Origin of the sequence: Pseudoflavonifractor sp. SW1122 (assembly GCF_012027765.1) — a bacterium.
GTDB classification, from domain to species: domain Bacteria; phylum Bacillota; class Clostridia; order Oscillospirales; family Oscillospiraceae; genus Enterenecus; species Enterenecus faecium.
The window spans coordinates 1-43,545 of the sequence record NZ_SJOS01000019.1 but is presented as its reverse complement, the minus strand read 5'-3'; the positions used below and the strand labels follow the sequence as shown (position 1 = coordinate 43,545).

Here is a 43,545-nt window from a genome sequence, read left to right as displayed (position 1 = left end):
CAAAATCCCACGGAACCCCTGAATGGGTCTCCGTGGGATTTTTCATGCCATCAGAATTAGAAGAACACCTGCTTGTCCACAGGGGCGGTGCTGGCAATGAGCTTGCCCTTGCGGTAGTTGCGCAGGACGTTGGCGTCATAGTTCAGAGCGTCGTACCAGTCCTTGGCGTCCAGGATGATGAAGTTGGCGTCGTTACCCTCCTTGATGCCATAGGCATCCCCCAGGTGGAGAGTGCGGGCAGCGTTGGTGGTGACAAAGCGATAGGAGTTGACGATCTCCTCATAGCCCAGCATGTGGCCCGCATACAGGCCCATGAACACCTGGTCCCGCATTTTGGCGTTGCCCAGAGGATTCCAGGGGTCAAAGATATCGTCGGAGCCGAAGGAGACGTTGATGCCCTCATCGGTGAGCTCCTTCACCCGGGTCATGCTGCGGCGCTTGGGATAGGTGTCGGTGCGGCCACCCAGGTGGACGTTGACGCAGGGGTTGGCCACAAAGTTGATGCCGGACAGCTTGAGAAGCCGCATCAGGCGGATGACATAGGCGTTGTTGTAGCTGTGCATGGCGGTGGTGTGGGAGGCGGTGACCTTCTCCCCCATGCCCATCTCATAGGCCCGGGTGGCCAGGGTCTCCAGACCACGGGAGGCCTCGTCGTCGATCTCGTCACAGTGGACGTCCACCAGCTTGTTGTACTTGGCGGCCAGGTCCATGCAGATATTCAGAGACTCCACGGAGTACTCCCGGGTGAACTCGAAGTGGGGGATGGCTCCGGCGGCGTCCGCCCCCATCTCCAGGGCCTGCTCCAGCAGCTTGGCCCCGTTGGGGTAGCTGAGAATGCCATACTGGGGGAAGGCCACGATCTGGATGTCCATGTAGTCACGGACCTCTTCCCGAATCTCCAGCATGGCCTCCAGGGCGGTGAGCTTGGGGTCGTTGATGTCCACGTGGGTGCGGACATACTGGATGCCGTTGGCCGCCTGCATGCGGATGGCCTGGTTGACCCGGGCCTTCACATCCTCATGGGTCAGGGAGGGCTTGTACTCCTCCCAGCACTGGATGCCCTCAAAGAGGGTACCGCTGAGGTTCCAGCGGGGACGGCCAGCGGTGAGGCAGGTGTCCAGGTGCACGTGGGACTCCACAAAGGGCGGCAGCACCATCTTCCCGGTGCAGTCGGCCACCACTTCTTCACCCCGCAGGGGCTCCAGGTGGGGAGCGATGGAGGCAAACTTGCCGTCGGTGACTCGAATGTCCACCGTGTCCTGGGCATTGCCCAGGTGAAGCTTTTGAAAGAGCATGGTAAAATCCTCCCTGTTTGTTTAGTTGTGTTTTTTACCCAGCAGTTCTCCCAGGAAGAAACACACCGCCGCCACAATCATGGCGTTGATGGCGGCAATGCCCCAGGGGAGGACGTTGGCTGCCACAGCGCCCACCACGATGCCGGCAATGTTGAACCAGTTGACGGTCACACGTCGATCGGCGTCCCGGAACTTGCTGCGGTTTTTGAAGAAGTCCAGAATGACAATGGCACCGATGGGGGGCAGCGCGCAGTTCAAGATGTTCAGCCAACCAGTGAAGTTCCAATACAGCCAGATGGCCAGGGCGGTACCCACGATACCGGCAATCCAGGTGGTGAACTTCATGCGCACCCCGGAGACGTTGGAGATGGCCAGGCCGCCGGTGTACAGAGCGTTGTTGTTGGTGGTCCAGATATTGGCGCCCAGCACGATGAGGGCGGGGATAGCCAGACCCTGGGCGATCATCACATAGAAGATATCATCCTTCCCGGTGAAGGCGCCGCCCACAGCGCCGAAGCAGAACATCAGAGTATTTCCCAGGAAAAAGGCGATGACAGTGGTCCACACCGCGATCTTGCTGTTTTTTGCAAAACGGATGAAGTTGGGGGTGGCGGTGCCGCCGGAGATAAAGGAGCCGATGACGTAACCAATGCCGGTGACCAGGCTGATGCCGCCGGCAGACTGGGCGAAGATGGCGGTGAGTCCGCCGCCCTCTCCGGTGGCGGTGATCATGGAGTACATACCCAGCACCACAATGAGGGGCACGGAGATATAGCTGACGATCTCCAGGGCCTTCATGCCGGTGGCCGCGGTGGCGGTCATCAGCAGGCCAGCCACGATGGTCAGCGCCCACGCATTGACCCCCAGGAGCTCAGCAGCAGGGATGGAGAACATGGCCACACCCACGCCGAACCAGCCGATCTGGGTAAAGCCCAGAATGGCGGAGGACAGGTAGGAGCCCTTCTCACCGAAGGTCTTGCGGCACAGCAGGTCCATGTTCAGCCCGGTGCTGGAGCCAATGTAGGCCAGAATGCCGCAGTAGGCGGAGAGAATCAGGCCGCCGATGAGACAGGCCCAGGCAAAGCCGGACAGGTCCAGCCCGTTACCCAGCTTGGCGCCCACGCTCATGCTGGCGGAAAAGAAGGTAAAGCCCAGCATGACAAAGAACATGTTCCAAAAGCCTTTCCGGGCCGAGGTGGGAACCGCCTCCAGGGAATAGTCGGCGTCTACCTGGTGTTGTTTTTCTCGTTCGTGTTTACTCATACGCAATGAATCTCCCTCTCAGTTTCTTTTTTCATGGAGTCTACACTCAGTTGAATAATATACCATGATTTTGACAGAAATGTCCACCTACCCTTTCCCTAAAAAATGTCGAAAATCCCCCCACCTCTCCCAGCAAAATTATCCTTTACCAGAAGAGGAATAAAATGCACCCATGTAGCCAGTTTGTCTCCACTTCTCCATATAATTCCTCACAATTTTCATATACCACCTTCTATTTCGCATAGTTTCAATTCCATCCTACTTCGATTCTTTTGTTGACTTTTCACAGTCTCCGGTCTACAATAGGTAGGTAAAGGCCTGGAATGGGTATCGTTTCCCCCGTCCCCTTTTCCAGCGCATAATCCTCACAAATTGTCAACCCCGTACCGAACTGCAAGGCACAGTTGGAGGCTTCCCCCCAAGGTGTTGGAGTGTTGTTTTCCCTTTCCAGCGTTTTGGTGGGGTTTTCCTTTGTATGATAGAGATGGCAACAGGGCGGCCTCAGGCCCCCCTTTACCATAATTGAACAGTAGGAGGCGAAAACAGCAAGTACACGGAAGAAAGAAAAGGAGCATTTTTGACAAAGGAGGAATAATCTTGAACAAACTCGTGAAGTGCATCACAGGCGCGGTCCTGGCGGTATGCATGGTCACCACCGGTATGCCGGGCCTGGGACTGCTCTCCCAGACCGCTCAGGCTGCCGCCGACACCAACTTGGCCCTGAACAAGACCGCCACGGCCAACGATGTGGAGTCCGGTACCAGCTTCACCGCAGACAAGGCTGTGGATGGCAACTCCAGCACCCGCTGGGCCACCAATGCCGACAACGCAGGCACCGCCCCCAAGTGGCTGCAAGTTGATTTTGGCACCACCACCACCTTTGATACGGTGGATATCTCCTGGGAGCAGCAGAACATCGTGGAGTACAAGCTGGAGGTGTCTGACAACGCCGAGAGCTGGACCACCGTGTTTGAGCGCAACTCCAACCCTACCACCAAGGACGAGAGCATCTCCCTGGAGGCTCCCGCCGTGGGCCGCTATCTCCGGGTGTACGTCAGCCGCTACGACCAGGCCGACTGGAAGTCTGTGTCCATCTTTGAGCTGGCTGTGTACAACTCCAAGGATGACACCCCCGATGTGTCCGGCGGCAACTACACCATCTACCCCACCCCCCAGAAGGTGACCGATGAAGAGGGCACCATCACCCTCACCGACACCATCAACGTCATCCAGGGTGAGGGCATCGACACCGTCACCGCCAACCGCATCCAGGAGGTCCTCACCGACAACGGGTACACCACCCAGGTTGCCGACCAGGCCTCTGAGACCAACACCAACCTGTATGTGGGTATCAACGGCTCCGGCGACGCCGCCGACACCTATGAGGGTGTGCCCAAGGACGTGTTCACCGAGGGCGAGAACAAGTACGACATGCACGTGGTGAAGGTGTTTGAAAACGGCGACATCGTCATTCTGGGCAAGGACAGCGACGCTGCCTACTACGGTCTGGCCACTCTGAACCTGATGCTGGAGCAGACCCCCGACCGCCAGATGAAGATCTCCACCTTTGAGGACTACTCCTTCCAGAAGTACCGTGGCTGCGTGGAAGGCTACTACGGCTACCCCTGGAGCGTGGAGGGTACTCTGAGCTGGTTCGACTTTGCAAAGCGCTACAAGATGAACATCTTCCTCTACGGCCCCAAGACCGACCCCTATCACCTGGGTCAGTGGGACGAGCCCTATCCTGAGACCGTCACCGAGGAAGAGTCCGCCATCGGCATCCGCACCCGCAGCGAGATGCAGCAGTTTGCCGAGAAGGCCACCGAGTGCAACGTGGACTTCGTCTGGGTGGCTCACCCCGCCATGAAGAAGCCCATTGACTTCACCAACGAGGAGACCGTCAATGAGGGCGTGGACCGCCTGATGGCCAAGTTTGCGGATATGTACGACCTGGGCGTGCGTCAGTTCGGCATCTTCGTGGACGACATCTCCAACTCTGAGGCCGCCCGCACCTGCGACATGCAGATCTACATGCTCAACACCACCCAGGAGCGTCTGTATGAAACCTACAACGGCGAGGGCACTGCAGCGGAAGACCATGTAAAGGGCCTGTTCTTTACTCCCGCCTGGTACACAACCCGCTCCAGCGGCGCTTCCACCTATATGCCCAAGTTCCGCAATGTGCACGAGGACATCGAGATCTGCTTCACCGGCAGCGACGTGTTCTCCAGCATCAGCAACACCTCTGCCACCACCTTTAAGAATTGGATTGGCCGGGACCCCGTGCTATGGTGGAACTACCCTGTCAACGACAACTTGGACAACGTCTACTACACCAACCCCATCAACCACTACTACAGCCTGGACTCCAACCCCACCAGCCTCAAGGGCGTGCTGTCCAACCCCATGAACTACTCCGAGTCCTCCAAGGTGGCGTTCTTCGGCATTGCCGACTACACCTGGAACCCCAACGCCTTTGACGCCATGGAGAACTGGGAGGATTGCTTCGACGGCATCTTCCCCGACGACCCCGACATGGCCCAGGCCCTGAAGGTGGTCTACGGCAGCCTGAACACCAGCTATGAGCCCGCCGAGCTGACCCGTCTGTACGCTCAGTACGGCAGTGGCAGCGCCACCGCCGCCGCCAGCCTCATGGAGAAGATGTATGAGATCGTGGACTCCATCGAGAAGCTGGAGGCTCTGAAAAACAGCGACGATCCCGTGGAGCGTCTGCTGGTGGAGGAGGCTCAGCCCGCCTTCAACAAGCTCTACGACATGGCCGCTGCCATCGGCGGCGCTATGGCGGTGGAGTCCTCCGACGATCCTCTGGTGCAGACCCACGGCTACTACCTGGCCAAGGCCGCCTATGAGCGTCTGAGCATCTACCGCAACCCCCGCTATCAGATCATCGCTCTGGAAGGCTCCGGCGCTGACATCTACTACAGCACCTGGGAAGCTGAGCCCTCCAACGGCAAGATGAAGGCCTTCGTGGAGACCGCCATGAATGCCATTGCCGACTTCGACGTCACCTCTCTGGACACCAGCGCCGCGGACATCCAGTCCGTGCAGATTCTGCCCAATGAGAACGTGGAGGTCCGTCAGGGCACCACCTGCCAATTCACCGCTCAGGTCACCGCCAACGGCGAGAACCTCAGCGACGTGATCTGGACCGTGGAGGGCAACACCGGCGAGAATACCACCATGAACTTCAATGGCATCCTGACCATGGATACCAACGAGCTCTCCCCCACCGTCACCGTCAAGGCCGTCTCCGCCTATGACGACACCGTGTTCGCCACCGTAGAAGTGAAGGTCACCGACCGCATCTATGTGGATCCCACTATCCCCACCAACCAGGCCTATGGCGCCGCCATTCTGGGTGGCTCCGGCAATCCCGGCGTGGGCGGCGGCCCGGAGAACCTCTTCGACGAGAGCGAGGACGGCTCCAAGTGGTGCCCCGGCGACAACACCCGCTACAACCAGTGGGCCGCCTTCGATCTGGGCGCAGACAAGACCATCTCCTCCTGGCAGACCGTCCACGCAGGTGTGGAGCACGAGCTGGACATCTCCTCCAACTTCTCCCTGCAGGTCCTCAAGGACCCCAACGCCACCCAGGAGCAGCTCCACGACAAGTCCTACCTGGGCAACAGCGCCAACTGGGTCACCGTGGCCGAGTACGTGGGCAACACCGAGAACATCACCACCTATGAGTTCGAGGAGCCCGTGACCGCCCGCTACTTCCGTCTGTACATCGCCGACGGCTGCCAGCCCGGCGTGCCCTATGCCGCCACTCGTATCTATGAGTGCCGCCTGTTCGGTGTGGACACCGCCACCGTGGAGCGCACCCACAGCCTGACCATCGCCGACGGCATTGCCAACGGCACCATCACCACCGACGCCGCCAACTACGAGGAGGGCGCCAAGGTCAACGTGTACGTCACCCCCGACGAGGGCTATCGCCTGAAGGAGGGCACCCTGAAGTACAACGACACCGTGATGGAGGGCACCAGCTTCCTGATGCCCGCGGAAGACGTGGTCATCACCGCCGAGTTTGAGGTGGATTCCGGCACCGAGCCCACCGTGGACAAGACGAAGCTCCAGGCCGCCGTGGACGAGGCCTCCGCTCTGAAGGAAGCCGACTACACCGCTGAGACTTGGACCGTGTTTGCCGCCGCTCTGGCCGACGCCCAGGCTGTCCTGGCCAATGACCAGGCCACTCAGGCCCAGGTGGACAACGCTCTGACCGCCCTCAACGCCGCTGTGGAGCAGCTGGAGAAGGTTCAGGAGCCCGGCCAGGAGGTCAACAAGCTTCTGCTGCAAAAGACCTATGACTACGCTCTGACCCTGGACACCACCGGCGTGGTGGACTCCGCTGTGGCCATCTTCCAGAAGGCTATGGACGAGGCCAAGGCCGTGCTGGACGACCCCAACGCCACTCAGGACGAAGTGAACACCGCTTGGGACAACCTGCTCACTGGCATCTGGTCCCTGGGCCTGAAGCAGGGCGACAAGACCATGCTGGAGGTACTCATCGTCAAGGCTGAGTCCATGGTAGCCAACCAGAGCAAGTACATGCCCGACCACTGGCAGGAGCTGCTGGACGCTTTGAATGCCGGCCAGAAGGTCATGGACGACGGCGATGCCCTCCAGGGCGATGTGGAGACCGCTGTGGAGGCTCTGATGAACGCCATCCTGGCCCAGCGCTACAAGGCCGACAAGTCCATCCTGGAAGACCTCATCGGCAAGGCTGAGAGCATCGACCTGACCGGCTACACCGCCGAGTCCGTGGCCATGTTCCGCTCCGCTCTGGCCTCTGCTCAGTCCATTCTAGCTGACGAGACCCTCTCTGAGGACGATCAGGCCACCGTGGACAACGCCGTGGCCGCTCTGTCCGCTGCTATGGACGGCCTCACCGCCGGTGGCGCTCCCGAGACCACCGACAAGCCCGAGACTTCTGAGAAGCCTGAGACCACCGACAAGCCCCAGGCCACTGAGAAGCCCGAGAACGTGCCTCAGACGGGCGACGAGGCCATGATTCAGATTTGGGTAGCTCTGGCCCTGGTCAGCACCGTCGCTCTGGCTCTGGCTGTGACCAAGAAGAAGCACAACGTGTAAGCCCTTCCCCTTCTGTACCGCTCCGCCCCGGTGGGCGGAGCGGTGCAGAAACCTGACATCGGAAAGGATTTGAAACAATGAAAGCAAAGAACAAACGGGTGGCCGCCCTGGCACTGGCCACCGCCCTGACCTTCAGCCTGTCCGCCCCCTTCACCCTGCCCCAGGCCCGGGCCACCAACAACACCTCCGTGTCCATGAACGTGCGCAGCGGTGAGGAGCTGGCCACTCTGGTCACTCCCATTGTGCAGAAGTACACCGTGGACGATTCCCAGCAGACCTGGGTGATGTCTCCCTCCACCCGCCTGGCCGTGCTGGCCACCCAGGAGAACGTGGAGAACGAGCGCCTGGCAGAAGTGGTGAAGCTGGTCAACTCCGAGTTTGTGGAGAAGGAAGTAGTCTCCTCCACCCCCTTCACCATGGTGTACGCCAACGAGGAGGACGTGGCTTCCGCTGATGTGCTCATCAAGCTGGACACCGACAGCTCCCTCTATGACGGCTCCGAGAGCCCCGAGGCCTACCGCATTGACATCGGCGCCGACGGCGTGGTCATCACCGCCGCCAGCGAGAACGCCGTCATGTACGCCCTGCGCACCATCCAGAACTACATGGTGGCCAACGATGGTCTGCCCTACGGCACCATCGTGGACTATCCCGACGTGGCCGAGCGCCGTCTCCATGTGGACTGTGCCCGTAAGTACATCAGCAAGGACTGGTTCATCCGCCAAATCCGTGAGATGTCCTTCCTGAAGATGAACGCCATCCAGATCCACTTCTCTGAGAACCTGGGCTTCCGCATTGAGTGTGAGACCGACCCCGCCATCGTCTCCGACGAGTACCTGACCAAGGACGAGGTGCGGGAGATTCTGGCTGAGGCTGAGAAGTACGGCGTGAAGGTCATCCCCTCCTTTGACAGCCCCGGCCATGTGGACCAGATCCTCAAGGCCCACCCCGAGTATGGCCAGATCAGCAACAAGGGCTCTCACTACAAGTCCGGTCTGGACGTGACCAACCCTGAGGCTGTGGAGTACATCTACTCTCTGTACGATGAGTACATGGAGCTGTTTGAGGGCTGCACCGACTTCCACATCGGCGGCGACGAGTACATGGAGTTTGACCGCGCCCCCTTCACCACCGAGTACAAGAGCGTGCTCAACGACTACGCCAAGAAGACCCTGGGCTCTGAGTACCAGTGGAAGGACGTGCTGGCCAACTACATCAACGAGCTGGCCGAGCATGTCTACTCCAAGGGCTTCACCCCCCGTGTGTGGAACGACGGCCTGTACTACGGCGAGAACTCCTGGGAGGGCGCTCAGCGCATTGTCATGCACGACTACATCGGTGTAGACTTCTGGTCCCAGATGGGTTGGAACCGGGACATCGCCAACCTCCAGACCTTCATCAACAAGGGCCACGACACCATCTACAACGTCAACGCCAGCTTCTTCTACTATGTGCTGCGCAACGATAAGCCCACCGACGGCCGGGAGCAGCACTCCTTCGACGTCCTGAACCAGGACAAGAACATCTTCGAGAACTGGACCCCCGGCAAGTTCCAGTCCAACACCATTGCCGACGACCACCCCTCCATCAAGGGTACTTCCATGGCCATCTGGTGCGATAACCCCACCCTGGTGGATGAGGACGTGATCACCGAGGACATCGCCGACGAGCTGCGTGCTCTGGCCTCCAAGGCCTGGAACGTGGAGAGCAACGCCACCATCAACTTCGAGCAGTTCAAGGAGAACTATCAGGTGCTGGGCAACGTGGCCGGCTTTGAGAAGGGCTCCACCCTCCCCGACTCCGGTGAGTTCCAGAGCGCTGAGAGCCTGGGCACCGTCACCCTGCGCTACGTCAGCGACACCGGCAAGGTGCTCAAGGAGGACGTGGTGAAGTATGGCACCATCGGCAACGACTACTCCTTCACCGCCGACGACATCTACGGCTACAAGCTGGTGAGCGAGGGCACCGTCTCCGGCACCTACACCAAGGAAGGCGACGTGTACACCTTCACCTACACCCTGTTCACCGACAAGACCGACCTGGGCGCTGAGCTGGAGGCCAAGCTCAACGCCGCCGACTACATCCCCGCCACCTTCGCCGAGTACCAGACCGCTCTGGACGCTGCCCAGGCCGTGTATGACCAGGAGGACAGCGAGCAGCTGGCAGTGGACGAGGCTCTGGCCGCCCTCACCGAGGCCAAGGCCAAGGCCGTTCTGCTCAAGAACTTCGCTCTGTATGTGGAGACACAGTTCCCTCTCACCGACATCGGCTACCAGTCCGGCTACACCGAGTACAAGGCCGCTGTCAACGCCGCGGAAGAGGTTCTGTACTCCCAGGGCAATGACGCCCAGGCTGTGGCCGCCGCCCTGGAGTCTGTGAACACCGCCAAGGCCGCTCTCATGCTGCCCGACGGCAACACTCCCACCGTCACCGCCACCGACAGCTACTATCAGAGCTACAGCTATGACAAGATGCTGGACGGCAACCTGAACACCTGGTGCTGGTTCGAGAAGAACCAGGAGGCTGGCAAGGAGTTCGTGTTCACCTTCCCCCAGGCTGTGAACATGTCTCAGATTCGCGTGGTGCAGCCCAGCAACGTGGGCGCTGACATCCTGGAGGGTGCCGACGTTCAGGTGTCCACCGACAAGGAGACCTGGACCACCGTGGGCCACCTGGACAGCTCTTCTTCTGACACCACCATCGAGTTTGACTCCACCGTGGTCAAGTACGTCCGCGTCCTGCTCACTGCCACCAAGAAGAACTGGTATCAGATCTCCGAGGTTCAGTTCACCTACGAGCAGATTCCCGAGGACACCACCGTCCGGGACATCATCGCCGAGGCTGAGGCCATCGACATCACCGGCAAGGATGTGGCCGCCGTCAACACCATGATCGACGCCCTCATCGAGGTGCAGAAGCTGTACGCTGAGGACAGCAAGGACACTGCTGAGGCCGTGGCTGCCCTGCGTACTGCCATCGACCAGCTGACCGACACCGACGAGCCCGCCACCGAGGCCAGCAAGGCCCTGCTGCAAAAGGTGTATGACTATGCCGCTGCCCAGGATACCAGCAACCTCATTCCCACCGTGGCTGCCAAGTACCAGGCTGCTCTGGACCAGGCCAAGGCCGTTCTGGCTGATCCCAACGCCACCCAGCCCGAGGTGGACAAGGCCACTGAGGACCTGTTCGAGGCTGTGCACCTGCTGGACTTCACCCAGGGTGACAAGGAAGCTCTGAACCTGCTCATTGAGCGCGCCAAGGAAATGGTGGCCAACGAGGACCAGTACATGGACACCAACTGGCAGATGCTGCTGGATGCCCTGGACAAGGCCGAAGCCGTGTCCGCTGACCCCGACGCTCTGCAGTATGAGGTAGACGCCGCTTATGCCGCCCTGCTGGAGGCCATTGAGGCTCAGCAGCTGCGCTGCGACAAGTCCATGCTGGAGCTGCTCATCGACCGTGCCAACGGCATGGTAGAGAATGCCGACAAGTACGTGGAGACCAACTGGCAGATGCTGCTGGATGCTCTGGAGAAGGCCCAGACCGTCTATGACAATCCCAACGCCACCCAGGCTGAGGTAGAGACCGCCTGTGATGAGCTGCTGGAGGCCATCATGGCCCAGCGCTTCAAGGCCGACAAGTCCATCCTGGATGACCTCATCAACCAGGCCGAGAACATGAACCTGGACGGCTATCCCGCTGAGGCTGTGGCCACCTTCCGCACCGCTCTGGCCAATGCCCAGGCTGTGATGGCGGACAACAGCCTGTCTGTGGACGATCAGAAGACTGTGAACGACGCCGTGGCTGCCCTCACCGCCGCCATGGACGGCCTCACCGCCGATGGCACTCCCGAGACCACCGACAAGCCCGAGGCCTCTGCCAAGCCCGAAGCTTCCAGCAAGCCTGAGGCCACCACCAAGCCCGAGAAGGTGCCTCAGACTGGCGATAACAGCCATCTGGCCGCTTGGGCCACTGCTGGCGTGATCTCCCTGGCTGGCGCCGCCTATGTGGTGACCCGCCGCAAGGACGAGGCCGACCAGTAATCCCCTTGCAACGATCTCAAGCCCCCCTTGAGTCGTCAAAAGCCCCCGCCCTCCGGCGCAAACCGAAGGGCGGGGGCTTTTCATCTCTCTACAATTGGTATTACCATACTTGGCGACGCACCTGGAGGCTCTCCAATTGGTGGACCGCCTGGGTGCACCGGGCCATGTGGTAGCGGAGATAGGCCTTCTTGGCCTCCCGCTGTTCCTTCTGCCTGCGCTGGAACAACAGCCAGTTGGCACAGGTCTTGTGGCACCCCTCTCGGTAGCTGGGACAGGTCTTCTGACAAGGCAGCATAACAATCACCACTCCTAGAGATTCTTCCTAGTCTATGGTCTCCAGTATAGTCTCCCGTCCTGCGACTCGCCATCCAACTCGTGTAAAGTTCCTGTGAAGGTTGTGTGCACCGGCAATTGTCTTTCTCATGATTGATCAGGATTCATGTTTGCCACCCTTGCGTCGGTTCAGCAAAATGGTAACTGCTACCAGACAGGCTCCCGAGATACACACCAGAATCATCCAGATCACCAGATCGCTGGTGTCTCCGGTCGCCGGAGGCTGCTGCACCTGGAAAACGTCCTCCGTCTGGACTGGGGGTGCCGGCGTCTGGGCGGGGTCTGGCTCTTCCACCGTCGGGTTGTAGGTTGCGGCAGGATCGCCCGGATCTTCTTGGGGCTGATCTTCCACCACCGCATCTTCCGGAGGCACGATGACCTGCTGGGCCAGAAGCTCGGTGACCTGCTGAGCAATGAGACCATGTCCGTACGCATTGGGATGGAAATCCAGGTTCAGCTTCACAGGCATGGACACAGAGGCGTTACAGGGGTTTTCCTGGGCGGTTTCAAAGGCATCATACACCTCGGCCACCACACACTCCTGCTGCTGTGCCACCGCAGCGATCACGTCATTGATGTCTGTCACCCCCGCCCCAAAGGCTGCGCACAGGCTCTGGGCCGAGCTGGCGAAGATGGGATTTTTGGACAGCTCCTTGACCAAATAGCTGTACGGGTTGTACTGCTCCACCACCACCAACTGAACCTGGGGATTCTCCGCGCGGATATCCAAGACCATCTGGGTCAAGTGGGTATGAAAGTCGGCCAGCGCCTGGGTGGCCCGCTCCGAATTGGAAAACCCAGGTCCTACTTCCAGGGCAAAGGTGAGAACGCCCATATCTCCCCCCATGACAGCATTCTTCATGTCCTCCTGGGTGGTGGGAGTCTCGGGATTCCGCTGGTTATATGCATCGGTCAGGTAAGCATACAGGGCGTTCATCAGATCATTGCCGCCCACCGTTATGGTAATGATATCCGCCTGGGAAACCGCTGCGGAAACCTGGTCTGTCTGTAGCTTGTCCAGCAGAGAGGTAGCCGTCTCTCCATCCTGGGCCAGATTGGTCAACTCCAGGCCATTGTCCTGGGCCACCCGCTGGGCAAAACTCAAGGTACCCTCTTCCAGCCCGTACCCGGAGGAAATGCTGTCGCCCAGAGCCACATAGCTTGTCCCATTCTCAGACTGCGCTCCGGCCATGGGTATCAGGCACAAAAACAGAGCCGCCGATACCGCCACCCCCAGCAGTTTTTTCACCAGACCACCTTTTCCATTGGTCGATTTCATCAAACAATTGCTCCTTTCTGTTCCAATGCGGGTATTTTAATACACGAAAAGGCGACTCGTAAATCGGCCGAAAGTATGATGCTCCCCTCTTTGTGCCACGGGCGCCCCTCCCTATCTTGCCCTTTTCTGGGGAAAGGCGTATAATAAAATAATACAAATTTTTAAAGGAGGGGAGTTTTACCCTTGAACCCCAACGACAAAACCCAGCTCTTTGAATCCACTCCCATTCCCAAGGCCATTGCCACCCTGGCCATCCCCACGGTGATGAGTTCCCTGGTGATGGTGCTGTACAACCTGGCAGATACCTTTTTTGTGGGTATGCTCAATGATCCCATAGAAAACGCCGCCGTCACCCTGGCGGCTCCGGTTCTGTTGGCCTTCAACGCCGTCAACAACCTCTTCGGCGTGGGCAGCTCCAGCATGATGAGCCGCGCTCTGGGTCGAAAAGATTACGACACCGTGTATAAGAGCTCTGCCTTTGGCTTCTACTGCTCCATTCTCTGCGGTATGCTCTTCTCGGTGTTCTATTTTCTCCTGCGTGTGCCCCTGTTGACGGTGCTGGGCGCCGACGCCCAGACCGCCGCCAGCACCACCGGGTATCTGACCTGGACCACCGGCCTGGGGGCTGTTCCCGCCATTTTGAACGTAGTCATGGCCTACTTGGTGCGCTCAGAAGGCGCCTCCCTCCACGCCAGCATCGGCACCATGAGTGGATGTCTGCTCAACATCATTCTGGACCCCATCTTCATCCTCCCCTGGGGCTTCCACATGGGAGCTACCGGAGCCGGTCTGGCCACCTGCATCTCCAACTGTGTGGCCTGTCTGTACTTCTTTGTCCTGCTGTGGGTGCGCCGGGGAAACACCTTTGTGCGCATCCACCCCAAGCACTTCACCTTCCAAGGTGACATCGTCAAAGGGGTGTGCGGCGTGGGCATCCCCGCCTCCATCCAAAACCTGCTCAACGTCACGGGTATGACAGTGCTCAACAACTTCACCGCTCCCTTTGGCGCCAACGCCGTGGCCGCCATGGGCATCTCCTACAAAATCTACATGGTGCCCATGTATGTGGCCATGGGCCTGTCTCAAGGCCTCATGCCACTGGTGAGTTACAACTACGCCAGCCGAAACTACCGGCGCATGAAGCACGGCATCACCTTTACCGCCAAAATCTCCGTGTCCTTCCTGGTGGTGGTCACCGCCTGCTACTTCCTTTTCAGTCCCCAGCTCATCACTCTGTTTATGAGCAACCCGGAGGTAGTCTCCTACGGCAGCTCCTTCCTGCGGGCCATGTGTCTGGCTCTCCCCTTCTTTGCCACCGACTTCTTGGCGGTGGGTGTCTTCCAGGCCTGCGGCCTGGGACGGAACTCCCTGATCTTCGCCATTCTCCGTAAGGTAGTATTGGAAATTCCCGCCCTGTACATTCTCAATCGCCTCTTCCCCCTGTATGGCCTGGCCTGGGCCCAGTTCTGTGCCGAAGTCATTCTGGCCATTGCGGCCGTGGTCACTCTCAGCCGCCTGTTCCGGCGCTTGGAAGATGGGCTGCACCACACTGCCTGAGCCGCCCTCTCTTGACGGCAGATTTTATCTGTGCTACACTATTTTTAATCTCATACGCAAAGGGTGAAAGTATGAACAAGTAAACTGTTTCCTGTCATGATTGTATACCAGTGTTTGGTCCATGAAGCCATGGGCCTTGGTTTTCGTGACGCGAGGAACAGTTTACTGACCACTCTGTCTGGGGAGATGTTCTCCCTTTGTACAGGGTTTGCCTTTCGTTGCGTCAGTCTGTCCTCGTGTCATGCGAGGACAGACTTTTTTCTTTGCTGCGAAAGGAGCGATTGACCATGATGCAAGTAAAACACCTCACTATCACCCACAAAAAGGACCTCACGGTCCTGGTGGACGACCTGAGCTTCGTGCTGGGCCCCGGAGATCGGGCCGCCATCATCGGCGAGGAGGGAAACGGAAAATCCACGGTGCTCAAGCTTCTGTATGACCCCGCTCTGGTGGAGGGTTATGCCGACTGGACGGGAGAGGTCATCGACCACGGATGCCGCAAGGGGTATCTGGCCCAGGAGCTGCCCCCGGAAGCGCTGGAACTATCGGTGCTGGACTACTGCCGCTCCACTCCCGCCTTTGAAAGCGCCGACCCCCGAGAGATTTCCCGTACCGCCCGACAGCTGGGGCTGGACGAGGGGCTGTTCTACGATTGGCGGCCCATGTCCACCCTGTCCGGGGGTGAACGGGTGAAGCTGCGCCTGGCCCTGTTGTTGATAGCCCAGCCCGACCTGCTCCTGCTGGACGAGCCATCCAACGATCTGGACGTGGAGACCGTGGAGTGGCTGGAGGAATTTCTCCTCTCCTGCCCCGTCCCCGTCCTCTACGTCTCCCACGACCAACTTCTGCTCACCCGCACCGCCAACGTGGTCATCCATCTGGAGCGGCTGCGCCGCCGTACCACCGCCCGGTGCACGGTATCCAACCTGGACTATGCCTCCTATACCACCCAGCGCCAGGCGGCCTTTGCCCAACAGGAGCAGATTTCCCGGAAGGAGCACGCCCAATACCAGGCCAAGCTGGAGACCTACCGAAAGATTCGGGACAAGGTGGACCACCAACAGGCCACCATCTCCCGGCAGGACCCCCACGGCGGCCGTCTGCTGAAAAAGAAGATGCACACGGTGCAGGCCATCGGCCGCCGCTTCCAGCGGGAGGCGGAACAGATGACCCCCATGCCTGAGTGGGAGGAGGCCATCCTGGCCGCCTTTGACCCGGTCAAGGCTGCACTGCCCGCCGGAAAAACGGTGTTACGCCTGGACCTGCCCCAGCTCACCGCTGGAGATCGGGTATTGGCCCAAAATATTCATCTTTGGGTGACTGGCCCCGAGAAGATTGGCATTATAGGCCCCAACGGAGTGGGCAAGTCCACCCTGCTCAAGTTGTTGGCGGACCAGCTTTTGCCCCGGGCCGACATTCGGGCCGCCTATATGGCCCAGAACTACTTTGACCAGCTGCCCCGGGGCCTGACTCCCGTGGAAATTCTGGCCCCCTCCGGGCGGAAGGAGGACATCACCCGAGCCCGCACCCTGCTGGGGTCCATGAAGTACCAGGCAGAGGAGATGGACCATCCCGCCGCCTCCCTCAGCGGCGGCCAGTGCGCCAAGCTGCTGTTTCTGGCTATGGTACTCCGTGGCAGCAATGTCCTCTTGCTGGACGAGCCCACCCGCAACTTCTCCCCCCTCTCCGCCCCGGTGATTCGCCAGGTTCTGGCGGAGTTTCCGGGAGCCATCCTCAGCGTGTCCCACGATCGGCAATACCTCTCCCAGGTGTGCCAGCGGGTGCTGAAACTGACCCCCAACGGGCTGGAAGACGTGAATCTCTAGACAAAATGCCCCCGGCTGTCGATACATACAGCCGGGGGTATCTTGTCGCTATTTTTTGAACAGCACAAATTTCAGGTTGCGGTCACACACCGCCAAAAACACCTCTTTGGCCGAGGAAATGTGGCGCTGCTTGAGCTGCTTGTCCAGCCAGGTCCGGTCCAGCCCCATGCGGTGGAGGTTGTCCTCCAAAATGCGCCCGTCCATGATGAGCTCAGTGAAGATGAGCTCCTGGTCCGGGTTCAAGTCCAGGTCCTGGGGCGTCACAGGGCGCTGGGTGGTGACTGGCAGAATGGTGAGCTTACCGTTGTACTCAAAAATAGCCGTCTGGATGGTGGTGAGGTCAAAGTACCCCTGCTGGCGGCATAGGACCCCACCGTGGTGAGACAGAGTATGAGAACAGCCATGGCGTACGCCTCCTTTTCTGGTATTCTGTCTCAAAATCCCAGAGCCATGCATTTCATTCTCCATCCCGCCCAGGCTGATAGACCTGCCGCACTTGTGCCCGGTTTTTCCAGATGGTGAGCCAGCACACCACTAGAGTAAAGGCAGCTCCCAGGGTGACGCACACCCTCACATCCAGCACCTCCCCCAGCGCTCCCATCCCCAGGCTGCACAGGCTGGAAGCAGCCATAATGCACATGCTCTCAAAGGCGTTGATTCTGGCCCGAAGCCCCTCAGGGAGGTACCGCTGCACTGCTGCCTGGCGCATGGTGGCGCTGTTCACCCCCAGAAAACCTGCACTGGCCCGGTTGAGGAGCATCAGGGGATAGGGCAGCCACAATAGGCACATATCCATAACCTCGTAAAACTGGTAGACAAAGAAGGCGAAGCCGTACTTTTTCTTGTCGGGAATACGCACCCGGTACTGCACCACACCGCCCAGGCTGCGCCCCACGAACTCCGCTACCGAGAACAGACCGTACAGGAAGGCGCTCATCCCCGGCATGGTGCGGAAAAAGGCCACCAGCAGCGGAGAGTATCCACTGGCCACTCCGTTGGTCACTGCCATGTAGCCGTAAATGCTGCGCAGGCCCTTCTCCTGCTTCAGGTACCGAGCGGCCTCCCGGATGTCCCCCCACCACAGCACTAAGGAAAACCGGGATCCCCCCTTCTCCACATGCTCCACCAGCTGGATGCGGCTCTCCACCCCCGCCGCCAGCAGGGACAGCCCGGCCTGGATGAGGAGAATCCACGCCACCCCCACTGTGTCCAGCAGCACCGCCGCTACCGGGGTCATGATGACCTTGAGCACCGGGTAGAGAGTTGCCGACACCGCATACCCCTTCTCCTCCAGGCCGCTGGGGATGAGCTTGGGATAGATACAGTTATAAGCTAGCTCATCAAAGGCACTCAGGGAGGCCAGCAGCAGGGAAAAGCCCAGATACCCCAGGTAGTGAAAGTCCCAGAACATCAGGTATAACCCCGCCGCCCCGTAGAGGATGCCATTGAGCACGTCCCCACCCACCAGAAACGGCTTACGGGGCATCCGGTCCATCCAGGGGGCGGCAAACAGAGGGATGACAAAATAAGGCACCAGCTGAATGGCCAGAATGAGGGCGGAGGCCAAGGTGCTCCCCGTCTCATCAAAGACCAGAAAGGACAGGGCGAAGCTGCCCGCAATGCCTCCCACGGCCCCCAAGGTGGTGGCCAGGGTGACCAGGGTAAAGTTTTTCGTCCAAAGGGTCTGTCTCATGTCTTTCACCTCACATTCATGGTAGCACAGGGTATAAGGGTAGAAAAAGGCCCTTCCTTTGGGAAAATGTTCTCCCAAGGAAGGGCCTTAATGGATTATAAATCCAGTTTGATGGGAAAATTCCGGAGAAGCTCGTAGGCGTTGCGGTACTGTCGGTTTGCAGTGTACCACTCCAGCACCCAGGGCAGGTGGAACGCCGCATAGCCGATGGGAAGCTGGGTCTGGCAGTCCTGGAACACCTGTAAGAGCTGCGCCCCGTATTCCGTGTGGCGCAGATAGTCGGGATACTCCAGGCGGTAGCGCACCAGATGGCACATCTGTCTGCCCAGTTCCCAGTCCCAGTCCATCCCGTCTGCCTGGTCCAGGGCCTCCAAAGCCTGTTGGGTCAGCCCCAGCTTCTCACAGCACAGGGCCAGCTTGTGCAGGTCCATCACCGTGGGGTCGTCCACCGTGGAGAAATAGGCATAGGCATTCTGGTATTCCCCGCACTCCAGGTATCCCGAAGCCTGATTATAGGCGATGCTGCGCAGAATGCTCTCATCCCCCAGGGCCTGGGCCAGTCGCCGTGCCACCCGGTACTGCTCCTCCATCTGCTCCAAATGGAGCTGGTTGCAGTAGCAGTTGCCCATATACAGCTTGGCAAGCAGCATCAAACGCACATACCCCTGCTCACTGGCCCGCTGGTAGGCCTGGCTCAGGCACTCCACCGCGGCGGTGTAGCTGTCCCCCCGGACATAGCGGTCCATCCCTGCCCGCAACCAGGTATAGGCGCAGGGGTACAGGTCCAGCGCCTCCTGGTAGCGCTCCTGCTGCACCCGCCACAGGGCCAGCTGACGGCGGTCCAGATACTCCTCCAGCCCGGTGTCCTCCATGGGCTGTTCCGGGTGGACAAAGCCCCGCAATACTGCCACATCCAACCCATAGGGGCTGCTTGCGAGCCGGGGCGCCTGGGCATCAAACTCCGGGGCCAGATCACCAGGGTCCTCTGGGTCGCAGGACAGCACCGCCTCATAGCAGCGCTCCACCCACTTCTCCCCCACTTCCATGGTCTCCTGGTCCTCGTACCAGGGCACCTCCAGCCGCTCCAGCAGCAGGCGTATCACATCCGGGCTGCCCTCCGCCTTGCCCTGCTCGATTTTGGAGAGGTAGGACACAGTGCAAATCCCACGGCACAGCCCCTCCTGGCTCCAGTCCCGGCGCAGGCGCTCGCCCCGGATGACTGCCCCCGCAAACAGGCGATTACCGGGGGTCTCCATCGTACACCGCCCGGCTGCCTCCGATGAACTTAGGCCGGGTGCGGGCGCACAGCAGCAGCCCCTCCCCGATGTGGTCCAGGCTCAGGCGCACGGGCACCGCCACGTCTTTCAGGTGCATCCCGATGAGGGTGCCGCCAATGTCCAGGCCGCCGTGGGCCCGGATGTGCTCCACCGCCACGGGGTGCTCAAAGTTCTGCCAGGCCGTGGTGGCAAAGGAGCCCCCCGCCTTGGGCTGGGGCACCACACACACGGGCTCATAGCCATACTGTTCGGCGCAGTCCCGCTCGATAATGAGGGCCCGGTTTAAGTGCTCGCAGCACTGAGCGGCCAAAAAGATGCCCTTGTCCTGCACCACAGGCCAAATCCCTCGAAAGATGGCCTGGGCAGTCTCCAGGCTGGAGGCCTTGCCAATGTGGCCCCCCACCACCTCCGAGGAGGAACAGCCCACCACCAGAATCTGGCCGGGGGTCATGCCGGACACCTCCAGCAGCTCGCAGACGGCCTGACGGCTCTGCTCTTCCATCTGTTCCAATGTCCACGCCATATTGGTCACCTCACAAGTTGTAGAGTTTGGAGTATTTCTCCGTGAGATAGTCTGTGTACACCGTGGGGTCGAAGTCTCCACAGGCCTGCTGCACCAGCTCCTTGGGGTCCAGCATACAGCCATAGCGGTGGATTTTCTCGGTGAGCCACCCGGTGACCGGGCTCAGGTCGCCTCGGGCCACGCTGCCCCACACGTCCACGTCCTGCTCCATGTTGCGCAGCATTTGGGCGCCGTAGGCGCTGCCCAGGGCATAGGAGGGGAAGTAGCCGATCATGCCGCCAGACCAGTGGGAATCCTGCAAACAGCCGTGGGTGTCGTCGGGCACATCCACCCCCAGATACTCCTTATACAGTCGATTCCACTCAGCAGGCACGTCCTTCACTGCCAGGGTGCCGCCGATGAGCTGCTTTTCAATCTCGTAGCGCACCATCACGTGGAGGCAGTAGGTGAGCTCGTCGGCCTCAGTGCGAATGAGGGAGGGCTGGGCCATATTCACCGCCCGGTACATCTGCTGGGCAGTCACATCGGAGAGCTGCTGGGGGAAGAACTCCTGCATCTTGGGGAAGATGGCCTCAATAAAGGGCAGGGAGCGGCCGATGATGTTCTCATAGAACCGGGACTGGCTCTCGTGGATGCCCATGGAGGCCCCGCCGGTGAGGCAGGTGTAGTCATAGTCCGGGTTCACGTCCAGCTCATACCGGGCATGTCCCCCCTCGTGGATGACGGAATACATGGAGCTGGCTACGTCATTCTCCAGGTAGTGGGTGGTGATGCGTAGGTCCTGGGTGTTGAAGCCCAGGGTGAAGGGGTGCTCGGTCTCCCCGATGGCGCAGTGGCCCCGGTCCAGCCCCATCACCTCCATGAGGTAGTCGGAAAACTTCCGCTGGTCTTCCACCGGGTAGGTGCGGTGGAGGAAGCTGACATCGGGCTGCTCCTTCTCCCCCACGGCATGGATGAGGGGCACCAGCTTGTCCCGCACGGTGGCAAAGAACTGGTCCAGTTCTGCCATGGTGATTCCCCGCTCATACTCGTTGAGCAGGGCGTCATAGGGGGCCTTGTTGGGGTCATAGTACCCGGCAAAGCGGCGGTTGTAGTCCACCACTTTCTCCAGCAGAGGAGCAAAGAGGGGGAAGTCGTTGGTCTCCTTGGCCCGGTGCCATACATCCTCGGCTTCGTTGATGAGCATGGCATACTCCATGTACTCCTGGGCGGGGATGCGGGAGAGCTGGCGGTACTCCCGGGTGAGCAGCTCCACCTGGCGGCGCTGCTCGGCGGTGAGCTGCTCCCCGGCCTGGGCCAGGGTCTCCAGCATCTCCCCCACCTTGGGGTCAGAGAAAATCTTGTGCTGCTCCCCGGCCAGAATGCCCAGGGCCACCCCACGGCCCGCCGCAGTGTCCCGGGGGGCCACGGTGACCCCGTCTAAGTACAGAGAGGACTGGGCTACCGTGTAAGCGTACAGCTTTTTTTGCAGCTGCTCCAGCTCGTCCATGGCCTGTTGAATTTCCATCCATATCATTCCTTTCATATAAGCCCTCCAGAAGGATTCTGGAGGGCTTGGGTTTCTAAATGTGTAGTTGTGCGTGGCAGTCCTCCACCAGCCGCCGGGCCACAGCCAGACCACGGGGCGACAGCCCTCCATCCACAATGCGGATATCGCCCCGCCACAGTCCGGTGCGGCGCAGCCAGTGCAGCGCCCGCACCCCCTGTTCCAGCCCCTCCCCGTCCCCGTGTCCGGTCAGGGAGACGGTGAGGTTCAGAGGAACCGGGAGCAGCAGCCGCCCCAGGAGAAGCCAGCACAGGGTCAGCAGCCCAAAGGCCGCCAACAGTCCCAGCACCGTAAAGGCCAAATACATTCCCATGACCATCCACCACCTTTGTGGCATTCTATGCCCAAAGGTTGGGGGTGGTCACAGAAAGCGTTCCTTAAAAGAGGCTCTTGACGCCGTAGGAGAGAATGCTGATGATGAGTCCGGCGGACAGCACGCCGCCCGCAATGGAGGGCATGGCCTTCTTCAGGCGCATGTCCAGGAAGGCGGCCACCAAGGCCCCGGTCCAGGCTCCGGTGCCGGGCAGGGGGATGGCCACGAAGATGGCCAGGCCCAGATACTGATACTTCAGCACCGCGGCGCTTTTCAGGTGGGCCTTCTGCTCCATCTTATCCACCACGCTGTTGAGCCGGGGCATATGCTGGCGCATGAACATAAAAATACGCCGGATATACACCACGATGAAGGGGACGGGGATCAGGTTCCCGATTACCGCCGCCAGGTAGGCTGCCCAAACCGGCAGACCCGCCGCCACGCCAAAGGGAATGCCTCCTCGCAGCTCTACCACAGGGATCATAGACACCAACAGCGTGAGGATGAACTCCCCGTTCAGGTCGGTGGTGAGCCATTGCATCAAATCCATTCTTTTATTCTCCTTTATTTGCTTCTAAAATCTTTTTCAGGTAGCGACCCGTGTAGCTCTCCGGGCACTGGGCCACCTGTTCGGGGGTGCCGCAGCACACCACCGTGCCGCCCCCGGCGCCCCCTTCGGGGCCCAGGTCGATGAGGTAGTCGGCGGTCTTGATGACATCCAGGTTGTGCTCGATGACCACCACGGTGTTGCCCGCCTCCACCAGCCGCTGGAGCACCTCCACCAACTGGTGCACGTCGGCAGTGTGCAGGCCGGTGGTGGGCTCGTCCAGAATATAGATGGTGGACCCGGTGGAACGCTTGGCCAGCTCCGTGGCCAGCTTCACCCGCTGGGCCTCACCGCCGGACAGGGTGGTGGAAGGCTGGCCCAGCTTGACATAGCCCAGCCCCACGTCCATGAGGGTCTGGAGCTTGTTTTTCAGCCGGGGCAGGTTCTCAAAGAAGCCCAGGGCCTCCTCCACCGTCATCTCCAGCACCTCGTGGATGTTCTTTCCCTTGTAGCGCACCTCCAGGGTCTCCCGGTTGTACCGCTTGCCCTTACACACCTCACAGGGCACATAGATGTCCGGCAAGAAGTGCATCTCAATCTTCAACAGGCCGTCGCCAGCGCAGGCCTCACACCGGCCGCCCCGGACGTTAAAGGAGAAGCGGCCGGGCCCATAGCCCCGGCTCTTGGCGTCGGGAGTGGAGGCGAACAGGTCCCGGATATCTCCAAACAGCCCGGTATAGGTGGCGGGGTTAGAGCGAGGGGTGCGGCCAATGGGGGATTGGTCAATGTCAATGACCTTGTCCAAAAACTCGATGCCCTCGATGCCGTCGTGCTTGCCCGGCCGGGCCTTGGTGCGGTTGAGCTCCGCTCCCAGCCGCTTGTACAAAATCTCGTTGACCAGAGAGGACTTTCCGGAGCCGGACACGCCGGTCACCGCAATGAAGGTGCCCAGAGGGAAGTCCACATTGATGTGGCGCAGGTTATGCTCGGCAGCACCCAGCACCCGCAGCACCTTGCCGTTGCCCTCCCGGCGATGCTCCGGAATGGGCACTTTCTTACGCCCAGACAGGTAGTCGCCCGTGATGGAGCCGGGGGTGTTCATCACCTCTTCGGCGGTGCCGCAGGCCACCACCTGGCCGCCGTGGACGCCCGCTCCAGGGCCGATGTCGATGATATAGTCGGCAGCCCGCATGGTGTCCTCGTCGTGCTCCACCACAATGAGGGTGTTGCCCAGGTCCCGCAGGTGCTTCAAAGTGCCCAGCAGCAGGTCGTTGTCCCGCTGGTGCAGGCCGATGGAGGGCTCGTCCAGAATATACAGCACCCCCATGAGGGAGGAGCCGATCTGGGTGGCCAGACGGATGCGCTGGCTCTCGCCGCCGGATAGGGTGCCCGCCTGACGGCTCAGGGTCAAATATTGCAGACCCACACTCTTCAAAAAGCCCAGCCGCTCCCGAATCTCCCGCAAAATGCGGTCGGCAATCATCATCTGGGTCTCGGTGAGGGTGATGGTGTCCAGGAAGGCCAGGGCCTCGTCCACCGGCATCTCACAGAACTGGTGGATGGAGATGCCGCCCACCGTCACCGCCAGAGACTCGGGGCGCAGCCGCTTTCCGTGGCAGTCGGGACAGGGGGACTCGCTCATGCACTCCTCGATCTCCCGCTTCATGGCGTCCGACTGGGTCTCCTTGTAGCGGCGTTCCAAGTTGTTGACAATTCCCTCAAAGGGCTGGTACAGAACTCCCTTGCCCCGGGGCTGGTCGTAGTGAATGGTGAGCTTTTCTCCCTTGGTGCCGTACAGAATGATGTCGAGCACCTCGGGGGTGAGCTTTTCAATGGGGTCGGTGAGGTTGAAGTGGTATTTGGCGGCCAGGGCCTCAAAGTACATCCGGGAAATGCCGTCCGACTTGATGTTGTTCCATCCGGAGGCGGAGATGGCCCCCTCCAGAATGGACAGACTGCGGTTGGGGATGATAAGGTCCGGGTCCACCTTCAGCTGAGCCCCCAGGCCGGTACAGGTGGGGCAGGCGCCAAAGGGGTTGTTGAAGGAGAACATACGGGGGGTGAGCTCCTCAATGGAGATGCCGCAGTCCTCGCAGGCGTAGTTCTGGGAGAACACCAGGTCCTCGTCCTCCTGCACCAGGTTGATCAGCACCACGCCGCCGGACAGACCCGCTGCCGTCTCCACCGAGTCGGTGAGACGGCGGGTGATGTCCTCCCGGATGACCAGGCGGTCCACCACGATTTCAATGTTGTGCTTTTTGTTCTTCTCCAGCTTGATCTCTTCGGACAGGTCGTAGAGGGCACCATCCACCCGCACCCGGACGTAGCCGGAGCGGCGGGCGTCCTCCAGCACCTTGGCGTGCTCGCCCTTCTTGCCCCGGATGACGGGGGCCAGCACCTGGAGGCGGGTGCCCATGGGCAGGGCCATGACCTGGTCGATGATCTGGTCAATGGTCTGCTGGTGAATCTCCTTGCCGCACTTGGGGCAGTGGGGGGTGCCCACCCGGGCCCACAGCAGACGCAGATAGTCATAAATCTCCGTCACCGTGCCCACGGTGGACCGGGGATTTTTAGAGGTGGTCTTCTGGTCGATGGAGATGGCGGGAGACAGGCCCTCGATGTAGTCCACATCCGGCTTCTCCATCTGGCCCAGGAACATGCGGGCGTAGGAGGACAGGGACTCCACATAGCGGCGCTGGCCCTCAGCGTACAGGGTCTCAAAGGCCAGGGAGGATTTGCCCGACCCGGACAGGCCAGTGAGCACCACCAGCTTGTCCCGGGGAATCTCCACGTCAATGTTTTTCAGGTTGTTTTCTCGAGCGCCCTTAATGAGAATACGGTCGATCATATTGGATCTCCTTCAAGTGTTGGGCTGGGTTCAGCAGCCAAATTCCTTTGCCACGTCACGGAGCATTTCCCGGATGGGCAGCTCGTAGGGGCAACGGGTCTCGCAGGCTCCACACCCCACGCACTCCCCAGCGTGATGGTCCAGAACCATGTACCGCTCCACGGCCCAGTCCACCAGGCCGTAACGCCGGGCGTAGTTGGCCATGAGAAACTGAGAGGGAATGTTGATGCCCACCGTGCAGGGGGCGCAGTAGCCGCAGCGGCGGCAGAAGTGAGTGCCCAGCTCGGCCCGGATGCGCTGGCATTCCTCCAGCTCCTCCTGGGTCAAGGGGGCGGACAAATCCACCTGGGCATTGCGCTGCACCTCCTCCACGCTGCCCATACCGGGGATGGACACGTCCATGACCCCAGAAGCGGCAATGAAGCGCAGGGCCAGGTTCCAGTCGTCCAGGTTGCCCCCCGCCATGGGCTTCATGGCGATGGTGCCAATGCCCTTTTCCCGGGCCAGGGCCAGCACCTCGTGGCCCTGCATCTCCACGATGTTGTAGGGGAACATCACCGTCTCGATCTGGTGGGCGTGCTCCTCCACCAGCAGGCGCAGGGCCTCCAGGGAGTGGGCGGTGGCGCCGATGTGGCGGATTTTTCCCTCTGCCTTGGCCTGGGCCAGGGCCTCATAGGCCCCGTCAGGGCCAAAGACCTGGTCAAAGTCCTTCAAGGGCAGGTTGTGAATCTGGTACAGGTCGATATAGTCGGTCTGAAGGTTTCCCAGGCTGATGCCAATGTCCTTCTCCATAGCCTCACGGCTGCGGGACATAGACTTGGTGGCCAGGATGAACTTGTCCCGGCGGCCCTTCAAGGCAGCACCCAGATATTCCTCAGATACCGTGTAGCCCCGGGCGGTGTCGATGAAATTGATGCCGAACTTCTCCAGCTCGTCCACCACCGCCAGGGTATTGGCGGCGTCGGAGCGCTGGATGGGGATGCCGCCAAAGGAGATGGCGGACACCTTCAGTCCGGTGTTACCTAAGGTTACCATGTTCATAGTTGTACTCCTCTATTCTTCCACAATCACGTCGGCCGTGGTGGCTCGCACCAGGTCCAAAATAGCCTGGGGCGCCACCTCCACCTGAAAGCCGATCTTCCCGGCGGACACGTAGATGGTGTCCTGGTCCAGGCAGCTTTGATGGAACACAGTGGGGAACTGCTTTTTCATCCCCACCGGAGAGCAGCCGCCGTGGACATAGCCCGTGAGGGGCAGCAGTTCACGGCTGGGCAGCATGGCCACCGACTTCTCCCCCACCGCCTTTGCAGCTTTCTTCAGGTCCAGTGTGGCAGCCACCGGGATGTCAAACACATAATATCCCCCGGAGGCCCCACGGGTCACCAGGGTTTTGAACACGCAGGCAGGGTCCTGGCCTAAACTCCGCGCCACACTCACCCCATCCGGGGCAGTCTCCCCGTCGTGGGGATAGGTGTGGCCCTGATAGGGCACCTTTTTCTGTTCCAGAACCCGCATGACGTTGGTTTTTTCCTCTTTCTTCTTTGCCATGGTATTGATTCAGTCCTTCTCTTTGAGACGAATAATCTGATCACGCAGCTGAGCCGCCAGCTCGAACTCCAGCATTTTTGCCGCTTCTTTCATTTCCTTTTCCAGGCGGGCGATGGTGGCCTTGCGCTCGCTGTCGGTCAGCTTGCGGGAGCGCTTGGCGGTCTCCTCGCCCTCCTGGGCCACCGTCATCAGTTCCCGCACCGACTTGTGCACCGTCTTGGGCACAATGCCGTGCTCCTGATTGTAGGCGTCCTGGATGGAGCGGCGGCGCTCCGTCTCGGCGATGGCCCGAGCCATGGAGGGCGTCACCGTATCGGCGTACATGATCACCTGGCCCTGGGCATTTCGGGCGGCACGGCCAATGGTCTGGATGAGGGCGGTCTCGGAGCGCAGGAAGCCCTCCTTGTCCGCATCCAAAATGGCTACCAGGGACACCTCGGGCAGGTCCAGGCCCTCTCGCAGCAGGTTGATGCCCACCAGCACGTCGAACTCGCCCAGGCGCAGGTCCCGGATGATCTCGGTGCGCTCCAGGGTGTCGATGTCGTGGTGCATATACCGCACCCGGATGCCCGCCCCTTTCAGATAGTCGGTGAGGGTCTCCGCCATTTTCTTGGTCAGAGTGGTCACCAGCACCCGCTCGCTCTTCTGAGTGCGCTGGTTGATCTCCCCGATGAGATCGTCCATCTGTCCCTCGATGGGCCGCACCTCCACCAGGGGGTCCAACAGCCCCGTGGGCCGGATAACCTGCTCCACCACCTGCCCGGACCGGGTGCGCTCGTACTCGCCGGGGGTGGCGGAAACGTACACCACCTGGTTGAGCCGTGTTTCAAACTCGTCAAACTTCAAGGGCCGGTTGTCGTAGGCGCAGGGCAGCCGGAAGCCGTAGTCCACCAGGGAGGTCTTTCGGGCCCGGTCGCCGTTGTACATGGCCCGCACCTGGGGTAAGGTCACGTGGCTCTCGTCAATGAAGAGCACAAAATCCTTGGGAAAATAGTCCAGCAGGGTGTGGGGCGGGGAGCCTACCGGGCGGCCCTCAATGACCCGGGAGTAGTTCTCAATGCCCGAGCAGTACCCAATCTCCTGCATCATCTCAATGTCGTACATGGTGCGCTGCTTGATGCGCTGGGCCTCGATGAGCTTGCCCTCCGCCTCAAACTGGGCCACTCGCTCCTCCAGTTCCTTATAGATCTCCTGGATGGCGGCATCCATCTTCTCCTTGGGGGTGACGTAGTGGGTGGCGGGCCACACGGGGATGTTGTTCAGCCGCCGAATCACCGACCCGGTCAGGGCGTTGACCTCACTGATGCGGTCGATCTCATCCCCGAAGAACTCCACCCGCAGAGCAGTGTCCTTCCAGTAGGCGGGCCAGATCTCCACCGTGTCCCCCCGGACCCGGAACATGTTGCGCTCGAAGGCGATGTCGTTGCGCTCGTATCGAATGGACACCAGCCGCTTCAACAGCTCCGGGATGGGAATCTCCATCCCCACCCGCAGGGAGACCATCATGCTGGCAAAGTCCTCCGGCTCGCCCAGGCCGTAGATGCAGGACACGGAGGACACCACGATGACGTCCCGCCGCTCCAACAGGGAAGCGGTGGCGGACAGGCGCAGGCGGTCAATTTCCTCGTTGATGGCCGAGTCCTTCTCAATGAAGGTATCGGTGTGGGGAATGTAGGCCTCCGGCTGGTAGTAGTCGTAGTAGGAGACAAAGTACTCCACGGCGTTGTTGGGGAAGAACTCCTTGAACTCGGCACACAGCTGGGCGGCCAGTATCTTGTTGTGGGCCAGCACCAGGGTGGGCCGCTGCACCGCCTCAATGACCTTGGCCATGGTGAAGGTCTTGCCTGAACCGGTGACGCCCAACAGGGTCTGTTCGTCCAAGCCGTTTTCAATGCCCTGAGCCAGAGCCGCTATGGCCTGGGGCTGGTCCCCGCTGGGGGTGTATTCCGATACCACTTCAAACCGATTCATCCTTCCACCTCTTCCCTTTCACACTCAAACGGTCAAATAGCCAGATTCCCGCATGGACACCATCTCGTCCTCGGCGATGACGAAATGGTCCACCAGGCATACGCCCACCTGCCGCAGCAGCTGGGCCAGGTACTTGGTGGTGTGCACGTCCTGGGCCGAGCACATGGCAATGCCCGAGACGTGGTTGTGGGCCAGGGCCACCCGGGTGGCTCCGCAGGCCAGCGCCGCCTCCACCACCTGTCGCCCGGTGACCTCCACCTGGTCGGGCACGCCCTCCCCTAGCTTGCGGCAGGAGATGAGCTTCTGTTTCCCGTCCATACACACCACGTACACCATCTCGTTGCGGGCCCCGAAAAACAGGGGCATCAGTAACTCTTTGAAGTGCCAGCTGTCGGTGAGCTGCCCCTCAAAGCTGGAGCGCTCCTCCAAATATCGCCCCGCCAGGGCAGGCATGAGCTGGATGAGGGTGGCAGTATTCTCCCCTATCCCCTTCACCGCCAGCAGCTGCTCCCGGGTGGCGTTGAACACTCCGGCCAGAGAGCCGAACTGTTCCACCAGTTCATGGGCCAGCGGGTTCACATCCCCCTGGGGGATGGAGAAAAAGAGTAACAACTCCAAGGCCCGATGGTCTGGCATCCCTGCCAGACCACGGGCCATGAATTCCTGTTTCACCCGTTGACGGTGCCCTTGGTGCACGCCGCCGGGTTTCTTTTTGGAACTGGAGTCCGCCACGCCCATTAGCCCTTGGCCCCGTAGGTGGCCAGGTACTCCTCCATGCGGGCCAGCATGGCGTCGTCAATGTACACCTTGCCGTCCACAGGCTTGTTGTGCAGGCACTCCATCACGTCCCGGATGGTGACGATGGGGTAGACCTGAATGCCGTAGTCCTCCCGCAGCTCGTCCAGGGTGGTGCACTCCCGGGTACCCCGCTCCATACGGTCCACGGAGACGAACAGGGCGTCGATGTGCACGTCGGCCACATGCTTGAACAGCTCGATGGACTCCCGCACGGCGGTACCGGCGGTGACCACGTCCTCGATGATGGCGATGTGGTCCCCGTCCTGGGGCTTGTAGCCCACCATGGAGCCGCCCTCACCGTGGTCCTTGGCCTCCTTGCGGTTGAAGCAGTAGGGCAGGTCCCGGTCATAGTTGCGGTACAGAGAAGCGGCAGCGGTGACCGCCAGAGGAATGCCCTTATAGGCGGGGCCAAAGAGGGCGGTGATACCCTCGGGCATGTGCTCCTGAATGCAGGCGGCATAGTAGTCGCCCAGTCGGGCGGCCTGAGCGCCGGTCTTGTAGTTGCCGGTGTTGACGAAATAGGGGGTCTTACGGCCAGACTTGGTGACGAAATCGCCAAAGGTCAACACGCCAGAGCGCACCATAAAGTGAATGAATTCCTCGCGGTAGTTCATATTCATGCATCCTTTCTCTGCTTTAAGCATTAATCGCTGTATTATACCATTCTAGTCTGGTTTTCTCAAGAGGTTCCCGGTTATTTCCCCTGTCAAACCCTCCGAATTTTTGGGCTTATGCCTCCTGGGTTTTCGCCGTGTCGTAGACGTCCTGCACCTGGTCCAGGCGCTGCCGGAACTCCTCCACCGCCCAGGCGGGCGAGAGCACCTCCACCTGCGCCCCCAGCCCGAACAACCAGCCCCAGAAGGGCGGGCTCACCACCAGGTCCAGCGTGACGGTAAAATGCTCCTCATCCTGGGGCACCAGCATGATATCCTGTCCAAATCGATCCAAAAACACTCCAGCCAGGGGCGCCGCACACCGCAGCCGCAGCTGGCAGGGCCGTCCGGCATACATGCCGAAGTGGCGGCGGGTGTACCCCTCCAGGTCCCAGCTGCCCCGGTCCCGGCCCCGCTGGTCGGTGAGGGTGATGTCCGTCATCTTGTCCACCCGGTAGTGGCGCACCTCCTCCCGGTCATGGTCCCACCCGGCCAGATAGTAGTTCTCATTGTCCCAAATGAGGCCGTAGGGGGTCACCTGATACTCCGCCCCGCCCCGGCGGAATACCCGCTCCTTGTTCATATTCATCTCAAAATAGTGAAAGGAGATCACCCGATTGGCCCCGATGGCCCCGTGGAGGCGGTCCACATTGTAAAAAATGCTCTCGTTCATGGTCTTGATGCGCCGGTCCACATACACCTGGCGCTGGAGCTGCCGGGCCTGGTGGACGGAGGCCAAAGACTCCAGCTTGCCAATGAGGGCGCTGCTCTTTTTCTGGGTGAGAAAACGGCTGGACTGCACCGCATCCACCAACAGCTTCAGCTCCGCCAGTTCAAAGTCCCGCTGTCCAATGAACCAGCCGCCGCCCACTCCTCGCCGGGTCTGCACGTCCAACCCCAGCTGCCGCAGCTGCTCCATGTCGTCGTAGATGCTCTTGCGCTCGGCGGGGGCGTTCCACCGCTCCAGCTCCTCCTGGAGCTGGCCCAGGGTGAGAGGGTGCTCCTCGTCGCTGTGCTTTTGCAAAAAGCGGGCCAAAACCATCAATTTTCGCTTCTGATTGGTCCCCTTTGGCATAGTCTTCCCTCCTTTTTTGGAATAGTATACCACAAACAAAGTCCCGTTTATAGGACTTTCTGTGAGGATAGAAAAACAGACGCCGTCCTGTGATGACGGCGTCTGTTGCAAGCTCTCAAGAAAGCCAACGTCCATATCAACGGACAAAAGCCCTCGGCAGAGTTTTCCCGCCCGCAGGCGGGAAAATCAATTGAAATCTCGTATTTTCCCAGGACATGCGCATGGGAAAATACACTTCTGGAGCCCGCCAGTGTGGAATTGGGTCGTCCTTTGACCCAATTATGCATGCAGCGGGCTGCATCCCCTTCGAGAAAATGCAAGCATTTTCTCGAAATAACATTTACCATCCCTTGCGCAGCACGTCTTCCACCTGCTGCAGCTGCTCCACGGTGTTGACGCCCAGCATCTCCAGGGGAGAGCAGGTGTCACACAGAGCCACCTTGCCCCCAGCCTGGGCGATGAGGGCGGGCACATCAGTGAGGTAATACTCGCCCTGGGCGTTGTCGGTGGTGAGCTTGTCCAGCCAGGCCAGCAGATCTCCCACCCGGAAGACATAGGTGGCCACGTTCACCTCGGTGATGGCGGCTTGCTCGGGGGTGCAATCCTTGGCCTCCACAATGGCGGCAAAGGTACCGTCTGGGTTGCGCAGGATACGGCCATAGTTGCCGCCCTCCTCCAGGTGGGCGGAGAGCATGGTGCAGGCGCAGCCGCTTTCCAGATGGGTGCGGATGAGGCTCTCAAAGGTCTCACGGCGCATCAGAGGGGTGTCCCCACAGCAGATGAGCACGTGGCTGTCCGGGTCGGTGAGCAGCGGAGCGGCGTAGCGCACCGCGCCGCCGGTGCCGTTGAGCACCTCCTGCTCCACGCTGGGATACTCGGGGAACCGGGCGCGCACCTTATCCCCCATCCACCCCACCACCAGAATGGTGTCCTCCTTGGGGAGGAAGTTCAGAGACTTCAACACATAGTGCAGCAGAGGCTTTCCATCCGCCTCCCGCAGCACCTTGGGCAGGTCGATGCCCTCGGTTTGCAGCCGGGTGCCCTTACCCGCTGCCAAAACCACTGCTTGAATCTTTTCTGCCATGGGAATCACGTTCCTTTCTCTCGTTATACGCCCGCCAGAGCCTGCTCCACGTCGGCGATGAGGTCGCTGAGATCCTCAATGCCCACGGACAGCCGGATCAGGTCGGGGGACACTCCAGCGGCCACCAGCTCCTCGTCGTTCATCTGACGGTGGGTGGAGGAAGCAGGGTGGAGCACGCAGGTTTTAGCATCTGCCACATGGGTAGCGATGGAGCACAGCTTCAGCCCGGCCATAAACTTCTCGGCGGCAGCCCGTCCGCCCTTGACGCCAAAGGACACCACGCCGCAGCTGCCGTGGGGCAGGTACTTCTGGCCCAGTGCATAGTAGGGGTCACCGGGCAGGCCCACATAGCGCACCCACTCCACCTTCTCGTGGTTGGACAGGTACTCGGCAATGCCCTGGGCATTGGCGCAGTGCTTGGCCATGCGCAGAGGCAGGGTCTCCATGCCCATGCCCAGCAGGTAGGAGTTCATGGGGGCGGGGGTGGCGCCCAGGTCCCGCATCAGCTGCACCACGCACTTGGTGATGTAAGCGCCGCCCTGGCCGAAGGCCTGGGTGTACACCAGCCCGTGGTAGCTCTCGTCGGGGGTGGTGAGGCCGGGGAACTTGTCGGCGTGGGCCTCCCAGTTGAAGTTGCCCGAGTCCACAATGGCACCGCCCACGGCGTTGGCGTGGCCATCCAGGTACTTGGTGGTGGAGTGGGTGACAATGTCAGCGCCAAACTCAAAGGGGTGGCAGTTGGCGGGGGTGGCGAAGGTGTTGTCCACAATGAGGGGCACCCCGTTTTTGTGGGCCACCCGGGCGAACTTCTCAATGTCCAGCACCACCAGAGAGGGGTTGGCGATGGTCTCGCCGAACACGGCCTTGGTGTTGGGGCGGAAGGCGGCCTGGAGCTCCTCCTCGGAGCAGTCGGGGTCCACGAAGGTGAAGTCGATGCCCATGCGCTTCATGGTCACTGCAAACAGGTTATAGGTACCGCCGTAGATGGTGGCAGAGGACACCACGTGGTCGCCAGCGGAGGCGATGTTGAACACAGAGAAGAAGGAGGCAGCCTGGCCAGAGGACAGGAGCATGGCAGCAGAGCCTCCCTCCAGCTCACACAGGCGGGCGGCCACGGCGTCGCTGGTGGGGTTTTGCAGCCGGGTGTAGAAATACCCGGAGGCCTGTAAATCAAACAGCTTTCCCATGTCCTCGCTGGTCTCATAACGGAACGTGGTGGACTGGATGATGGGAATGTTGCGGGGTTCTCCGTTTCCGGGCCGATATCCGGCGTGGAGACAGCTGGTATCAAATTTCATGGGAACGCTTCCTTTCTAAACGGTAGGGTAATCTTTGTTATTTTAGCATAGTGAAGTAACCCTGTCAACTCAACTGGGGTCTGGGGAGGGCTGGCTGGACGGGGTGGGCTGAGTGACCAAAATATCGCCGTACCACTCCAGCGGCTGCCCCTCCACCAAAATCTGGACCTGCTCCACATTTTCCAGGCTGCACAGGGTGTTGACCAGAGAGTCAAGGACCAGCTGCTGCTGCCACTCCTCCTGGGGAACCTGTTCCAAAAACACCCCGGACAGGTCCACATAGCACACCCTGCCCTCCTGGCGGGCGGAGAGCACCTTGAGGTCAGCGGGCAGAATCTGCTCCAGTCCCTCGTCCTGAGGCCCGGCAATGAGGGCTTCCACCACCACCTGGGCCACCGAATCGCTCTCAATGAGGCGGAACACCCGGAACTCAAAGCCCAGCTCCTGGCTGTCCTTTCTCTTAAAATGAAGGGCGGCGGTCACTTCCACCGGCTCCTCCTCCGCCCCGGTAAACATCACATCTTCCGCGGTGAAGACCTGTCGGTCCCGGTAGGGCAGCTGGCTGCCGTTGGCGGTGATGCACACCTCCTCCACCCCCTCCAGCTGGGTGAGGGTGAGGGTGATGCAGTAGTCGGCCATGGTCAGCTCAATGCCCACCAGGTCCCCATAGGGCCAGGACAAATCCACGGTCACCCGCTTCCCGTCCTGCTGCCACTGCTGCAAATCGGTGCCCTGGGGGAAGGGAGAGACCAGCTTGCTGTCCTCCCCTGGCCCCTCCAGCAGGGCCTCCATGAGGGCGGGCACCGTCTGTTCCCCGGTGTACGGAACGGACTCCAGAGCGGTGGTGGCATTGTCCCATTGGTCCAAGTCGGCGGTGTACCACAGGCTGAGGCCGCTCTGGCTCTGGTGGCCACCGCACCCCATCAGGGAGGCCAGCAGCGCCGACCCCAGGGTCAGCGCCCATACTCTGCGCCCTCTCATAGCTCCTCTCCCCCTTCCTCTACAATGCGGGGGAATCGGGCGGTGAACCGGGCTCCCACCCCGTCCGGGCCCCGCTGGGCCATGATATCGCCGCCGTGGAGGCGGGCGGTGTCCCGGGCGATGGACAGACCCAGACCAGTGCCCCCCGCCTCTCTGGACCGGGCCTTGTCCACCCGGTAGAAGCGGTCGAACACCCGCAGCAGGTCCTCCTCCGGGATGCCCACTCCGGTGTCCTGCACCGTCAGGGTAATCCAGTATTCCTCCCGGGCCACCTCTACGGTGACCGAGCCCCCGGGCTGATTGTACTTCACGGCGTTTTCCATCAGATTAAAGGCCACCTGGTACAGGTCGTCCTGGGTGGCCAGCACCATACAGTGGGGCTGGAGCTGATACCGCAGCTCCACCTGGGCAGAATGGGCCAGGGGCAGCAGCATGTGCCCCACCTTTTCCACCACCTGGCCCACGTCCACCGGCACCCGCTCCCGCTGGAGTCGGGCGTCCAGGCGGCTGAGGGCCAGCAGGCGCTGGCTGATGCGGGTGAGGCGGTCGGCCTCCTCCCCGATGTCGGAGACAAACTCCCGCACCGTCTCCATGTCCACCGAGCTATTTTGCAAAATGGAGTCGGCCAGCAGACGAATGGAGGCCAAGGGGGTTTTCAGCTCGTGGGAGGCATCCGAGACAAACCGCCGCCGCACCTCCTCAATGGTCTGCAAGCGGTCGGTGAGCTCGTTGAACTCCATGGCCAGCTGGGCCATCTCGTCCTTGCCTTTGACCTCGATGCGGTGGTTGTACTCGCCCTCCCGCACCGAGCGGATACCACCCAGCAGCCGGGAGGTATTGCGGGTGAGTGCTTTGGACAGAATGAGGGCAGCCACCAGGGCCACCACACAGATCACCACGGAGATGTACCGCAGGGTGGACTGGATGGACAGCAGCACCTCCGCCTGTTCCGTGTCGTATTCATAGAGGTACACCGCCCCCAGGGTGACACCACGGTACACCGTGGGGACGGCCACACGGGTGCGGAACGCCCCCTGCCGATACTCGGACCGGCACACGTCCTCCCCCCGCAGGGCCTTGACCACCTCGGCGGTGATGGCATAGTCTCCGGTGCGCTTTTCCAGGGTGGAGCTGTCATAGAGGATGAGTCCGGACTCGTTGGTCACCAGCACCCGGGTGCCCTGCATGTCGTCCAGCAGCTCCATGGCCTGGGCCACGCCGTCCTCGGTGAGCACCTCTGACACCGCCAGGGCGCTGCCGATGGCCAGGGCCTGCCGCTTCAACGAGGCCTCCTTGGCCGAAAACACCATGTTCTGGGCCATAATCAAAGGGTAGGTGTTGAGCACCAGCACAATGGCCACCACCAACAGCAGATAGGTGGCCACATACTTGCCCTGTAGGCTGTGGAAGAAGGGCACCTCTCCCGCCTTGACCTCCCGATTCTCCCGGCGGGCCCGCTGCCGCCACTGCTTGAACACCTGTCTCATGGGCACTCACTGCTCAGGTAGTAGCCCACGCCCCACTTGGTGAGGATGTGGGTGGGGTTGGCGGGGTCGGGCTCCAGCTTCTCCCGCAGACGGCGGATGTGCACGTCCACGGTGCGAAACTCGCCCACGTACTCGTAGCCCCACACCACATTCAGCAGGTTTTCCCGGCTGTACACCCGGCCAGGATTGCGCATGAGCAGCTCCATGAGGTCAAACTCCTTGGCGGTGAGCTCCACCGGATGTCCGTCCCGACGGGCCACCCGCTGGTCCAAATCCAGGGTGATAGCCCCGTGGACCAGGCAGTTGGTGTGCTTTTTCTGCTGGGTGGAGGTGCCAGCCCGGCGCAGCAGGGCCCGAATCCGGGCCTTTACCTCCAGAATGTTAAAAGGCTTGGTGATGTAGTCGTCGGCGCCGCACTCAAAACCCATAATTTTGTCCGCATCCTCGCCCTTGGCGGTGAGCATGATGATGGGCACATTGGAGAACTCCCGAATTTTCATGCACGCCTGCAAGCCGTCAATTTTGGGCATCATCAAATCCAAAATAATCAGGTCAAACCGTCCGGTCCGGGCCAGCTCCACCGCCTCTTCCCCGTCGCTGCCGGTCTCCACCTCATATCCTTCATTTTCCAAGTTAAATTTAATACCCTTCACCAGCAGACGCTCGTCGTCCACCACCAGTATCTTGGGCATGTCATTCCCTCCCTCTATTACACCGCAATCAAATCCAACAGGGTCTCCATCGTCTTCTCGCTGATGCCCGGCACCTCAATGAGGTGCTCCGGGTACTCAAAGGGGCCGTGGATATCCCGGTAGCGCACGATGGCTGTGGCCAGCGCTGGACCGATGCCGGGCAACTCCTCCAGCTGCTCCCGGGTGGCCAGATTGATGTTCACTTTTCCCCGGTCCAGTCCGGCAAACTCCACCCCGGACTGGGGGCCTGGGCGCAGCTCCAAGGTCTCGATGCGCCCCTGTCGCATGAGCCAAACGGACACCGTGGCCAGGAGCATCCCGCACAGCACCAGGCAAAGGATACGGCCTATGTACTTCATGCCGGAACCTCCTCTTTTTTCCCGTGGCTTTGGTTGCGTTTTCGTCCGATTTCTGCTATAGTATTTCTGTTGCAGCAGGGCTTAGCCCGTCGTCTGCCCCCACATTATAACATAGATGATTGGAGAATCCTATGAAAAAATACATTCGCCGCGCTGCGGCTCTGGCCACAGCTCTTGTTCTCACCCTCTCTCTGTGTCTGCCTGCCGCCTTCGCTCTGGACGACCCGCAGCCCCACTGCACCGCCGCCATTGTGGTGGACGGGGACAACAACGAGGTCTTGTACGACTACAACGCCTACGAAAAACGCTACCCCGCCTCGGTCACCAAGATCATGACCACCCTGGTGGTCCTCCGGGCCATTGACGCCGGAGAGCTCACCCTGGAGACCCAGGTAACAGCCTCCAAGGAGGCGGTGACCCTGCCCGAGGGCAGCTCCACCGCCGGCATTGTGGAGGGCGAGGTGCTCACCATCGAGCAGCTGCTGTACTGCGATCTGGTGCCGTCAGGCAATGAGGCCTGTAACATTCTGGCCGAAGCCCTGTGCGGCTCGGAAGAGGCCTTTGTGGAGCGCATGAATGAGACTGCGGAAGACCTGGGCATGACAGGCACCCACTTTGCCAACCCCCACGGTCTCCACGACCCCGACCACTATACCACCGCCTATGACATCTACCTCATGGCTTCCGCCGCCATGGAGTACGAGATTTTCCGCGAAATCGTCTCCACCCCCACCTACACCCTGGAGCCCACCAACATGGTCTCGGAGCCCCGGATTCTCCACAGCACCAACGCCCTGATTAGCAACTGGTATGTGTCCGGCGTGACCTACTCCAAGGCCATCGGCATCAAGACCGGGTACACCGAAGAGGCAGGCCGCTGTCTGGCCTCCGCCGCCACCGACGAGCAGGGCCGCACCTTCTACTGCGTGGTGCTGGGCTCGGAATACGCCCAGGACGAGTCGGGCAACTGGCACTTCTACTCCTTCAGCGAGAGCTCTCGCCTGCTGGAGTGGGCCTTTGACAACTTCACCCGCATCACGCTGCTCAGTGAGACCTCGGAGAACGTCATCCGGGAAGTCCCCGTCACCCTGTCTGGGGACACCGGCCACGTGTTGGTCCAGCCCGTGGGCTCCATTGAGGCCACGGTGCCGGAGTACGACCCCGCCAAGGCAGAACTGAAAATGGACCTGCCCGAGAGTCTGGAGGCCCCCATCCAAAAGGGCCAGGTGGTGGGCAGCGTCTCCCTGGTCTACAACGGCATCAACTACGGTTCCCTGGACATGGTGGCCACCGATGATGTGGCCCGCTCGGACTTCCAGTACACCATGAAGGTCATCTCGGACACCTGGGCCCTGTGGTGGGTGAAACTGCTGGTCATCCTGGCCGTGGTGCTCATCCTGGCTCTGGTGGTGTACCTGATTTTCATCCGGCCCATGCGCCGGGGCGGTCGGCGTCGATATGGCTACACCGGTCCCCGCCGTGGGGGCGGCTATAAGGGCCGTCGGAGATAATTCCAGCTATTCATGATTTTTTCATAATTTCGTTTCAATTTGGACAACACTTTCCCCGCCAAGTCTGGTACTATCATGGTGTCAGGAAGAAAGACACCAGACATTTTCAAAATCCTCCCTCTCTCTTTTCTCTTTTCAAGCAAACCCCCTCCGGTCGCCCAGCCGGAGGGGGCTTTCCTTTGTGCGAAAAGGCACAGCCTTTCCGCACAAGTTATTTTGCACCCTGCTGCGCGCAAAGTTCGGCTGCAAACACCGCAGCCGAATTCACACTTGCAGGGCGAGCAGTATTTTCTCCCGTGCACATGTCCCGGGAGAAAATGGATTTCAATTTATTCGCACCCAGAGGGTGCGAATTGTCCTGGTCGCACATTCACAGTTCCTTCATAAAAGATTCGTATTTTATCCATCACTCCTCCACGGGGGTCTGCTATGATATGCGTGTCAGGAAGAAGTGAATATGCTTTCATTGAACATCCTCCCTCTCTCTTTTCTCTTTCAAACAACACACAAAGCCGCCGGGGTCCCGCGCCCCGGCGGTTTTGTGCTTCTGCCAACAAAATGTTTTTCCCTACGATTATAAAAAAAGCCCTCGGCAGAGTTTTTCCGCCTATCGGCGGGAAAATAAATTGCAATCCGTTTTTTCCGGGGACATGTGCACCGGAAAAAACACTTCTCAGCCCGCCAGTGTGGAATCGGGTCGCCCTTTGACCCGATTCTGCATGCAGCGGGCTGCTTCTCCCTCTCGAAAATGCAAGCATTTTCGAGAATGTCGTTCACAATTCCTTCGCAAAAGATTCGTATTTTATCCATCACTCCCCCATGGGGGTCTGCTATGATGTACGTGTCAGGAAGAAGTGAATATGCTTTCATTGAACATCCTCCCTCTCTCTTTTCTCTCTCAAACAAAACACACAAAGCCGCCGGGGTCCACACCCCGGCGGCTTTGTGCCGTTTATTTTTCCGATGGGTTCAGCGCCTCGTCCAGGCGGGCCATGCGCAGCGCCCGCAGCACCGCAAAGGCCAGCAGAGGAGCCAGCACGATGGCCACACCGCCGTTGAACAGGGAGGAGGGCACCTTGAGCACCGTGGCCACCCACGCCGCAGAGGCACTCATCCCCTCCAGCAGCATGGAGTTGTAGAAAAAGGTCTTGGCCAGATAGATGATGATATAGCTCACCGCCGCACACACGGTGGACACCGCCATGGCGGGATAAGTGGCCTTGCGGCGGAACACCGCCACAAACACCGCCCCGGCAATCACCCCGTACAGGCCCTTGGTGACAAAGGTGATGGGGGCCTCGGTGATGTAGAGCACATTGGTGCAGTCATACAGGGCCGAGCCCAGACCGGCTGCCAGTCCGCCCCACCAGGGTCCCAGCAGGATACCGCTGAGGGCGCACATGATGTTCCCCAGATGGAACCGGGAATAGCCCCCCACGCTCAGAGGCAACACCACTTCAATCTTACTTCCGCAAAACACCAACGCCACCAGCAGGGCGGTGATCACCAGCCGCAGCAGCTTTTTGTGTTCTTGTCGCATGATCTTCCACTCCTCTCCCGCCGCCCACGTTGACGACGGCTGTTATTGAGTGGTATTATACTCCCATCTGACATCATGAAAATGGCCAGTTTTTATCTTTTTTATCAGGTCAGTTTGGAGGTGCCTATGGAATATCCCATTCACATGCCCGTCTTTGAGCCGGGTCATCCCCTGTATTTGCAGCTGTACCAGCACCTGGCCCGGGAAATTCAGCAAGGCCGCCCGGGACCTGGAAAGAAGCTGCCCTCCAAGCGGCGGCTGTGCGCCCTGCTGGGGGTGAGCATGAGCACCGTGGAGGGGGCCTACTCTCTCCTTCTGGCGGAGGGGTACGTGAAGAGTTTGCCCCGCAGCGGCTATGTGGCCGCCCAGCTCCACGACGTACCAGTGCAGTCTGTCCCCGACCTGCCCGCTCCTCCAGAGCCCCCCTCCCAGTGGCGGTATGACTGCTCCACCTCGGCGGTGGACACCTCGGTGTTTCCCTTCTCTTCCTGGGCCCGCATCAACAAGGATTCGGTGTACCAAAACCCCGGCCTGCTCCAGCCGGGGCACCCCCAGGGGGACGAACCGCTGCGGGTGGCCCTGGCGGGACTGCTGGCCCAATACCGTGGCGTACGCTGCTCCCCGGAACAGATCGTGGTGGGGGCGGGGACGGACTACCTGCTCTCCCTCCTCCTCCAGCTCTTTCCCCAGGGCAGCGCCGTGGCCCTGGAGGACCCCGGCTACCCCACCGCCTGGCAGGCGGTGGAGCGGCACGGACACCGCCCCATCTCCATCCCGGTGGATGCCTCGGGGATGTGTCCCAGGGAGCTGGAGCAGTCGGAGGCGGTGCTGGCCTATGTCACCCCCTCCCACCAGTTCCCCCTGGGGGTAACCATGCCCGTGGAGCGGCGCAGCCGCCTGCTGCGCTGGGCCGCCCAGGGAGAGGGGCGGTATGTGCTGGAGGACGACTACGACAGTGAGTTCCGCTACGCCTCCCGGCCCATCCCCGCTCTCCAGGGGCTGGACGCCGGGGGCCGGGTCATCTACCTGGGCACCTTCTCCCGGTCCATCGCCCCCGCCATCCGTGTGGCCTACCTCATCTTGCCCCCGGAGCTACTGGCCCGATACCGCCGAGTGTTCCCCCAGAGCGCCTGCACCGTCTCCCGGTTTGAACAGGAGACCCTGCGCCAGTTCCTGGTCCAGGGACTGTACAGCCGCCATCTGCGCCGGTCCGGCAACCGCTACCGCCGCAAATGCTCCATCCTCACCCAGGCCCTGGGCCGCTTCCCCCACCTGTCCCTGTCCGGTGAGGGGGCAGGGCTGCACTTTCTCCTCACCGCCCCCCACCTCACCGAGGGAGAGATGGTCCAGCGGGCCGCCCGCAGCGGCATCCGAGTCTCCCCTCTCAGCCGCTACTGCCACCAGGTCTCCCCGCCTCCCTCCACCGTGGTGGTGGGCTATGCGGGGCTACCCCTGGAACAGCTGGAGGAGTGCGCCAACCTGCTGGGTCAGGCCCTGGACCCGGTCACCCCTCTTCCCGAGGACGCACGTCCAAACGAATGACCATCACAGTCCGGTCGTCCTCCTCGCCCTCCCGCTGTCCGCTCTCCTGGAGGATGCGGGCGGCCAGCTCCTGGGGTGAGGTTCCCTCATAGTCTGCCAACAGGCGGCGCAGCCAGCCGTCCTCCCGGGGGCTCACCACCCCGTCGCTGACCAGCACCACCCAGTCTCCCGCCCCCAGCTGTTGGGGGAAAGAATCTGCCTTCATGCCGGGGGCCACTCCTGCGGGCATGGACCGTCCCACCACCCGCTCCACCCCGCCGGGCTTGCGGAAATAGGTGGGGGCGGCCCCCAGCTTATACACGGCGCTGCGACCGGAAAACAGGTCCAGCTGAAAGAGGTCCACGGTGGTAAATCCCCCCTGGTCCTCACCCCGCAGGGCCAGAGCCTCCCCCACGGTGGCCAGAGCGGCCTCCACCTCCAGCCCTGCCCGGAGGAATTTTTCCAGCAGTCCCAAGGCGCAGTTGCTGTCCTCCCGGGCGGCGGGGCCGCTGCCCATGCCGTCACAGAGCAGGAAGTTCAGCCGCCCGGCCTCGTCCTTAAACCAGGCCCCGCAGTCTCCGCTCACCGACTGGCCCTTGCGGTCGGCCGCCGCCAGACCCGCCACCGCCACCAGGGGCTCCTGCTGCACCAGCACCACCTGGCCCCTGGGGGCGGCGGTGTCTTGGCGCAGGGGGCACCCCAACAGGGTGGACAGACGGGCCAGTTCGCCCCCCTGCGCCAGCCGTTCCACCTCCGGGCCCTCCAGCTGGATGTGCACATGGCCGTTGGGGTCCTGGGTCACCGAGCACTTGCCCCGGATGCCCAGGGCCTTCATGCGCTGGGCCATGAGCCGCTGACGGCGGGCGTCCACCGGGGGATGTTGGTCCAGCCGTCCGGCGGCCCGGTCCAACACCTGGGCCAGCTGCCCATACTGGGCGCACACCGCCGCCCGGCTCTCCCGCACCCGGCTGTCATACCGCCGTCGGGCCAACAGACTGCGCAGCTCCCGGTTGGCCGCCCCTAAAAAGGCGTCAAACTGGGTGCACCGCCCGGCAAAATGGAGGGGAAAGTCCTCCCGTATCCCCTCTCCCCGCTCCAGCATGGGGCTCATGGCGTCGGACAGGGCAGTGCGGGTGGCCTGATACTCCTGCTGCCAGCACCGCTCCCGCTGGCGGCAGCGAACGCACACCTCCTCGGCGGCCCGGTCAAACACCCGGCTGGTGTCCTGGTCGTTGGGAACCACCGGGGTGAAGGCCTCCCGCAGGCCTCCGGTCACCGCCCGGAAGGCGGTGGCAGTACGGCGCAGCTGCTGGGCAGCCAGCTCTCTCCCCAGCTGCCCCATGTCCTCCCCCTCTTCCCGGCGGAGTACCGCCCCCAGGCGGTTGACCAGCGCCTCCGGCTGGAGGAGGAACAGCACCGCGCCCAGCACGATCTCCAGACCCACCGCCTGGAGGTTGTCTCCCGGCTCCATCCACACCAGGGACACCCCGCCCGTCAATACGTATACCAGGGCGCACACCAGCCGCCCCCGCTCCCAACAGGCCCCGGCCAGCAGGCCGGGCAGGGCGT

At 61.0% G+C, this 43,545-nt stretch carries 33 protein-coding genes; 6 read left to right on the top strand and 27 right to left on the bottom strand.

All coding sequences use genetic code 11. From position 1 onward, the window contains the following. Window positions 1–56: 56 nt before the first annotated feature. A complete protein-coding gene (codA, locus tag E0L15_RS06260; RefSeq protein ID WP_168124946.1) occupies window positions 57–1,295 on the bottom strand; it encodes a cytosine deaminase in 1,239 nt (412 codons plus the stop codon). A gap of 21 nt (window positions 1,296–1,316) precedes the next feature. Then, the gene (codB, locus tag E0L15_RS06255; RefSeq protein WP_087391287.1) at window positions 1,317–2,558 is read right to left on the bottom strand and encodes a cytosine permease; all 1,242 of its coding nucleotides are present in this window, start codon (window positions 2,556–2,558) and stop codon (window positions 1,317–1,319) included. A 597-nt stretch (window positions 2,559–3,155) separates the two neighbouring features. Here codB and E0L15_RS06250 point away from each other — a divergent pair. Then, window positions 3,156–7,673, top strand: coding sequence for a beta-N-acetylglucosaminidase domain-containing protein (locus tag E0L15_RS06250; RefSeq protein WP_168124945.1), 4,518 nt, complete (start codon window positions 3,156–3,158; stop codon window positions 7,671–7,673). 77 nt (window positions 7,674–7,750) lie between these two features. Further along, a complete protein-coding gene (locus tag E0L15_RS06245) occupies window positions 7,751–11,716 on the top strand; it encodes a family 20 glycosylhydrolase (RefSeq protein ID WP_168124944.1) in 3,966 nt (1,321 codons plus the stop codon). Window positions 11,717–11,816: 100 nt separating this feature from the next. On the opposite strand, the gene E0L15_RS06240 is transcribed toward E0L15_RS06245, so the two are convergent. Together E0L15_RS06240 and E0L15_RS06235 are read right to left on the bottom strand one after the other, a co-directional pair. Then, window positions 11,817–12,011, bottom strand: coding sequence for a hypothetical protein (locus tag E0L15_RS06240; RefSeq protein ID WP_087230932.1), 195 nt, complete (start codon window positions 12,009–12,011; stop codon window positions 11,817–11,819). A 135-nt stretch (window positions 12,012–12,146) separates the two neighbouring features. Continuing rightward, entirely contained in the window at window positions 12,147–13,328 is a 1,182-nt protein-coding gene (locus E0L15_RS06235) for a GDSL-type esterase/lipase family protein (RefSeq protein ID WP_168124943.1), read from the bottom strand. Between the two features lie 183 nt (window positions 13,329–13,511). On the opposite strand from E0L15_RS06235, the gene E0L15_RS06230 reads away from it, so the two are divergent. Together E0L15_RS06230 and E0L15_RS06225 are read left to right on the top strand one after the other, a co-directional pair. Beyond that, window positions 13,512–14,885, top strand: a complete 1,374-nt coding sequence (locus E0L15_RS06230; protein WP_243155411.1) for an MATE family efflux transporter — start codon at window positions 13,512–13,514, stop codon at window positions 14,883–14,885. 287 nt (window positions 14,886–15,172) lie between these two features. Continuing rightward, on the top strand, window positions 15,173–16,711 hold the full coding sequence (locus E0L15_RS06225; protein ID WP_168124942.1) for an ATP-binding cassette domain-containing protein: 1,539 nt from the start codon (window positions 15,173–15,175) through the stop codon (window positions 16,709–16,711). 48 nt (window positions 16,712–16,759) lie between these two features. Here the strand turns inward: E0L15_RS06225 and E0L15_RS06220 are convergent, their stop codons facing one another. The 20 genes from E0L15_RS06220 to E0L15_RS06125 form a co-directional block, all read right to left on the bottom strand. Then, a complete protein-coding gene (locus E0L15_RS06220) occupies window positions 16,760–17,149 on the bottom strand; it encodes a DUF421 domain-containing protein (RefSeq protein WP_243155410.1) in 390 nt (129 codons plus the stop codon). 19 nt (window positions 17,150–17,168) lie between these two features. Continuing rightward, the gene (locus E0L15_RS06215) at window positions 17,169–18,404 is read right to left on the bottom strand and encodes an MFS transporter (protein ID WP_168124940.1); all 1,236 of its coding nucleotides are present in this window, start codon (window positions 18,402–18,404) and stop codon (window positions 17,169–17,171) included. Window positions 18,405–18,499: 95 nt separating this feature from the next. After that, complete coding sequence (locus E0L15_RS06210) at window positions 18,500–19,660, bottom strand: helix-turn-helix transcriptional regulator (RefSeq protein ID WP_168124939.1); 1,161 nt, start codon at window positions 19,658–19,660, stop codon at window positions 18,500–18,502. Next, on the bottom strand, window positions 19,644–20,204 hold the full coding sequence (locus tag E0L15_RS06205) for a TIGR01440 family protein (RefSeq protein ID WP_168124938.1): 561 nt from the start codon (window positions 20,202–20,204) through the stop codon (window positions 19,644–19,646). The genes E0L15_RS06210 and E0L15_RS06205 overlap by 17 nt, the downstream gene beginning before the upstream one ends. Before the next feature lie 10 nt (window positions 20,205–20,214). Next, window positions 20,215–21,711 carry a carboxypeptidase M32 gene (locus E0L15_RS06200; protein WP_168124937.1) on the bottom strand — a complete coding sequence of 499 codons (1,497 nt, stop codon included), beginning with the start codon at window positions 21,709–21,711 and terminating at the stop codon, window positions 20,215–20,217. A gap of 55 nt (window positions 21,712–21,766) precedes the next feature. Beyond that, window positions 21,767–22,063, bottom strand: coding sequence for a hypothetical protein (locus E0L15_RS06195; protein WP_168124936.1), 297 nt, complete (start codon window positions 22,061–22,063; stop codon window positions 21,767–21,769). A gap of 64 nt (window positions 22,064–22,127) precedes the next feature. Continuing rightward, window positions 22,128–22,613, bottom strand: a complete 486-nt coding sequence (locus E0L15_RS06190; RefSeq protein ID WP_347565977.1) for a small multi-drug export protein — start codon at window positions 22,611–22,613, stop codon at window positions 22,128–22,130. Between the two features lie 4 nt (window positions 22,614–22,617). Then, window positions 22,618–25,458 (bottom strand): excinuclease ABC subunit UvrA, encoded by a 2,841-nt coding sequence (uvrA, locus tag E0L15_RS06185; RefSeq protein WP_168124935.1) that lies wholly within the window; start codon window positions 25,456–25,458, stop codon window positions 22,618–22,620. Between the two features lie 30 nt (window positions 25,459–25,488). Further along, window positions 25,489–26,499 carry an aldo/keto reductase gene (locus E0L15_RS06180; protein ID WP_087391316.1) on the bottom strand — a complete coding sequence of 337 codons (1,011 nt, stop codon included), beginning with the start codon at window positions 26,497–26,499 and terminating at the stop codon, window positions 25,489–25,491. Between the two features lie 12 nt (window positions 26,500–26,511). Then, window positions 26,512–27,006, bottom strand: coding sequence for a Cys-tRNA(Pro) deacylase (gene ybaK / locus E0L15_RS06175; protein ID WP_087230963.1), 495 nt, complete (start codon window positions 27,004–27,006; stop codon window positions 26,512–26,514). A 9-nt stretch (window positions 27,007–27,015) separates the two neighbouring features. After that, a complete protein-coding gene (gene uvrB / locus E0L15_RS06170) occupies window positions 27,016–28,977 on the bottom strand; it encodes an excinuclease ABC subunit UvrB (protein ID WP_168124934.1) in 1,962 nt (653 codons plus the stop codon). Between the two features lie 24 nt (window positions 28,978–29,001). Further along, window positions 29,002–29,649, bottom strand: coding sequence for a JAB domain-containing protein (locus E0L15_RS06165; RefSeq protein WP_347565976.1), 648 nt, complete (start codon window positions 29,647–29,649; stop codon window positions 29,002–29,004). A gap of 65 nt (window positions 29,650–29,714) precedes the next feature. Beyond that, on the bottom strand, window positions 29,715–30,389 hold the full coding sequence (pyrE, locus tag E0L15_RS06160; RefSeq protein ID WP_087230972.1) for an orotate phosphoribosyltransferase: 675 nt from the start codon (window positions 30,387–30,389) through the stop codon (window positions 29,715–29,717). A 115-nt stretch (window positions 30,390–30,504) separates the two neighbouring features. After that, window positions 30,505–31,503 (bottom strand): WYL domain-containing protein, encoded by a 999-nt coding sequence (locus E0L15_RS06155; protein WP_087230975.1) that lies wholly within the window; start codon window positions 31,501–31,503, stop codon window positions 30,505–30,507. A gap of 340 nt (window positions 31,504–31,843) precedes the next feature. Continuing rightward, window positions 31,844–32,587, bottom strand: a complete 744-nt coding sequence (locus E0L15_RS06150; RefSeq protein ID WP_087230978.1) for an NTP transferase domain-containing protein — start codon at window positions 32,585–32,587, stop codon at window positions 31,844–31,846. Window positions 32,588–32,610: 23 nt separating this feature from the next. Beyond that, on the bottom strand, window positions 32,611–33,885 hold the full coding sequence (locus E0L15_RS06145) for an O-acetylhomoserine aminocarboxypropyltransferase/cysteine synthase family protein (protein WP_168124932.1): 1,275 nt from the start codon (window positions 33,883–33,885) through the stop codon (window positions 32,611–32,613). Between the two features lie 69 nt (window positions 33,886–33,954). Beyond that, window positions 33,955–34,866 (bottom strand): GerMN domain-containing protein, encoded by a 912-nt coding sequence (locus tag E0L15_RS06140; RefSeq protein WP_168124931.1) that lies wholly within the window; start codon window positions 34,864–34,866, stop codon window positions 33,955–33,957. Further along, the gene (locus E0L15_RS06135; protein WP_087230987.1) at window positions 34,863–36,353 is read right to left on the bottom strand and encodes a HAMP domain-containing sensor histidine kinase; all 1,491 of its coding nucleotides are present in this window, start codon (window positions 36,351–36,353) and stop codon (window positions 34,863–34,865) included. Before E0L15_RS06135 ends, E0L15_RS06140 begins: the two co-directional genes overlap by 4 nt. Further along, a complete protein-coding gene (locus tag E0L15_RS06130) occupies window positions 36,350–37,045 on the bottom strand; it encodes a response regulator transcription factor (RefSeq protein ID WP_087230990.1) in 696 nt (231 codons plus the stop codon). Before E0L15_RS06130 ends, E0L15_RS06135 begins: the two co-directional genes overlap by 4 nt. Before the next feature lie 17 nt (window positions 37,046–37,062). Continuing rightward, on the bottom strand, window positions 37,063–37,404 hold the full coding sequence (locus E0L15_RS06125) for a helix-hairpin-helix domain-containing protein (RefSeq protein ID WP_168124930.1): 342 nt from the start codon (window positions 37,402–37,404) through the stop codon (window positions 37,063–37,065). Between the two features lie 131 nt (window positions 37,405–37,535). Here E0L15_RS06125 and E0L15_RS06120 point away from each other — a divergent pair, with 131 nt between their 5' ends. Further along, window positions 37,536–38,915, top strand: coding sequence for a D-alanyl-D-alanine carboxypeptidase family protein (locus tag E0L15_RS06120; protein WP_168124929.1), 1,380 nt, complete (start codon window positions 37,536–37,538; stop codon window positions 38,913–38,915). Window positions 38,916–39,410: 495 nt separating this feature from the next. Here the strand turns inward: E0L15_RS06120 and E0L15_RS06115 are convergent, their stop codons facing one another. Together E0L15_RS06115 and E0L15_RS06110 are read right to left on the bottom strand one after the other, a co-directional pair. Beyond that, the gene (locus E0L15_RS06115) at window positions 39,411–39,785 is read right to left on the bottom strand and encodes a hypothetical protein (protein WP_168124928.1); all 375 of its coding nucleotides are present in this window, start codon (window positions 39,783–39,785) and stop codon (window positions 39,411–39,413) included. 82 nt (window positions 39,786–39,867) lie between these two features. Continuing rightward, entirely contained in the window at window positions 39,868–40,455 is a 588-nt protein-coding gene (locus E0L15_RS06110) for an ECF transporter S component (protein ID WP_087230999.1), read from the bottom strand. A 126-nt stretch (window positions 40,456–40,581) separates the two neighbouring features. On the opposite strand from E0L15_RS06110, the gene E0L15_RS06105 reads away from it, so the two are divergent. Next, on the top strand, window positions 40,582–41,997 hold the full coding sequence (locus E0L15_RS06105; protein WP_168124927.1) for a PLP-dependent aminotransferase family protein: 1,416 nt from the start codon (window positions 40,582–40,584) through the stop codon (window positions 41,995–41,997). Here E0L15_RS06105 and E0L15_RS06100 read toward each other — a convergent pair. Then, window positions 41,960–43,545, bottom strand: a 1,586-nt coding sequence (locus tag E0L15_RS06100; RefSeq protein WP_168124926.1) for a SpoIIE family protein phosphatase, incomplete at its 5' end; no start/stop codon positions are given. The genes E0L15_RS06105 and E0L15_RS06100 overlap by 38 nt on opposite strands.

What these genes read in the sequence shown, in the direction of transcription:
- E0L15_RS06190 (WP_347565977.1), bottom strand. Translation starts at nt 22,613, where the DNA reads ATGGATTTGATGCAATGGCTCACCACCGACCTGAACGGGGAGTTCATC.
- E0L15_RS06135 (WP_087230987.1), bottom strand. Translation starts at nt 36,353, where the DNA reads ATGAGACAGGTGTTCAAGCAGTGGCGGCAGCGGGCCCGCCGGGAGAAT.
- E0L15_RS06150 (WP_087230978.1), bottom strand. Translation starts at nt 32,587, where the DNA reads ATGGCAGAAAAGATTCAAGCAGTGGTTTTGGCAGCGGGTAAGGGCACC.
- E0L15_RS06115 (WP_168124928.1), bottom strand. Translation starts at nt 39,785, where the DNA reads ATGAAAGCATATTCACTTCTTCCTGACACGTACATCATAGCAGACCCC.
- codB (WP_087391287.1), bottom strand. Translation starts at nt 2,558, where the DNA reads ATGAGTAAACACGAACGAGAAAAACAACACCAGGTAGACGCCGACTAT.
- E0L15_RS06120 (WP_168124929.1), top strand. Translation starts at nt 37,536, where the DNA reads ATGAAAAAATACATTCGCCGCGCTGCGGCTCTGGCCACAGCTCTTGTT.
- E0L15_RS06130 (WP_087230990.1), bottom strand. Translation starts at nt 37,045, where the DNA reads ATGCCCAAGATACTGGTGGTGGACGACGAGCGTCTGCTGGTGAAGGGT.
- uvrA (WP_168124935.1), bottom strand. Translation starts at nt 25,458, where the DNA reads ATGATCGACCGTATTCTCATTAAGGGCGCTCGAGAAAACAACCTGAAA.
- codA (WP_168124946.1), bottom strand. Translation starts at nt 1,295, where the DNA reads ATGCTCTTTCAAAAGCTTCACCTGGGCAATGCCCAGGACACGGTGGAC.
- uvrB (WP_168124934.1), bottom strand. Translation starts at nt 28,977, where the DNA reads ATGAATCGGTTTGAAGTGGTATCGGAATACACCCCCAGCGGGGACCAG.
- E0L15_RS06215 (WP_168124940.1), bottom strand. Translation starts at nt 18,404, where the DNA reads ATGAGACAGACCCTTTGGACGAAAAACTTTACCCTGGTCACCCTGGCC.
- ybaK (WP_087230963.1), bottom strand. Translation starts at nt 27,006, where the DNA reads ATGGCAAAGAAGAAAGAGGAAAAAACCAACGTCATGCGGGTTCTGGAA.
- E0L15_RS06200 (WP_168124937.1), bottom strand. Translation starts at nt 21,711, where the DNA reads ATGGAAATTCAACAGGCCATGGACGAGCTGGAGCAGCTGCAAAAAAAG.
- pyrE (WP_087230972.1), bottom strand. Translation starts at nt 30,389, where the DNA reads ATGAACTACCGCGAGGAATTCATTCACTTTATGGTGCGCTCTGGCGTG.
- E0L15_RS06240 (WP_087230932.1), bottom strand. Translation starts at nt 12,011, where the DNA reads ATGCTGCCTTGTCAGAAGACCTGTCCCAGCTACCGAGAGGGGTGCCAC.
- E0L15_RS06235 (WP_168124943.1), bottom strand. Translation starts at nt 13,328, where the DNA reads ATGAAATCGACCAATGGAAAAGGTGGTCTGGTGAAAAAACTGCTGGGG.
- E0L15_RS06145 (WP_168124932.1), bottom strand. Translation starts at nt 33,885, where the DNA reads ATGAAATTTGATACCAGCTGTCTCCACGCCGGATATCGGCCCGGAAAC.
- E0L15_RS06125 (WP_168124930.1), bottom strand. Translation starts at nt 37,404, where the DNA reads ATGAAGTACATAGGCCGTATCCTTTGCCTGGTGCTGTGCGGGATGCTC.
- E0L15_RS06195 (WP_168124936.1), bottom strand. Translation starts at nt 22,063, where the DNA reads ATGGGAATGTATTTGGCCTTTACGGTGCTGGGACTGTTGGCGGCCTTT.
- E0L15_RS06140 (WP_168124931.1), bottom strand. Translation starts at nt 34,866, where the DNA reads ATGAGAGGGCGCAGAGTATGGGCGCTGACCCTGGGGTCGGCGCTGCTG.
- E0L15_RS06110 (WP_087230999.1), bottom strand. Translation starts at nt 40,455, where the DNA reads ATGCGACAAGAACACAAAAAGCTGCTGCGGCTGGTGATCACCGCCCTG.
- E0L15_RS06245 (WP_168124944.1), top strand. Translation starts at nt 7,751, where the DNA reads ATGAAAGCAAAGAACAAACGGGTGGCCGCCCTGGCACTGGCCACCGCC.
- E0L15_RS06205 (WP_168124938.1), bottom strand. Translation starts at nt 20,204, where the DNA reads ATGGCGTGGACATTGGAACAGATGGAAGAGCAGAGCCGTCAGGCCGTC.
- E0L15_RS06210 (WP_168124939.1), bottom strand. Translation starts at nt 19,660, where the DNA reads ATGGAGACCCCCGGTAATCGCCTGTTTGCGGGGGCAGTCATCCGGGGC.
- E0L15_RS06155 (WP_087230975.1), bottom strand. Translation starts at nt 31,503, where the DNA reads ATGCCAAAGGGGACCAATCAGAAGCGAAAATTGATGGTTTTGGCCCGC.
- E0L15_RS06105 (WP_168124927.1), top strand. Translation starts at nt 40,582, where the DNA reads ATGGAATATCCCATTCACATGCCCGTCTTTGAGCCGGGTCATCCCCTG.
- E0L15_RS06180 (WP_087391316.1), bottom strand. Translation starts at nt 26,499, where the DNA reads ATGAACATGGTAACCTTAGGTAACACCGGACTGAAGGTGTCCGCCATC.
- E0L15_RS06225 (WP_168124942.1), top strand. Translation starts at nt 15,173, where the DNA reads ATGATGCAAGTAAAACACCTCACTATCACCCACAAAAAGGACCTCACG.